Below are 55,954 nucleotides of genomic sequence, written 5' to 3'. Positions count from 1 at the left end.
TGCATCCTGTTACCTTCTTAGCGTCTTTCCAGCCACTCTGCAATGAAATCAGCAACGCTGCCTGGGCAATTTATGTCCAGAACCGGTACGTTCAGTGCTAATTTCTGGTCGCTGGCGACCGCTATTGTCTGCGCATCGAGCAGTTCTTCTATCCCACCTTTAATCCCGTCACGCCATAAAACAATCTTTGGCACAGGTTCATTTTTAAAACCTTCAACTAATACTATCTCAAGCACAGAGTGATCCATGCGGCTAAGCAGATAAGGCAGATCAATCGACGGCTGATCCGGTGTTTCACACATCAATGCCCAGCGTTCTGAACTGGCCACTATCACCTGACTGGCACCCGCTTTTCTGAGCAGGTAGCTATCCTTGCCGGGTATATCCACATCCATCTGATGATGCGTATGTTTAATCAGCCCGGCACGTATTCCTTTGCTCAGAAGAATCGGTATCACCTGTTTTAACAGCGTGGTTTTTCCGGTGCCGCTCCAGCCAGCTATCGCGAGTAATGGCAATGACATTTTAATCTCTCTTGTTCAGGTCATCTGGCGTATTGATATTGCGGAAAGCAGACTCATCATCATCCAGCTGAACCGCATGACCGCCATGGTCGTGCAGGAAGTGCATCAGACGCCGTTCACCGGCCTGAAGATAGTCATGCAGCGGCGCAGCCAGGTCACGGTGAATCAACGCGAGCGTGGGGTGATCGCGCGTCTGCGAGCGTACCCATACCGCGGGCGCTTCTCCGCGCTGGCCGCGTAGTTTCTCAACAAAGTTAAGCGGAACTTCTGGGGTATCACAGGCGCAAAAAACGGCCCACTCACCGTCAATGGCGCGTAGCGCACTGTAGATACCGGCCAGCGGCCCAGGATAGTCATCAAAAACATCCTGAACAATCCGACACCCGCTTAACTGATAGCGATCAATATTACGATTGGCATTAATCATGACAATGTCGACTTGTGGCCTGAGCCGTTCAAGGACATGCTGATAAAGCGGCCTGCCATCCAGTTGCACTAATCCTTTATCCTGACCACCCATACGGCGGCCCTGACCACCGGCCAGAATGATGCCGGTCAATATTGGCATGACTGTGCCCTCGCTGATGACGCACTGTGAATAACGGAGAAACCTGAATGAAATGCCATCGTTTAAACGAGCTGATCGAATTGCTGCAACCTGCCTGGCAAAAAGAGCCTGACCTGAATCTGGTCACATTTTTGCAGAAACTGGCGCAGGAATCTGGTTTCCGTGGCCCGTTAAGTGAATTAACCGATGATGTATTAATTTACCATCTCAAAATGCGTGACTCAGCCAGCGATGATGAGATCCCGGGACTGAAAAAAGACTATGAAGTTGATTTCAAAACAGCACTGCTCCGCGCACGAGGGGTCATTAAACAGGACGAGTAGTGTTATCCTTGGCATCTCTATGCAAGGGCAACTACAGGTAACATGATGAGCGACGCTGCTTTTAACTTCCAGACATTGAATCCCGACGTATTGCTTGATGCGCTCTGGGATACAGGAGTTCGCGTCGAATCAGGTCTGACAGCCCTGAACAGTTATGAAAACAGGGTTTATCAATTCAGCGATGATGAAAAACGCCGCTATGTCGCGAAGTTTTATCGACCTCAGCGCTGGCGTGCCGAACAGATTACTGAAGAGCACCAGTATGCATGCGATCTGCTGGCGGATGAGGTGCCCATTGCGGCACCACTGCGCTTAAAGGGCGAGACACTGCACAGTCACGCTGGCTTCTTTTTTGCCGTATTCCCCAGCCTGGGTGGACGGCAATATGAGACAGATAACGAAGATCAGATGGAGTGGGTAGGCCGCTTCCTTGGCCGTATTCATCAGACCGGGCGTAAAGCGCTGTTCAGCCATCGTCCTGCCATCGGTCTGGATGAATACCTGCATGAACCCCGTCAGGTGCTGGAGCATTCCCTGCTGGTGCCTGCGTCGCTTAAAGCTGCACTGCTACAGGCGATTGATAAGCTGGGTAATACGCTGCAGCAACAGTGGCACTCCACGTGGCAGCCGCTACGATTACATGGCGACTGCCATCCGGGTAATATCCTGTGGCGCGATGGACCGTTATTTGTGGATCTGGATGATGCCCGTAATGGCCCGGCAGTGCAGGATTTGTGGATGCTAATCAGCGGCGATCGACAGGAACAGCGTATTCAGTGGGATATCCTGCTGGAGGCTTACAGTGAATTCAGCGATTTTGATATTAATGAATTGTCACTGATTGAGCCTTTACGCGCTATGCGCATGGTTTATTATCTGGCCTGGATTGTCCGCCGCTGGCAGGATCCCGCTTTTCCGCGTGCTTTTCCCTGGATGACAGATGAAGATTTCTGGCGCAGGCAAATTTCACTCTTTACCGAGCAGGAGAAGCTGTTGCAGGAACCTCCTCTGCAGCTGACACCGCAATATTAATGACGTAGTCAGGAGAATTTTTCACGATGAAAAAAATTTGGTTTGCACTGATGGGTTTAGTGCTGGCATTCAGCGCGTCTGCTGCCCAGTTCACTGAAGGTAAGCAATATGTGAGTCTGCCAAAACCTGTGGCCAGTGAACCTCAGGTGATGGAGTTCTTCTCCTTCTTCTGCCCGCACTGCTATCAGTTTGAACGTATTTATCATGTTAATGACGCGGTGAAAAAGAATCTGCCTGCTGATACAAAGCTGGTGAAATACCATGTCGATTTTCTGGGGGGTGATCTGGGGCCGGTTGTCACTCAGGCCTGGGCTGTAGCGATGGCTTTAGGCGTTGAAGATAAGGTAACCGCACCGATCTTTGATGGCATTCAGAAAACGCAGACCATCACCGATCCTGCCAGTCTGAAAGAGACCTTTATCAACGCTGCCGGTATTTCTGCTGCGGATTATGATGCTGCGTGGAACAGCTTCGCTGTAAAAGCGCTGGTTGCTCAGCAGCAGAAAGCCGCTGCCGATGTTGATCTGCGCGGCGTGCCAGCCATGTTCGTGAATGGCAAATATATGGTCAACAATGGCGGTCTGGATACCAGCTCTATGGATAATTTCGTCGCGGACTATGCAAACGTCGTAAAATTCCTGGTAAGCCAGAAGTAACCCGCTTCACAGCCCATGTGAACGCCAGCTTAGCTGGCGTTTTTTTATGCTTTAAAAAGCGTGGCTATTTTTGTCCATCTCCTGGGCATAAATTTAATATCCACACAAGGGATCACGTAATTAAAAATGGCGATCGGGTCACGGAAATTAAGTAACTTAATGAAATATATATGATTTATTAAGGTTTAAATGATTTAAGATCCTGAAAATCAGGGCGTTATAATTTTTACGCACAAAGTTATCCACAGAATGATCGTTGCGATCTTTCCTCCAGAATCGTTAAAAACGCCACACATTCTACGCCTTAGTTCACCATTCCTGCCAGGTTGTGGCATCCTTATAGACCAACTCATAGCAACGAAGACTACACAGACTTATGGCGCAAATAGCAGAAAATCCCCTGATTCTGGTCGATGGCTCATCCTATCTTTATCGCGCGTATCACGCGTTTCCGCCGCTGACCAATAGTGCAGGTGAACCCACTGGTGCCATGTACGGCGTACTCAACATGCTGAAAAGCCTGCTGGCGCAATATAATCCGAGTCACGTTGCTGTGGTATTCGATGCCAAAGGCAAAACCTTCAGGGATGAGCTGTTTGAGCATTATAAATCTCATCGTCCGCCGATGCCGGACGAACTGCGGGCGCAAATCGAGCCACTGCACGAGATGGTGCGGGCCATGGGTCTGCCGTTACTTGCTGTGAGTGGCGTTGAGGCCGATGATGTTATTGGTACGCTGGCGCTGGAAGCGGAGAAAAAAGGCCTCTCAGTGCTGATCAGCACCGGCGACAAGGATATGGCGCAGCTGGTCACCCCGGCTATTACGCTGATCAACACTATGAGTAACACCATCCTTGGGCCGGAAGAGGTTGAGCAGAAATTTGGTGTGCCACCTGCCTTGATCATCGATTTTCTGGCCATGATGGGTGACAGCTCAGATAACATTCCTGGTGTGCCCGGCGTCGGTGAGAAAACGGCACAGGCACTGCTTCAGGGACTGGGCAGCATGCAGACGATCTATGACAATCTGGATAAAGTGGCCGATCTCGGGTTTCGTGGTGCCAAAACCATGGCGACCAGGCTTGAAGAGAATCGTGACGTGGCGTTTCTCTCTTATCAGCTGGCAACCATCAAAACCGATGTTGAGCTGGCACTGCCCTGTGAAGAACTCACGGTCACTGAACCCGACGTCGAAGCATTGCAGACTCTGTTCAGCCGGTACGAATTCAAACGCTGGCTGAGTGACCTGCAGGATGGGAAGTGGCTGCAGGGCAAAAAGAGCAATACGCAGGCGCAAAAAGCGCTGTCTGATGAGCCTGCTGTAGTCGAAACCAGTAGCGTGTTACCGACCGGGAATTATGTCACTATTCTGGACCAGGCGCTTTTTGATAGCTGGCTGGAGAAGCTGAAAAGCAGTGAGGTTTTTGCCTTTGATCTGGAGACCGACGCGCTGGATACCCTGAGCGCTAACATCGTTGGCATCAGCTTCGCGGTGGCACCGGGTGAAGCCGCCTATCTGCCGGTTGCCCATGATTATCTTGATGCGCCAGAGCAACTGGATCGCGCGGCCGTTCTGGCACAGCTCAAGCCCCTCCTGGAAGATGAAAGCGCCTGGAAAGTGGGCCAGAACCTGAAATACGATCGCGGTGTGCTGAAGAATTACGACATTGAACTGGCCGGTATCAAATTCGACACCATGCTTGAGTCCTACATTCTCAACAGCGTGGTGGGAAAACATGATATGGATACTCTTGCCGCTCGCTGGCTTAACCACAAAACGGTCACCTTCCAGGAGATTGCCGGTAAAGGCAAGAATCAGCTGACGTTCAACCAAATCGCGCTGGAGCAGGCGTCCCACTATGCTGCCGAAGATGCGGATGTGACTTTGCAGCTGCATCTGAAGATGTGGCCAGAGCTGGAGAAGGAAGCGGGCCCGAAACATGTCTTTGAGCAGATTGAGATGCCGTTGCTGACGGTCATCTCCCGCATAGAGCGTAATGGCGTATTAATCGATCAGGCTATTCTGGCGCAACACTCGAAAGAGCTGACGGCCCGTCTGGCGGAGCTTGAGTTAAAAGCACATGAGCTGGCGGGGGAACCTTTTAACCTCTCCTCGACCAAGCAGCTGCAGGTCATTCTGTTTGAAAAACAGGGCATCAAACCCACCAAAAAAACACCGGGCGGGGCACCCTCAACCAGCGAAGAGGTGTTAGCGGAGCTGGCACTTGATTATCCGCTGCCCAAAGTGATTCTGGAGCATCGCGGCCTGTCCAAACTCAAGTCGACCTATACGGACAAACTCCCGCTGATGATCAATCCGATAAGCGGGCGGGTACATACCTCCTATCATCAGGCTGTTACCGCAACCGGGCGCTTATCCTCGGCTGATCCGAATCTGCAAAACATTCCGGTACGAAATGACGAAGGACGCCGGATCCGTCAGGCCTTTGTGGCGGCCAAAGGCTATCGCATTGTGGCGGCAGACTATTCACAAATCGAACTGCGTATCATGGCACATCTCTCTCAGGATAAAGGATTGCTGGACGCTTTTGCCCAGGGAGAAGATATTCACCGTGCCACGGCATCCGAAGTATTTGGTGTGCCGCTGGATAAGGTCAGCGCCGACCAGCGCCGTAGCGCCAAAGCGATTAACTTTGGTCTGATCTATGGCATGAGCGCATTTGGTCTGTCGCGCCAGCTGAATATTGGCGCAGGCGAAGCGAAAAAGTATATGGATCTCTACTTTGAACGCTATCCGGGCGTATTGCGCTACATGGAGAACACCCGCCAGCTGGCAGCAGACAAAGGCTATGTCGAAACGATTGAAGGCCGTCGGCTATGGCTGCCGGACATCAAATCGAGCAACGCCATTCGCCGGAAAGCCGCAGAACGTGCCGCAATCAACGCGCCGATGCAGGGAACGGCAGCGGACATTATCAAGCGTGCGATGATTGCGGTAGATGAGTGGCTGGAACAGCAAAATGATGATGCCGTCAGAATGATCATGCAGGTTCACGATGAACTGGTGTTCGAAGTGAAAGCAGAGGCAGTGGAAGCCGCAAGCCAGAAAATCCGTGCCCTGATGGAAGGTAGCGTGCAGCTCGACGTGCCTTTACTGGTAGAAGTGGGCGTGGGTGATAACTGGGATGAAGCGCACTGACTCACGGGTTCAGGTCGGTTCCACAGGAAGGAATCGGCCCTGAATCAGCTATAAGTAAATCGTTTAATTAGCCGGTTAGGTGTGGCCTGTGCGGGAGCTAAGATAACGCGCTTTTCTAACTACTTATCGGCTAAACACTTTTTACGTCATTTAACTACATCACAACGCCATTTTTGTGATGTGCATGGAAAAAAAAGCCCTGTCTGATGTAAGTAAGCAACAAAAAAGCCTTTGTCACGCACACAAAATCAGGTAAAGTTCGTCGCGTAGGGTACAGAGGTAAGATGTTCTATCTTTCAGACCTTTTACTTCACGTAATCGGATTTGGCTGAATTTAGCCGCCCCAGTCATTCTGTGACTGGGGCGTTTTTTATTGGGCTTTTTTTACCCTGAGCATCATGAGCACAGGGCTGCCACTCACTCTTCTGCGTCCTGATCGTCAACTGCCGGTTCAAACGTATTGAACCAGCTGTCCAGCTTCTGACGAACCTTGTCCACACCGATTTTTTTCAGCGATGAGAAGAGCTCGACCTGAACATCACCGACGAAACCCAGTGCGGCTTCACGTACGGCATTGAGCTGTGCTTTGCGCGCCCCTGAGGCAAGTTTATCTGCCTTGGTAAGAAGCAACAGCACCGGAATACCGCTTTCAACTGACCACTGAATCATCTGCCGATCGAGATCTTTCAGCGGGTGACGGATATCCATCAGCACGACCAGCCCTTTCAGTGCCTGGCGTTTTTGCAGGTATTCGCCTAACGCACGCTGCCACTTCAGCTTCATCTCTTCCGGTACTTCGGCATAACCGTAACCGGGCAGATCGACCAGACGTTTACCTTCTTTAACTTCAAACAGGTTAATCAGCTGCGTACGTCCCGGTGTTTTACTGGTGCGCGCCAGACCCTTCTGATTGGTTAACGTATTCAGCGCACTCGATTTTCCCGCGTTTGAGCGGCCAGCAAAAGCCACTTCAATTCCGGTATCGGCAGGCAGATGACGGATATCCGGCGCGCTCATGACAAAGTGGGTAACGTGATAATTCAATTCAGACAAGGTAACACTCCAGAAAACGCATTAAGGCAATGGCGGCGATTATACGCGTTATGGCGCGAAAGTGCTCAATCGCATCTCGATAACACAGTGTGTGAGAGATCTGCCATTCAGGCTGCAGGTTATTTCGTTTTTTACTTTAATTACTAAAAATAAAAATCCTTAAAATTCATATTGCTATGTATAAAGGATATTTTTTTGGACTAACTATTTCCGCCATCGACTTGAGGCTTTTACCAGTTGGTCTACATTAGTGTGCAGTGAAAGGCAGCACACATCAGGATGATGCGCTCAGGGATGTCAGGATGACAACGAGCGATGGAATGGAAATGGTCAGGGATATGGCCAGACAGGGACAGGGAAAAGCTCAGGAGTTGAGCAGGCGCGGGATTAACCGGGATGTTACGAGCCGAAAAGGATTTAAAACATGATTCCTTCTTATGAAGGTATGAAATAAGGCGACAGCTTGAGCTGTCGCCTTTTTTCTTTGTCTGGTTTCTGCTAGATTTCGCCGCAATTCTATACTGAATAAAAAAAGCCGGGACCGAATACTATGAAGCAACCTGCACGAGCTGCTCACGGCAAACCTGCCGTCAAAGCCAAACGCAAATCGCGTGACGACATCAACAATGAAGCACGCGATCGCAAACGTGATAAAAAACATCGCGGACACGCATCTGGCAGCCGTGCTAATCCGGCTGCGCCTGAAAGCAAAGGCGGACGTCAGGAGAACAGCGTGAAAGATCCGCGTATCGGGAGTAAAAAACCGGTGGCCCTGATTGCTGAAGGGAAAACCGCAGCCGTTAAGCCAAAGAAAAGCGTACAAAAGCCCGCCGCAGAGAAGAAAGTGCGGCTGACGCCAGAAGAAGAGCTGGCGAAGCTGGAAAATGACGAGCGTCTGGATGCGCTGCTGGATCGTCTGGAAAATGGCGAAACGTTATCAGCTGAAGATCAGGGCTGGCTGGATGCTTCGCTGGATCGTATCGACGAACTGATGGAGCAGTTAGGCATCGTGATGGATGATGCCGAAGATGATCAGGCAGAAGAAGATATGTACCGTCTGCTGAAGGGCAATTAAGCAAATTTGATCGGCATGCGGTTCGCGCATGCCGTGCTTATCAGGTAAACGACAATGTTTTGGCCTGGATCAATTTTCGCGCTGCTGGCGACATGTTATCTGCTGTGGTTATTGTTTAAACTACGACGCCTGTCGCGTCTGAAGCAACGTTTACGTCGGGTTTCATCCCGCTCACCTTTCATCTCCTCTTCTTCGCGACCTTCTCTCAGACGACGTCACCGGAAGGAGTGAGCATGCTATCGCAGCAGATTGAGTGGGATCAGGCGCTAATTGAAAAGTACAATTATGCCGGTCCGCGTTACACCTCTTATCCCACGGCGCTGGAGTTCAGCGAGCACTTTGCTGAAACGGATTTCCAGCGTGCCGTGGCGCGCTATCCTGAGCGTCCACTGTCGCTCTACGTCCATATTCCCTTCTGCCATCGCCTCTGCTATTTCTGCGGCTGCAATAAGATTGTGACGCGTCAGCGCCACAAAGCTGACCGCTATCTGGATGTGCTTGAGCAGGAGATTATTCAGCGTGCGCCGCTGTTTCGTGAGCGTCAGGTCACGCAGATCCACTGGGGCGGCGGCACACCCACCTTTCTCGACAATGCGCAGATTTCCCGGCTGGCAGGATTACTGAAGCAGCACTTCAGCGTGGCGGATGATGCTGAAATGTCGATCGAGGTTGATCCCCGTGAAATTGAGCTGGATGTGATTGATCACCTGCGATCGCTGGGATTCAATCGTCTGAGCATGGGGGTACAGGACTTCAACAAATCGGTGCAGGAGCGGGTTAACCGGGTACAGGACGAAGAGGTAATTTTCAGCCTGATGGCGCGCGCCCGTCAACAGGGCTTCAGCTCTGTCAGCATAGATCTGATCTATGGCTTGCCCCTGCAGACGCCCGCCAGCTTTGCCTGGACGCTGGAGCGGGTACTGGCACTTAATCCTGATCGCCTTAGCGTGTTCAACTATGCGCATCTGCCAGCGATGTTTGCGGCACAGCGGAAAATCAAAGAGGATGAACTGCCATCTGCTCAGCAAAAGCTGGATATTTTACAGCAGACCATCGCGACGCTGACTCAGCAGGGCTATCAGTTTATCGGGATGGACCATTTTGCAAAGCCACAGGATGAACTGGCGATTGCGCAGCGGGAAGGGCAATTACATCGCAATTTCCAGGGATACACGACGCAGGGCGACAGCGATTTGTTGGGGCTTGGCGTCTCAGCCATCAGCATGACTGGCGACAGTTATGCGCAGAACCAGAAAGACCTCAACACCTGGTACAGGAGTGTGGAACAGCAGGGGAATGGCCTGTGGCGTGGTATTGCATTGACCGACGATGATTGCCTGCGTCGTGACGTGATTAAAACGCTGATTTGTAACTTCTCGCTGGATTTTGCCGCGACAGAAGCGCAATGGGGAATTTGCTTCAGCGACTATTTTGCTGAGGACCTGTCGCTGCTGAAACCGTTAATCGCCGACGGGCTGGTGGTACAAACGGCGGGTGGGCTGGTGGTGACGGGGATTGGCCGGTTACTGATCCGCAATATCTGCATGTGCTTTGATCGCTATCTGCGTCAGAAAGCGCGTCAGCAGCAGTTCTCCCGCGTTATCTGAAGAAACGGGCTGGCCGAACACACCAGCCCGTACCGAACCGCTTATTCCATGCCAAGCTCTTTCAGCTTGCGCGTCAGCGTGTTGCGTCCCCAGCCCAGCAGACGTGCCGCTTCCTGCTTGTGGCCTTGCGTATGACGCAGCGCAGTAGTGAGCAGCGTACGCTCCATTTCAGGCTGTGCTTCCGACAGCAGATTCTGATGACCGGAACGCAGTGCGCGGTCAGCCCACTGTGCCAGCAGCGTTGCCCAGCTGTCTGGCAGCGACTGTACCGGGCTTTCCGGGGTACTGGATTCAAACAGTTCTCCGGGCAGATCCTGAATCAGCACTTCCTGACCGGCAGCCATGACGGTCAGCCAGCGACAGGTGTTCTCCAGCTGACGCACGTTACCGGACCAGTGAAGCCGGGTTAAGGCTGTCTCGGTTTCCGGATGCAGGATCTTCGCTTCCACACCCAGCTCACGGGCCGCTACCTGCAGGAAGTAACGCGCCAGACGTGGGATATCTTCACGACGCTCACGCAGCGGCGGCAGATGCACGCGAATCACATTCAGGCGGTGGAAAAGGTCCTCACGGAACTTACCTTCCTGTACGCGCAGTTCCAGATTCTGGTGGGTCGCCGCGATGATACGCACATCCACTTTGACCGGCGCATAGCCACCGACGCGATAGAACTGACCATCGGCCAGCACGCGCAGCAGACGGGTCTGCACATCCAGTGGCATATCACCGATCTCATCCAGAAACAGCGTGCCGCCATCTGCCTGTTCAAAACGGCCCTGACGGATCTGGTTTGCCCCGGTGAAGGCACCTTTCTCGTGACCAAACAGTTCTGACTCAATCAAATCTTTCGGGATCGCCGCCATGTTCAGCGCGATAAAAGGCGCTTTGGTACGCGGGCTGTGGCGATGCAGCGCATGAGCGACCAGCTCTTTACCGGTTCCTGACTCGCCGTTAATCAGCACACTGATTGACGAGCGCGATAACCGGCCGATGATACGAAACACATCCTGCATCGCAGGCGCTTCACCAATGATATCGGTGGTCGGTCCGCTGACCGGCTGATTACGCGGCTGCTGCTGTTCCTGATAATGACTGATGGCCCGCTCAACCAGCGCAACCGCTTCGTCGATATCGAAGGGTTTAGGCAGGTAATCAAACGCACCCTGCTGATAGGCGCTGACGGCAGCATCCAGATCAGAATGCGCTGTCATTATGATGACCGGAAGCATCGGATGACGCTGTTTGATCTGCTTCAGCAGCGCCAGGCCATCCATACCGGGCATGCGAATGTCTGACAGTAAAACGTCCGGGGTCTTGGTTGAGAGGGCATCCAGCACCTCGCTTGCGCTGTCAAAAGTCGCGCAGCTCAAACCGGCTCCAGTGAGCGCGCGTTCAAGCACCCAGCGGATGGAGCTATCGTCATCGACGATCCAGACTATCCCTCGTTGCATAGAAACCTCACTGGCGAATAGGCAGGTAAACCGAAAATTCGGTGTGTCCCGGCCAACTGTTAAATTCTATTTTTCCTGAATGTTGATCAATCAGGCTACGGGCGATGGAAAGGCCTAAACCGGTTCCGCCTTCGCGTCCGCTGACCATCGGATAAAACAGCGTATCCTGCAGCTGGGCCGGAATGCCGGGGCCATCATCTTCAATATCAATACGTGCCACCAGGCGATAACGCGTGCCGTGCAGCGTCAGCTGGAAAGCCGTGCGGGTGCGGATAATAATGGTGCCGCCGTCGTCGCCCAGCGCCTGGAGCGCGTTGCGTACCACGTTAAGCAGCACCTGTTCGATCTGATCGGGGTCATGCGGCAGTTCCGGCAGGCTGGGGTCGTAATCCCGAACCAGCGAGACATTCTCTGGCAGCTCCATCGACACCAGATTGACCACCCGTTCGGCCACCTGATGAATGCTCTGCGTGATGTGCATGCCTGGCTGCTGCGGCCCTAACAGACGATCCACCAGATTTCGCAACCGGTCGGCCTGTTCAATAATGACTTTGGTGTATTCATTCAGCGACGGATCGGGCAGGGCGCGGGATAAGAGCTGTGCCGCGCCGCGCAATCCTCCCAGCGGATTTTTAATCTCATGGGCCAGGCCGCGAACCAGATCGCGTGCCGCCACCTGCTGGGCGTGCTGTAACTGCTCCTGACTGAGGCGACGCTGATTGTCCATCGGCGCCATTTCCATCAGAATTAAACCATCGGGTAACCGCTGGGCGGTCAGCGACATAATGTGCGCGCGACCATCGACCACCAGCGTGACCTCACTGTCTGTAAATCCCTGGCCAGCCTCAAGACTCTCGCGCATCACCTCAATATTCAGCGAAAAATAGCCGGTTAATTCCGGTAATGGCGTGCCGAACAATTTGCGTGAGCTTTGCGCCAGTAATTGCTGCGCCGCCGGGTTGGCGTAATGAATAACCAGATCGTTATCCACTAACAAAATACTGTTGATTAAAGCGTTGAGAATCTGCCCCGCATCAGGCAGAGAGCCAGTTGCCATACAACGTTCCTCTGCACCAATCAGGTGCATTTTAGTCTTTAAGCCGAAAAGAGGGCGAATGAACGGTGAATTCGCGGAGAAAAAAGCCCATCCGAAGATGGGCTAAAAGTTTCCACGGCAACAAAAACGTCTGACCAGTTAAACGCTGTAGTAAAGCTCGAACTCAACCGGGTGTGGCGTCATGCGAACGCGGTCCATCTCTGATTTACGCAGTTCGATGTAAGCATCGATTGATTCGTCAGTGAATACACCACCGCGGGTCAGGAACTCACGGTCTTCGTTCAGTGCATTCAGTGCTTCTTCCAGAGAGCCTGCAACTTTTGGAATCTCAGCTTCTTCTTCCGGTGGCAGGTCATACAGGTTTTTATCCATCGCATCGCCAGGATGGATTTTGTTGATGATGCCATCCAGTCCAGCCATCAGCAGAGCGGTGAACGCCAGGTATGGGTTAGCTGCCGGGTCCGGGAAGCGTGCTTCGATACGACGGGCTTTCGGGCTGGCAACAACCGGGATACGGATTGAGGCTGAACGGTTACGGGCAGAATAGGCCAGCATAACCGGGGCTTCGTAACCCGGGACCAGACGCTTATACGAGTTGGTAGTCGGGTTCGCCAGGGCGTTAATCGCTTTGGCATGCTTGATGATACCGCCGATGTAGAACAGCGCCATTTCTGACAGGCCGCCGTACTTGTCGCCAGCAAACAGGTTCTGGCCACCTTTAGAAAGTGACATATGGCAGTGCATGCCTGAACCGTTGTCGCCAAACATTGGCTTCGGCATAAAGGTTGCCGTTTTGCCGTAAGCGTGTGCAACGTTGTGGACGACATATTTGTAGATCTGAATTTCGTCCGCTTTTTTGGTCATGGTATTGAAGCGGGTTGCCACTTCGTTCTGACCCGCGGTCGCCACTTCATGGTGATGCGCTTCAACAACCAGGCCCATCTGCTCCATGGTCAGACACATGGCAGAACGGATGTCCTGTGATGAGTCAACCGGTGGAACCGGGAAGTAGCCGCCTTTCAGACCTGGACGGTGACCTTTGTTACCGCCTTCGTACTCTTTACCGGTGTTCCATGCTGCTTCGATATCGTCGATAGCCACATGTGAACCGGAAGTCGATGAACCGAAACGGATGTCATCGAACAGGAAGAATTCTGGTTCTGGTCCAAACAGCACGGTATCTGCGATGCCGGAAGAGCGCAGGTAATCTTCAGCGCGCTTTGCGATAGAGCGTGGATCGCGATCGTAGCCCTGCATGGTGCCTGGCTCAAGAATGTCACAACGGATGATCAGCGTAGAATCTTCGAAGAAAGGATCCATGACTGCCGTGGTGGCGTCAGGCATCAGCACCATGTCTGATTCGTTAATGCCTTTCCAGCCGCCAATAGACGAACCATCGAACATTTTGCCTTCTTCGAAGAAGTCAGCGTTAACCTGGTGAGCAGGGATCGTAACGTGCTGTTCTTTACCTTTGGTATCGGTAAAACGCAGGTCAACAAACTTAACTTCATGCTCGTTCATCATCGAGAGAACGTGTTCAGCGGACATACTCAACTCTCCTGGAAATGGTCTTTCATTATCTACATGGCGAGGAAACGTCGTTTCCGGAATGCGTTTGGGAAAACGACTCCCTGACGCCTCTCTTCCGGCACGCTCTTCAACCGACATCTGACTGGCGTTTACGCTTGTCGTAGATAAAGCGAATTCTGTGCCAACTTTTTTGATGTTGCTTAAATCGCCTTGTGATGCACCTTTTTGTCATAAAGCCCCTGCACCACGATGGTCTTAATGCACTAAAATAGTGCTTTGTGAGTGTTTGCGGGCACTATTTTGGTGCATAGGACCAACTTAGTGCATTTTCTGCACCGGGAACAGGGCAATTTTGCGTCAATGCAATAAACTTTCAGTGAAAAGTGTGATCCTGTTCAGTCTTCCGCTTAATCCGTGTACAATACCGCGCTATTTCTAATGCCTGAGGCAAAGCTGTGATCGAAAATTTGCGTAACATCGCCATTATCGCGCACGTTGACCATGGAAAGACCACCCTGGTTGACAAACTGCTGCAACAATCCGGTACTTTTGATGCCCGTACCGAAGCAACCGAGCGCGTAATGGACTCCAATGATTTGGAGAAAGAGCGTGGGATTACCATCCTCGCAAAAAACACCGCCATTAAGTGGAATGACTACCGTATCAACATCGTTGATACCCCAGGACACGCCGACTTCGGTGGTGAGGTTGAGCGCGTCATGTCCATGGTGGACTCGGTGCTGCTGGTTGTAGATGCGATGGATGGCCCTATGCCGCAAACCCGCTTCGTGACCAAAAAAGCGTTCGCGCATGGTCTGAAGCCGATTGTGGTTATCAACAAAGTAGACCGCCCGGGTGCGCGTCCTGACTGGGTTGTGGATCAGGTATTTGACCTGTTCGTAAACCTGGATGCGACTGACGAGCAGCTCGACTTCCCTATCATTTTTGCCTCTGCGCTGAATGGTATTGCTGGTCTTGAGCACACCGACATGGCTGACGATATGACCCCGCTGTACCAGGCCATCGTTGACCATGTTTCACCTCCGCAGGTTGAAGTTGAAGCGCCACTGCAGATGCAAATCTCTCAGCTGGACTACAACAACTACCTGGGCGTGATCGGTATCGGTCGTATCAAGCGCGGTAAAGTGAAGCCTAACCAGCAGGTCACTATCATCGATAGCGAAGGCAAAACCCGCAACGGTAAAGTCGGTAAAGTCCTGACTCACCTGGGTCTTGAGCGTATCGACAGCGATCTGGCAGAAGCGGGCGATATCATTGCTATCACCGGTCTGGGCGAGCTGAACATCTCTGACACTATCTGTGATCCACAGAACGTGCAGGCGCTGCCAGCACTGAGCGTCGATGAGCCAACTGTAACCATGTTCTTCAACGTCAACACTTCACCGTTCTGCGGTAAAGAAGGTAAGTATGTGACGTCACGTCAGATCCTTGAGCGTCTGAACAAAGAACTGGTTCACAACGTGGCACTGCGCGTTGAAGAAACTGCCGATGCTGACGCGTTCCGCGTATCAGGTCGTGGTGAACTTCACCTGTCAGTTCTGATCGAAAACATGCGTCGTGAAGGTTTCGAACTGGCGGTATCCCGTCCGAAAGTTATCTTCCGCGAATTCGAAGGCCGCAAACAGGAGCCATTCGAGAACGTTACGCTGGATATCGAAGAAACGCATCAGGGTTCCGTTATGCAAGCCATGGGCGAGCGTAAAGGCGACCTGAAAAACATGGATCCGGATGGTAAAGGCCGCGTACGTCTCGACTACGTGATCCCAAGCCGTGGTCTGATCGGCTTCCGTAACGAATTCATGACCATGACTTCCGGTACCGGTCTGCTCTACTCTACTTTCAGCCACTACGACGACATCCGTCAGGGCGAAGTGGGCCAGCGTCAGAACGGCGTACTGATCTCTAACGGTCAGGGTAAAGCCGTCGCGTTCGCCCTGTTCGGTCTGCAGGATCGCGGTAAGCTGTTCCTGGGTCACGGTGCAGAAGTCTATGAAGGCCAGATCATCGGTATTCACAGCCGTTCTAACGACCTGACCGTTAACTGTCTGACCGGTAAGAAGCTGACCAACATGCGTGCTTCCGGTACTGACGAAGCCACGACCCTGGTTCCACCGCAGAAAATGACGCTGGAACAGGCTATCGAGTTCATCGATGATGACGAACTGGTAGAAGTGACCCCGCTGTCAGTGCGTATCCGTAAACGTCACCTGACTGAAAACGACCGTAAACGTGCATCACGTGGTCCTAAAGACGCCTGATAGCGTCTTTAACTGATAAAAAGCCCCGCATGCGGGGCTTTTTTTTGCCTGACGTTCCGACTTTTCCAGCCGGACCAGCCAATATTTGTGTACGTTGCCGTGCTTTTTATCCCCCTTCTGGCGTTTACGCTTTTCTCTCCACGCGTGCCTGTTCAGCCTGCACTTTTGCCGCTAGAGTGAATACTCCAGGGAACAGAAGGAGACACACCATGCTGTATATCTTTGATTTGGGCAATGTGATTATCGATATCGACTTTAACCGCGTGCTGGGTGTCTGGAGTGACCTTAGCCGTGTGCCGCTGGCCTCACTGCAGAGCCATTTCCAGATGGATGAAGCGTTTGAACAACACGAACGTGGCGAGCTCAGCGATGAAGATTTTGCGCTGGCGCTGTGTGAAAAGCTGGACATTGCGCTGAGTTACGAACAGTTCACCGCTGGCTGGCAGGCGGTCTTCGTGGACGTGCGCCCGGAAACCCTGGCACTGATGAACCGGCTGCGGCTCGACGGTCATCGGGTGGTGATCCTGTCGAACACCAACAAGCTGCATTGCGGATTCTGGCCAACGCAATATCCGGATGTGCAGCAGGCGGCAGACAAGCTCTATCTTTCTCAGGAACTGGGTATGCGGAAGCCGGAAGCCCGGATTTATCAGCATGTGCTGGACGCGGAAGGTGTGACTGCCGATCAGGCGGTATTTTTCGACGATAACCCGGAGAATATCGAGGCCGCCCGCGCCCTGGGGATTGAAAGTGTACTGGTTACTGACAGTAAAACGGTACCGGACTGGTTTGCAGGTCAACATTAACTCATGATGTCACATAAATTTCGGCCAGGGCTGCATGCGTTCTGGTTGTGGCTCAGGCTGTTATGGAAACGCATTGACGAGGATGGCATGACGACCCAGGCCGGTAATCTGGCTTACGTCTCATTGCTGGCCCTGGTGCCACTGATTGCGGTCGTGTTTGCCCTGTTTGCGGCGTTTCCGGTCTTCTCTGATATCAGCGTGCAGCTGAAGCAGTTTGTTTTTAATAACCTGATGCCCGCTGCTGGCAACACGCTGCAGCGCTATCTTGAGCAGTTTGTTGCTAACGTAAACCGGATGACGGCTGTCGGGGCAGTCGGTCTTATCGTGACGGCCTTACTGCTGATGCATTCGGTTGATACCGCATTAAATACCATCTGGCGCAGCAACAAGAAGCGGCCGATGGTTTACTCCTTTGCGGTCTACTGGATGATTCTGACGCTCGGCCCGCTTCTGGCGGGTGCCAGTCTGGCGATCAGCTCTTATCTGCTGTCACTGCGCTGGATTAACGCAACCGGCGTGACCAGCCTTGTTGATCAGATGCTGCGCATTTTCCCGCTTCTGCTGTCGTGGCTCGCCTTCTGGTTGCTCTACAGCATTGTGCCCACCCAGCGGGTGCCACCGCGCGATGCGCTGATTGGCGCGCTGGTGGCTGGCGCGCTGTTTGAGCTGGGTAAAAAGGGCTTTGCGCTCTATGTTACTATGTTCCCCTCTTATCAGCTGATCTACGGCGTACTGGCCGTGATCCCCATTCTGTTTCTCTGGGTCTACTGGACCTGGTGTATTGTGTTGTTAGGCGCTGAAATTACCGTCGCGTTAGCCGACTATCGGCAGTTAAAACAGCAGCACAAAGAACAACAACGCGAGGAAACATGATTGCATTGATTCAACGCGTGCAGCGCGCCAGCGTCAGCGTCAATCAGGACGTCATCGGCGAAATCGGTGCCGGTTTACTGGTTTTACTGGGCGTGGAAAAAGGCGATGACAACGCGCGTGCGGAACGTCTCGCAGAACGCGTACTGGGCTATCGCATCTTTAGTGATGAGCAGGGCAAAATGAACCTGAGCGTCCGCCAGGCGGGTGGCAGCGTGCTGGTGGTGTCGCAGTTTACGTTAGCCGCAGACACGCAGAAAGGCATGCGCCCCTCTTTTTCGGGCGGCGCAGAGCCTGCTGAGGCTGAACGTCTGTATGACTACTTCAGCGACTGCTGTCGCCAGCAGGGCATTACTACGGCGAACGGCCGTTTTGCTGCGGATATGCAGGTCTCGCTGGTGAATGATGGGCCTGTGACATTCTGGTTGCAGGTGTGAGATCGTCAGCTGAGCGGCAGGGAACAGGCCACACATCCGAGCGGGAGAAACATTACATGTATCACCTTCGCGTGCCACAGACGGCGGAAGAGCTGGATATCTATTATCAGTTCCGCTGGGAGATGTTGCGTAAACCGCTGCGTCAGCCGCAGGGGTCTGAACGTGACGCCTGGGATGCCCTGGCGCATCATCAGATGGTAGTTGATGAACAGGGAAATCCGGTCGCCATTGGCCGCCTCTACATCAATGCCGACAATGAGGCCGCTATCCGCTTCATGGCCGTTCATCCTTCGGTTCAGGGCAAAGGGCTGGGTACGCTGATGGCGATGACGCTGGAGTCGGTAGCGCGTCAGGAAGGGGCGAAGCGGGTGACCTGTAGCGCCCGCGAAGATGCCGTCGCCTTCTTCGCTAAACTCGGCTACATCAATCAGGGCGAAATTACCGCGCCGCAGACGACGCCGGTACGCCACTTTTTGATGATCAAACCCGTCGTCACGCTTGATGACATCCTGCATCGTGCTGACTGGTGCGGCCAGCTTCAGCAAGCCTGGTATGATCACATTCCGCTTAGCGAAAAGATGGGTGTGCGAATTCTGCAGTTTACCGGGCAGAAATTTATTACCACCATGCCTGAAGCGGGCAACCAGAATCCACACCACACGCTGTTCGCTGGCAGCCTCTTCTCACTGGCAACGCTGACCGGCTGGGGACTAATCTGGTTGCTGCTGCGCGAGCGTCATCTTGGCGGCACCATCATTCTGGCGGATGCGCACATTCGCTACAGTCAACCCATCAGCGGACGGCCTGGCGCGATTGCCGATCTGGGCTCACTGAGTGGCGATCTCGACCGCCTGGCGCGCGGACGCAAAGCGCGCGTGCAGCTTGAGGTGGAGTTGTTTGGCGATGATGAATGTGGCGCTGTGTTTGAAGGGGTTTACATCGTCCTGCCTGCCGATCCTGACGGGCCGCTGGAGGAAGGCGGTTCCGGCGCACGTATTAATTAACAATCAGGGCCGCATCCACGGCCCTGATGTGATTAACGTACCTCGCCAGCCTGCATGACCTGCTGTACCTGCTGACTGTCCGTTGTCACCGACAGCGTGCCATTCACTGTCGGGCGCAGTGGCTGGCCTGCGGCTAATGCGCCTCGCAGTTGCAGCTGCATATTGCTGTCACCGGTTAACGGCAATGCGGGCCATCCCCAGTTCTGCAACACATTCACCGGCACTGCACGACCTGTGAGTTGCAGCGTCAGCGGACGAGCGGGCTGCTGGCCGACGGTTGCCGTCCCTTCAAGCAGACCCTTGTTACTGAACGCACTCAGCTCGGTAACCTGAATCTGTTGCGGGTCGGCACTCAGCGCAATCGACGGGTGACGCAGATCGGTGCGGTTAAAGGTTGATTCTGCCGCGTTCAGGCTCAGCTTACCCGACCAGATCCCCCACTGATGCTGCTGCGCCAGCAGCAGGTTTTCGCCGTAACCATCCAGTGACGTCAGCTGGAAGGGAAACGCCGGATTGATGTCGATAATCAGATTACGGTTAGAGGTGAAACGCGTCACTTCAACGCTATCCAGCCATGCGGGCAGTGTCGCCTGCCAGCGGTCGCGCCACGCCTGCGGCAGGGTATATTCCAGTCCGGCAACGGCCAGATTTTTCAGCGTCAGGCGTTTATCACTGCGTGACCACTCACCGTCAGCCCGAATCACCCCGTTCGCCCAGCGAGAACTGAACTGCGTCAGCGCCACGCCCTGCGGTGAGAAATCCAGGTTAATGATGGGGTCATTAAGCTCAAATCCGCCATTAATAAAATTGCTGGCATTCAGCGCCAGCGACCCATCGTTGCTCTGCCAGTCATCCCCCTGCCAGTTAACGTTTCTCAGCGTCAGGTCCAGATCGGTCACCGCCCAGTCCGGCCCCTGCAGTCGGGCATCGGTCATGTCGAGTCGCGTAATGGCAATCGAGGGAACAACCTGCAGGCTATGCAGAAAATCTTTCAGGCTGCTGGCGGTCTGCAGACGAATGTCGTTCAGTCTCAGCTGATTAATTTTCCAGTTGCCCTGAGCATCGCGCTCACCATTACCGGTCATGGAGCCGCGGGCCAGGTCGGCACCAATATTGTCAAAGCGCATCCGGCCCTGGGAAACACTGCCCTGAATCAGGACGTTTTCACCCGGCACCTTGTTCAGTGTCATGCTGCCTGCGCTCATCTGGAAGCGGGCATCGCGACCCAGCATAGTCTGGGAGGTCGGTTTCCACGGCAGAATGCCGCCATTCACCTGCTGAGCAAACAGCGGTAACGCGCTGTTGGGGCTGTCGATGCGCATGTTATTGAGCTGCAGGCGGTCGGCCTGAATCGGTAGCGCGCTGTCTGGCGTCAGATTAGCCAGATTCACTTCCCCGTCGCGCAGCTCAAGGCTGCTGAAATGCAGTGGATCGCTGAACTGAATCAGTGCCAGACCGAGATCGACCCGTTTCGCCACCAGAACCGCAGGCTGCCCATCGTGACCAAAACTGAAGTCATCCAGAATGATGTGAGAGGGAGAAGAGAAATTGTGTTCAATTTTACTCAGGGAGAGATGCCATTCGGTTTTGTCGCTCACCCAACGGCTGAACCAGCCTGCACCCCACTGTGTCTGCAGCAGCACATAAATTACCACAAGGGTGAAAAGCAGCAGCAACAGTATGGTGAGGAAAAACTTTCCAAGAAATTTCATCGCATCCTTCCCGAGTTAAATCCGGTGAGAGGTTGTTATGCCTGAATTACCGTTACAGCTCAACAGCCTGGATGTAAATCCGAATAATTAGCAGGCAGGCCGAAGCCTGCCTCTGGCCTTACTTCTCTGGCGGAAAGATCAGGTTGAGTATGATGGCGGTAATGCCGCCCGCCGCAATACCGGAAGAGAGCAGGGTTTTCAGCCACTCGGGCGCAAACTGCAGGATCAGCGGTTGCTGAGAAACGCCCAGCCCCACCGCCAGCGACAGCGCAATAATCATGATAGCGCGGCGGTTAAGCGGCTCGCGTGACACGATGCGGACGCCCGAGGCGGCGATTGTGCCGAACATCACAATCGTTGCCCCACCGAGTACCGGTTCAGGGATCAGCTGCACCAGACCGCTGACCGCCGGGAACAGACCCAGCACAATCAGCATCAGCGCGACAACAAAGCCCACATAGCGGCTGGCCACGCCGGTTAACTGAATCACGCCATTGTTCTGACCAAAGCAGGAGTTAGGGAAGGTATTAAACAGCGCGGAGACAAAAGAGTTGAGGCCATTCGCCAGCACGCCGCCTTTCAGGCGTTTCATATAGAGTGGTCCGCTGACCGGTTGCTCCGACACATCCGAGGTGGCGGTGATATCACCGATGGTCTCCAGAGACGTCACCATAAACACCAGCATCAGCGGGATGAGCAGATTCCAGTCGAAGCCCAGTCCGTAATAGAGCGGGGTCGGTACCATAATCAACGGCTGATCAGCCGGGATACCCGCCGCAGGCAGCATGCCCATCGCCCAGGCGAGCAGATAGCCCACAGCCATAGCAATCACCAGAGAAGCGACGCGCAGGTAGGGATTCTTCTGCCGGTTAAGCAGCACGATCACCAGCAGCACGGCACCGGCCAGCATCAGGTTTTTCGGGGCACCAAAGGTGTGATCGTTCATCGCGCTGAAACCGCCACCAATGGAGGTCAGGCCCACCTGAATCAGCGACAGGCCGATAATCATCACAACAATACCGGAAACCAGCGGCGTAATGATCCGGCGAGCCAGGTGCAATACGCGCGACAGGACCATTTCAGTGCAGGAGGCCACCATCAGGGTGCCAAACAGCGCCGCCATCATTGTGGGAACATCAGCACCGCCATTTTTCAGCGCCATCCCGCCCATAATCAGAGGTGTCACGAAGTTGAAGCTGGTGCCCTGAATCGACAGCAGACCCGACCCTACCGGTCCCCAGGTTTTGATTTGCAGCAGTGATGCCACGCCCGAGGCAAACAGCGACATGCTGATAACGTGCCGGGTATCTTCTGCGGGCAGGCCCAGCGCCTGACAAATCAGAATCGCTGGCGTGATGACCGCAACAAACATCGCCAGCAGATGCTGGCCGGCGGCAAACAGCGTTTGCGGCAGCGGGGGACGATCTTCAAGACGATAAATCAGTTCGCTTTGCGTGACGGAAGGCTGGTCTGGCTGAGGTGTGGTGGACATCTTCTGTTCTTCCCAAAAAATAGTGTGGCGATTGTAATCATCCGCAGGCTAAAAGCAATCGTTTGCCCGGCGGGGATAAAAAGGCCATACAGGAATGGAGAGCCGTCAGACGTTGGTATAACGGGTGTTTTCTGGCAGCCAGCGTTCAATCAGGGCGCTGGCCTGCTCGGGATAATGCTGGTGGATATGGCGCGCCACACGCTGAACTTCCGGCACCATCGCTGCATCGCGCAACAGGTCGGCTACTTTGAACTCAGCGTTGCCGGTCTGACGCGTGCCCAGCAGTTCACCCGGTCCGCGAATCTCCAGATCGAACTGGGCAATCACAAAGCCGTCATTGCTGTCGCGCAGCACCTGAAGACGCTTTTGCGCCGCCTTGCTTAGCGGTGCTTTGTAGAGCAGCACACAGTGCGAGGCCACAGCGCCACGACCGACACGGCCTCGCAGCTGATGAAGCTGTGCCAGGCCTAACCGCTCCGGGTTTTCGATAATCATCAGGCTGGCATTAGGCACATCTACGCCGACCTCAATCACGGTCGTCGCCACCAGCAACTGCAGTTCATTCGCTTTAAACGCCTGCATCACCGCCTGTTTTTCCGCGGGCTTCATCCGGCCATGTACCAGCCCAATGTTTAAGTCGGGTAACGCCGTTTTCAAAGATTCCCAGCTGGCTTCTGCCGCCTGTGCTTCCAGCAATTCTGATTCTTCGATCAGAGTGCAGACCCAGTAAGCCTGACGTCCCTCGCGGCAGGCATGTTCTACGCGTGACACAATCTCATCGCGTCGTGAGTCGGGGATTGCCACCGTCGTCACCGGTGTGCGTCCCGGCGGCAGCTCATCAATGGTTGAGGTATCGAGATCGGCATAGGCGGTCATCGCCAGGGTGCGCGGGATAGGGGTGGCGGTCATGATCAGCTGATGCGGATGGAAACCCTGCTCCTCGCCTTTTTCCCACAGCGCCAGACGCTGGTGGACGCCGAAGCGGTGCTGCTCATCAATAATGACCAGTGCCAGTCCCTTAAACTGCACCTGCTCCTGAAACAGGGCGTGTGTGCCCACGACCATCGCCACCTGACCGCTGGCTATCGCTTCCTGCTGTGCCTGGCGCGCTTTGCCTTTCTGTTTGCCAGCCAGCCAGCCTACCTCAATCCCCAGCGGCGCAAACCACTGGCGGAAGTTGCTGGCGTGCTGTTCAGCCAGCAGCTCGGTCGGGGCCATCAGCGCAACCTGTTTGCCATGGGCGATAACGTTCAGCGCAGAGAGCGCGGCGACCAGGGTTTTACCTGAGCCGACATCGCCCTGCACCAGCCGCATCATCGGAAAGTCATTGGCCAGATCGTTTTCTATCTCTGCCACCACGCGCTTCTGCGCATTGGTTGGAGAGAAGGGCAGCGTAGCCAGCAGCTGGTCGCTAAGATTGTGTCGCGGCGGCATCGGTAATGCGTAATAGCGCTGGGCACCGGCGCGTACCGCCAGCATGCTGAGGTTGTGCGCCAGCAGCTCTTCCAGAATCAGTCTGCGTTGTGCCGGATGACGACCACTTTCCAGCTCACTGAGGCGAAGATCGGGCGGAGGACGATGCAGTGTGCGGAGCGCATCAGGCAGGCTGATCAAACCGCCGCTCAGCTCCTGCGGCAGCAGTTCGGCAATGGGACAGCTCTCCAGCAGCGTCAGCGCCTGGTCGGTGAGATTACGCAGCGTAGCCTGTCGAATGCCCTCAGTGGTGGGATACACCGGCGTTAAGGTCTCTTCCAGCGTCACATTGCTCTGGTCGCCCTGAATCCGGTACTCGGGATGGATAATCTCCGCGCCACGCTGGCCGCGTTTAATCTCACCATAGGCGGTGACGCGACGTCCCGGCGACAGATTGTTCTTCATCCCGGCATTGAAATTGAAAAAGCGCATCGTCAGTACACCACTGCCATCGCTGATCTGGCACACCATCATCCGGCGGCGACCAAAGGTGATCTCAGTGTGCAGCACTTCGCCTTCTACTGTGGCCCAGATGCCGGGCAGCAGATCGTCAATGGCATAAAGCTGGGTGCGATCTTCGTAACGTAGCGGGAGATGAAGCAGGAGGTCCTGAATCGTGTGCAGGTCGATTTTGGCCAGTTTTGCTGCCTGGCTGGCACCGACGCCGGTCAGGGTACTGAGCGGGATGGCATCCAGCAGACGGCCTTTCATCTTTTTTTACCGGTCGATTGCATGGTAGCCCACCAGCTGGGGTCGGCGTCGACGTCGCCCTGCGCATTGATGCGCGGATAGGGTAAACCTTTCTGCTTCGCAACCCGCGCCAGCACCGGGAATCCGCCTTCGAACAGCAGGCGTTGCTGCTCATCTTCATCCAGCAGGCTGTAATCGCGCAGGTAAAGACCGGCGTTCTGCCGCTGCCGCTGAGCTTCATAGAGGATCAGCGCACAGGCTACCGAGACATTCAGTGACTGCACCATACCCACCATCGGAATCACGATCTTACGATCGGCCAGCGCCAGTGCTTCTTCGGTGATGCCCGTTTTCTCCTGTCCCATCAGGATGCAGGTCGGAAGGGTGTAATCGATCTCACGGAAATCAACGGCATCGTCAGAAAGATGGGTCGCTAAAACCTGCATCTTCTGCTGTTTCAGCTGTTTTACGGCATCGCCGATGGTGGGATGGGTGACCACTTTTACCCAGCTGTTGCTTCCGGCAGACGCGGAAGCCTGGGTGCGCATCCGCTGACCAGGCCAGACGGCATGCACTTCGTGGATGCCGACAGCGTCGGCTGTGCGGATTACCGCCGACACATTGTGCGGTTTATGCACCTGCTCCATACAGACGGTAAGATCGTGCTGGCGCAGTGCCAGCATCGCCTGAATCCGGGCAAAACGTTGATCGTTCATGCCTAATTACGGTTACGATGGACTTTGATCACATCCGGCATCACGCGAATTTTACGCATGATATTCGCCAGATGGACACGATCGCGTGCAGTCAGGCGGATAAAGGCGCTGTAGACGCGGCCATCACGCTCTTCGGTATTCAGGCTCTGAATATTGGAACCGGCCGTGTTGATGGCTGCCGTCAGGTTAGCCAGCGCGCCCTGATGGTTAAACATGTCGACTTTGATCTCTGCCACGAACTCCTGCTCGGTGACTTTATCCCACTCAACCGGCATGAATTTTTCCGGCTCTTTCTGGTAGCCACGGATATTGCGACAGGATTCATGATGCACCACCAGTCCTTTGCCGGGGCTGACATGGGCAACAATCGGGTCACCGGGAATCGGCCGACAGCATTTGGCGAAAGTGATCAACACGCCATCTGCGCCTTTGATCGGCAGCTTACCGCGCTTGCTGTTACTGCTGATGGTCTTGCTGTCAGCCTGTAGCAGGTTCTTCGCCACGACCACACTCATCGCATTGCCCAGACCAATTTCCGCCAGCAGATCGTCAAGCGAGGTCAGCTTCATACGGTCCAGTTCCTGCCTGATATTCTCAGCCGGGACCTCAGCCAGTTTACGGCTGCCGCCCAGCGCATGGCTGAGCAGGCGGCGACCCAGATTAACCGAGTCTTCACGCTTGAGGTTTTTCAGCAACTGGCGAATTTTGGCGCGGGCTTTGGAGCTGACGACAAAATTGAGCCAGGCGGCGTTGGGACGGGCACCTGGCGCGGTGATGATCTCAATCGTCTGTCCGCTGGTCAGGGATTGCGACAGCGGATAAGGCTGGCGGTCAACGCGTGCGCCAACGCAGGCATGACCGATATCGGTGTGAACCGCATAGGCGAAGTCTACCGGCGTCGCGCCGGTTGGCAGCTCAACGATGCGGCCTTCAGGCGTGAAAACGTAAATCTCATCCGGGAAGAGATCGGATTTCACACTTTCAATAAATTCAAACGAACTGCCCGCACTCTGCTGCAGCTCCAGCAGGCTTTGCAGCCAGCGCTGAGCGCGAATCTGTGCGGTGGTGCCACTTTCGCCCGCCTGTTTATAAGCCCAGTGCGCAGCGACCCCCATTTCCGCCATCTGATCCATATCTTCGGTGCGAATCTGCACTTCAACCGGAACGCCGTGCGGGCCGATCATGGAGGTATGGAGCGATTGATAGCCGTTGGCTTTGGGGATGGCGATGTAATCTTTAACGCGGCCCGGACGCGGCTTATACAGACTGTGCATCTGGCCCAGAACGCGATAGCAGGTATCCAGATCTTTCACGATGACGCGAAAGGCATAGATATCCATGATCGAGTGAAAACGCTGCTCTTTCAGCGTCATTTTGCGGTAGATCGAGTAAAGATGCTTTTCGCGACCGCTGACGCGGCAGGGAATGCCCGCTTCCTGCAAACGGCCATCGATCTCAGAAAGAATCTTCTGAATCATCTCTTTACGATTACCGCGCGCGGCTTTCACCACCTCTTTAATCACCCGATAACGGTTCGGGTAGAGGGCCTCAAAACCGAGCTCTTCCAGCTCTGTTTTAAGATGGTGAATACCCAGGCGATGGGCCAGCGGACTGTAAATCTCTAACGTTTCCAGCGCGATGCGGCGACGTTTGTCCGGGCGTAATGACCCAAGGGTGCGCATATTGTGGGTGCGGTCAGCCAGCTTGATGAGTATGACGCGGATATCCTGCACCATCGCCATAATCATCTTGCGGAAGTTCTCTGCCTGCGCCTCTTTCTTGTCGCGGAATTTCAGCTTATCCAGCTTGGAAACGCCTTCGACCAGCTCCGCCACGCTTTTACCGAACAGCTGTTCCATGTCCTGGTATGTGGCAGGCGTATCTTCAATCACGTCATGCAGCAGCGCGGCCATGAGGGTTTCATGGTCGAGCTTCATTTCCGCCAGAATACAGGCCACGGCAACCGGATGGGTGATATAAGGCTCACCGCTGGAGCGTGTCTGTCCCTCGTGGGCATCACGTGCGACAAGGTAGGCTTGCTGGAGGCGCTTGATCTGCTCCTCTGGCAAGTATTTTTCAATCAGTTGATTGAGACTTTCAAACAGATACAAGGGCGACCTGCAGGTAGCTGTTAACGACGACCTTCAGCGATAGCGGTAACGGCCTGTAACTCAGCGGCTTCCTGCTCTTGCTGTTCCTGACGATCACGCACATCTAAAATCTGATTGGTGACCAGACCTTCTTCGATTTCGCGCAGTGCGATAACGGTAGGCTTATCGTTCTCTTCCGGAACCAGCGGATCTTTGCCGCCAACCTGCATCTGACGTGCACGACGTGCAGCGACCAACACCAGGTCAAAACGATTACCAACTTTTTCTACTGCGTCCTGAACGGTTACGCGTGCCATAGGTGTGCTACTCCACAGATGAAGAAATGACTGCGCATCATACTGAAACTGTATTCAGACTGCCAACAGTTTGCTGATTAAAGCATCGTGACGCGCCTTCTGGCGCGCCATACGCAGACGTTCGGCGCGAATAATGGTTTTCAGATCGGACAGCGCCAGATCAAAATCATCATTCACAATTAAATAGTCATACTCGGCGTAGTGGCTCATTTCCGCTACCGCCTGAGCCATGCGACGCGTGATCACCTCTTCGCTATCCTGGCCACGACCGCGCAGACGGCGATCGAGCTCTTCTTTCGAAGGCGGTAAAACGAAGATGCTGCGTGCGCCGGGCATTCTGGCGCGGATTTGCTGCGCACCCTGCCAGTCGATGTCGAGAAACACGTCAACGCCCGTTGCCAGCACCTGCTCAATAGCATGGCGCGAAGTACCGTAGTAGTTGTCGAAAACTTTAGCGTGTTCGAGGAAAGCATCTTCCGCGATCATCTGCTCAAATTCATGTTTCTCAACGAAAAAGTAATGTTCGCCATGGGCTTCACCCGGACGCATACCGCGCGTCGTGTGCGAAACAGAGACCTGCGTATCATACAACGGCTGGGTCTTTAACAGTGCCTGAATCAGGCTGGATTTCCCTGCGCCGCTGGGTGCAGAAACAATATAGAGCGTGCCTTGAGCCATGGTTTTCTTGAATTGATTAAAAGCGGAGTCGATTTCCTGCACAGTATACACAGCTTCCTGCTGCCACGCAGCGTTTGCGCAGCGGCAACAGCCAACTTTTGCGTATCTTCGCGCAAATGTTTGTCAGACGGCGGTAATTAACCGGTTATTGCCACGGCATCCCTTCCACAACGGAACATCCCCGCTCGATGAGATGAAGGCATTGATGTTGAATGCCGCAAAACGTCAGGGGAGAGATTATGAAAGGATTCGGCTGGCCGCTGTTTGCGGCTTTTCTGTGGATCGCGACATGGCCTGCGCACAGCGCCCTTTGTCCTGTCTGGACGCCCAACCGGGCGCTGGAAGAGATCCAGCGCCTGCAACAGCAGCTGCAACACTGGGATGAGGCTTATTATCGACAGGGGCAACACCTGGTGGATGACGCGGATTATGACGCTTTGCAGCAGCGACTCAATCAATGGCAACACTGCTTTAACCCTCATCAACCCGCTTACGCACCGCACCTGCCGGGTAATGGCGAGTCATTGCATCCTGTCGCCCACACGGGTGTAAAAAAGATGCGCGACAAGCTGGCGCTGGCGTACTGGATGCAGGGACGGCGCGATCTCTGGGTGCAGCCAAAAGTTGATGGTATCGCCGTTTCACTGGTGTATCGCCACGGCAGGCTGGTCTCGCTGTTAAGTCGTGGCGATGGATTGCGCGGTGAAGAGTGGCTGGCTAAAGCCGCCTGGATCCCGGCGATTCCGCTGAACATTGAGACCGGGCTTGAAGAGGTGGTGCTGCAGGGTGAGCTATTTCTGACGATGAACGGTCATCAACAGGCGACTGATGGCGGTAAAAATGCGCGCTCACAGGTGGCCGGGGCCATGATGAGTAAGCAGCGGGTTCCCCTGCTGGATTCGCTCGATGTTTTTGTCTGGGCCTGGCCTGATGGCCCCGCCACCATGACTGAACGCCTTGAGCAGCTCAGCCGCTGGGGGCTGGGCGTGGCCGCGAAATGGAGCCACAGCGTCAACGATGACGATGATGTCGCCGTCTGGCGGGATCGCTGGTTTCATGCTCCGCTACCCTTTGTCACGGACGGCGTGGTGGTTCATCAGAGCCTGCGACCTGCGGGCAAAAACTGGCTGCCGGGAGAGGGAACCTGGGCCGTTGCCTGGAAATATCAGCCTCCTGACGTCAGCGCTGAAGTGCTCTCCGTCGATTTTCCGGTTGGCCGAACCGGAAAAATAGCCGTCGTGCTTAATCTGCAGCCGGTGCAGCTTGATGATAAGACAGTCAGGCGGGTCAATGTCGGATCCCTGCGTCGCTGGCAGGAAAGCGATATCGTGGCGGGCGATGTGATCACGCTGAGTCTGGCGGGTCAGGGTATTCCCCGGCTGGAGCGGGTGATCTGGCGCGTAGCAGAGCGCCATTATCCTCAGCCGCCCGACGCGTCGCGTTACACGCCGCTAAGTTGTTATACCTTCAGCGCTGAATGCCAGAAGCAGTTACTGGCAAAATTACGCTGGCTCAGTCAGAAATCGGTACTGAATATTCCGGGCGTTGAGCGCAGCACCTGGCTGCGTTTGCTGGAAAACGGCAGCGTGATAAACCTGTTCAGCTGGCTGACGTTAACACCGCAACAGATCGCCGCTGCAACGGGCTTCTCTCCGGAACGGGCGAATCAGCTCTGGCATCGCTTTAATCTCACGCGTCAGCAGCCGCTTCGTCGCTGGGTAGATGCCCTGGGCGTTTCACTGCCACGGAAGGCGCTAAATACGCTGCCCGATCAGCAGTGGGAAAGCTTAATGCAGCGGGATGCTATGGGCTGGCAGGCGTTACCGGGTGTTGGCGTGGCGCTGGCAAAGCGCCTGACTGAACAGTTCCGTGATGCCCGGCTTCAGGCGCTAATCGCGTTCCTGCAGGAGCAGGGCATTCCCGCCTCCTCAATGATCGGGATGGGGGTAGTTGAAAATCGGCAAACCGAGGCGCAAGCGCAGCGCCAGTAAACGAGCAAAGAATCCAAACAGCAGGGTAATGATGATCACGGCTTCATGCGCCAGCGTAGTTTTCAGCAACAGGATGTAGATCCAGCCAGAGGCGAAAGCGATACCGGCGTAGATCTCCTTCTGAAACACCAGCGGAATGCGATTACAAAACATGTCGCGCAGTACGCCACCAAAAACACCGGTAATCACCGCGCTTATTGCAGCAATAATCATGGCGTGTCCTGAATCGAGCGCCACCTGCGCGCCAATAATGGAAAAGACCACCAGTCCCAGCGCATCAAGCACCAGAAACACCTTTCGCAGGTGCGTCATCAGGGGAGCAAGGAAGGTGGTGATGACCGCTGCGGCTGCCACAATCATGATGTATTCGGGATGTTTCACCCAGCCCAGCGGATAGTGACCCAAAAGAATGTCGCGCACGGAACCGCCACCGATGGCGGTCACTGATGCGATAATGATCACACCGAACAGATCCATTTTTCGACGGCCCGCCGCCAGAGCCCCTGTCATGGCTTCAGCAGTAATACCAATAATATAGAGAACGGTCAGTAACATAGCAGACTCCGGTAAGACAGCGGCAAGGCGATACCCTTGCTCAGGAGACGACGACTGAGATTTTCTGGCGATCGGCGTCCGGGATGAGCGCAGTTTATACCAGCCAGACCTGACGGCGGCATAGAAAGCGTTTTTTGCGAATAGCCTGCGGTGAATATTTGAAAGGGGTAAGAGGGAACGACGGACAGAGGGTTAACGCTTTTCAGCCCGTCACTGGTTCAGTGCGACTGGCTGGCTGACTGCGATCGCCAGAACGGGGCTGGCCGGAAGCCTGGTCTTACCGGGGTAAATAAAACAATTGCCCGCAATGCTATTGAAGCTGTCTGGATAAAAAGAAAAGGCGTGCTGGTTACCCGCACGCCAACGCATCGTTTCGGATGCTCAGAGCCCACCATACAGACTTATTTTATTATTTGTTTCTTGCACGAATTTTAGAAAAAGCTTTCAGGCTAAAATGGTATTCCGGCTGGAACCATGAACGACCATAGTAGCAGTAAATCAGCATGCGAATGGATGCCATCGCAAGGTAACCCCAGATCGCACACAATACTGAAGGTGTCAGCCAGACGGTAAATAAGGTTACGGCAAGTCCGGCTAATACTGAGGAGGTCTCAGCAAAAGCAATGCGGGTATATTGTTTTTCGCGCTGTAATATCGCACGGTAATGCTGACCCTGTGGAATGATAATAAATATCACCGAGACCATCTGCAGCATTAATGCCAGTTCAGGTTGATTAAACAGGTTGTTCAGCAGGTGGCTGCCCGTAAATAACAGACCAAACACCGCGATACCCATCAACATATTCCCCCAGTAGATCGTGGAGAGGTCGTTGATTGAGAGCATACAGCGACGGATCAGCTTATTTGAGAAGCCGCGATCGGCCAGCGTATCTATAGCCAGTAACGCTATCACGGCGATTGCCAGCAGGTTCAGTTCATTCGCCTGCAGGATCTGCGCCAGCAACGAGAGTTGCAGGACACCGATGCCAATAATTTTGATTGAAGAGAGCAGGGACCATTTTGCGCTACTAAGACTGCTTTCACGTATTGCCATAATATACTCGTTAGAGTCCATTGACTCTGTGAGAATTAAATCGTTGTGTAACGGCAAGGAGAGGTTGCTGTGACACCGTTAGTTAGTGCAATTTTTCCGGCCGAAGTCCTGAAATACCTTTCCAGGCTTGCCATGTTATTATGGATTCGATCAAATGGTGCTCGGATAAAAAATAGATATCCCTGGTAAATTCTCTGTTTCGTGTCATGGCGGAATCCCCCGCAGTTAATAAGAATTCCGCCAGATCACGAACAAATCCTGTTGTAGTTTTATATTCTCCTGCCAGCATCCTTGCGGCAATCTCAACGAATTCTTTTTCTGATAACAAAGGATACGTTGAGCGGTCCATGACTTTTTTCCTGCTTTATCATTATGGGTATTGCTGTGTGTGGAATGATTTATACATTGTTTTATTTAATTTAACACCATAAGAAAAGTCTGATTACGCGACCTCAGAAATAAATGGTTTCACTTTATGCATGATAAATATTAAATGCCGGGCATGGCAATAATAAACGACAGTTAATGTTTAATGTATGTGTTTAGGCCGGACTGCTCATGTAACAGGCGAAGGGGCCTGAATTCAGAGGGGATTGCGTGCCTGTCATAAGAATTTGCCAGGAATTTTCCTGGCAGCAATGCTTAAGCAGCGTTGGTGGTAAAGGTGTACAGGGGGTAAGCAATCTGATTAACGCTTTATGCTTTATTATCGGACTTTTTTCTGTTTTTTTTCATAAACGGCCAGCGATAAGTAAAGGAAAAAAATAGAGCTAAGTCGTTGATTTATTGAGTCAGAAGCTGGTTAAGCGTCTCAAGGTCGTTGCTAACCCATTCAATATCCTGCTTAAATCTTTCATCTGAAGTAAATGGCTGGCGGTAAACCGTCACCATCACCTCTGCACCCTGCTCGTTGGCGACCACGCGCATCGGCACATAGATCTCTTTTCCTGAACCACTGTCAATCCAGTGATCCATTACGCCAAACGGATTGTGAGGCGAAAATCGAAGCTTTACATTTCCCTGTGGGCCTTTGGCACGCCAGCGATTGCCATCAGGTTCTAATGCACTGTGCGTCAGCCCGGACGCCCACTTTGGGAAAAATTCCGGCTTCCAGATGGTTTCATAAAGATCCAGCCAGTGACGCGGAATCGTCAGGCTCAGCGTGCGTGAGGAGAGCATATAACCTCCGATGGATAAGCTAAAAAGGCATTAAAGCATGGGGTCAGGTTCGTTAAAACGTTGTAACAGCAGAAGTGTGGTGTTGACAGGGTTTCGTACAAACGGCAGGCAACGGGGAGTGCTGCCTGCCGCTGACTCAGATGAAATTGCCGCGTGCAGAGACCGCGTGCTCTTCACTGTGTCCACTGGCGTGACGCAGAATAAAGCCATCTGACTGCGCCATCACGGCACAACTGTGATTCGGGAAGATACGCAGAAGTGTGCCGACTTCAGGACGGCGCTCGTGATAAAGCAAAAAACCATGCTCCTCAGATAACTTCGTCACCTCATAGGAGTGGCCCGTTTCGTCGGCTGCAATCCCAAAGCCACTGGCATTGGTGCCGTGTGGCCCTTTATCCGAACTCAGCATTTTTGATCCGGCATCTACAATCGCGAAATGATCGTTCACCGCGACCACGCGGGTAATGACGCTCATTGCCAGCTGATTGACGTGACTTAACCCAAGGCGACAGGCGGTAAGGTCCAGCAGAGCATAGTTGCCGGGCCGGATTTCACTGATGCAGGGCGCAATCTCTGCTGCCAGCGCCGTAGGCGTTGAACCCACCGAGATCGGGCAGTTGGCAAAACCCGCAGCCTGCAGTTTTGCCTGAAGTCGCTGCATCAAAACCCTTTCCTGCCGGGCGACATCAGCAATGGCCGCAGCATTACCGGCACCATAAGCGTGACCGGCATGTGACACCAACCCGGCAAAGCGTAAGCCTCTGTCGCGCAGCGCCTGTGCAATCAGCACGGCTTCATCACTGTCAGGATTGACGCCAATCCGATGTAATCCAACATCCACTTTAATCGCTACCGCCAGCTCACAGTCGGGTTGCTGCTGACAGGCATCCGCAATCGCCGCCACACCCTGCAACCTGTCCGCGATCAGAGTAACTTTTACCTGATGTTGCACGGCGAGGCGCAGCAATTCAGCCACGCTTTGCGGTTGGACAATCGGGTAGGCTAACAGCAGATCGCGAACGCCACCCTGAATAAAGCTGATACCTTCGCTGGGTTTCGAAACGGTGATGCCCTGCGCACCCGATTCAAGCTGACGCTGAGCAATCCAGACGCTTTTATGTGTTTTGATATGCGGACGCAATGCGACGCCCGCCGCACTGGCTTTACGCTGCATATGCTGCAGGTTCTGCTCCAGTCGCACGGCGTCCACTTCAATATAGGGCGTAAGGCGGTCATCAATCAGCGGACGCTGCCACTGCTGTGTATCGTTGATATCCATAAGGGTGTCCGGCATTAATGAGGTAAGAGGATGCATCATTCCTTAATTAACTTTCTGATACCAGCCCGGTGGCCGCAGAAGGGGTGCTGAACAGCAGGAATGACAGGGCGTGTTAACACGGGCTAAAGCATGCAGCGTATGGATAAACCGGAGCGGATACTGAGCAGGAATGGATTAGCAGATTAAAAAAGCAGGCGTGAAGCCTGCTTTTTCAGTTTACTCAGACGTAGAGTGACTGTTCACCCGGCGGGCGGGTTTTGAATCGACGATGCAGCCAGAGGTATTGTTCCGGTGCGCGCAGAATCTGATTTTCGATCACTTTGTTCATATAAGCTGCAGCAGCAGCCTCGTCCGTATGAGGATAATTTTCCAGCATCGGCTCAATGATCAAATGATAACCATTATTATCTGAATTACGGATCAGCATAATAGGCACCATTGCGGGCTTTGCCAGACGCGACAGAACAAAAGTCCCGTTGGTCGTGGCGGCTTTTTCGACCGCAAACAGTGGCGCAAAGGTGCTGCCTTTAGGGCCGTAATCCTGGTCCGGCGCAAACCAGACCGATTCACCCTGTTTCAGAGCATTAACCATGCCGCGCAGATCACGGCGGTCGATCATCGCTTTGTTCGAGCGCATCCGGCCTTTGGTTTGCACATATTCCATTGCCTGATTGTTGTGCGGGCGATACATCGCCATCATCGGCTGACAGAGACCGCTGATGCGACCGCCCAGTTCCAGTGACATGAAATGCACGCCAATCAGCATCACACCGCGTTTTTCATTTTGCGCCGCGTGAAGATTATCCATGCCTGAAACGGTAAACAGACGTTTTACCGCACGGTCCGACCAGAACCAGGCAATACCGGTTTCAGCCAGCGCCATGCCTAATGACGCAAAATTACCGGCGATCATATGTTCTGTTTTTTCTTTACTGATGCCCGGAAAGCAGAGCTCAATATTACGACGGGTGATTCGCTCACGGCGCTGCAGGAAATGACGGGAAATTTTGCCCGCACCCGCGCCGAGTTGCATAAGAACAGGATAGGGAAGCTGGACCAGAAGCCAGAGTACACTAAGGCCAAACCAGGTGAACCAATAACGCGGATGCAGCAGCGAACTGCTAAATTTTCCGGTGTTTTTCATTAACAACCTTCATGAGATAAATGGATGTATCGCATAAAGAGCACTTCCATTAGTCTCCAGGCGGTACAGCTGTACTGATTTCGACCAACACTTTATCAAAAAGTGCCTTCAAAGAAAGGGAAACTGCGGAATCTACAGGATTGACCTGTTTCATAGAACCAGCGCTTCGCAGGCAAAAAAAGAGCTAAAAACATAAAAATCATTTTATATTCATGCGCTTAAAAAATACAGATTGGGAAGGGAAAACGTGACAGACAGGCATTGCAGAACAGACCGGAAATGATTTTTTATCTATCTTTACGTAATAATGAGGCCAGCCACGCCAGTAAAATGCACCGGACGCTGCTGAAGATGAAATATCACTACCCGCAGGGTGAACCAGACGCCATCGCTGACGCCTGACCACGGACCTGAGGATAAGGTCTTACTCAATGTTCTGAATCTGCTCACGCATCTGTTCAATCAGCACTTTCAGTTCGATGGCAGAAGTCGTAATTTCGGCGTTGATCGACTTCGATGCCAGCGTATTCGACTCACGATTAAACTCCTGCATCATGAAATCGAGACGACGGCCAACAGCTTCTTTCTTTTTCAGGATGTTATAGGTCTCTTTAACGTGCGCATCCAGACGATCCAGCTCTTCGGAGACGTCAACACGCTGCGCCATCATCACCAGTTCCTGCTCAAGGCGATTGTTTTCCAGCTGGACCTCAGCATCTTCCAGTTTGGCGACCAGACGCTCACGCTGCCATTTGATCACGTCAGGCATCTGCGCACGCACTTTGCTGACTTCCTGCGACACGCCTTCCAGACGCTGCTCAATCATCGCCTTTAGTGCGGTACCTTCGCTTTCGCGTGCCGCAATGAAGTTATCCAGGGCACTATCCAGAGCCTGTAACAACTGTTTGTTAATGGCATCCAGATCCTGCTCCTGTGCAGACATCACACCCGGCCAGCGCAGGATATCCAGCGGATTAATCGCGCCTTCATCGCTCTGCATTTTCACCCAGTTGGCAGCCTGCACCAGCTGTTTCGCCAGCGTTTCGTTGAGCATCAGCTCGCCCTGCGCGCTGGGGTCGGCGTCAAAACGCAGATTGCACTCAATTTTACCGCGTGTCAGACGCTGGCGAATACGTTCGCGGATAACCGGCTCCAGCCCACGAAACTGTTCCGGCAGACGGATATAGGTTTCCAGATAACGCTGGTTTACGGAACGCAGCTCCCAGGCGGCGCTGCCCCATTCGCCTTTGGCTTCACTGCGGGCATAAGCGGTCATACTGCGGATCATAAGCGGTACTCATTTGCGGAAAGATGGGAGAAGTATAGCGAGGCGAGCCACGGCATAACAGGCATAAGCGTCTTACAGGAAAATAACGAACCATTTCCGCTTTCCGCGACAGCCACTTATGATGTCCGCTGACCCCTTGTGAGGATGACTGATCTATGTCTCGCGTTATTGCTCTTCCTGTTGTGATTGCTCTGCTTCTGGCGGGGTGCCAGACACGCCACGCGCCGCCCACGAAACCGCAACCCATCTGTGCGGGTGGCGAGATGATGATGCAGACCACGTTGTGGTTTGGAATGAGCAAGCCAGATGGCGGCAGGGTGAGTTCACTCGACTGGATGAACTTCGTGGATAACGACGTGACGCCACGCTTCAAAGCGGGGCTGTCGGTTTATGACGCTAAAGGGCAATGGCTGGGCGAGAACGGTCAGCTGGCACGAGAAAACAGTAAAGCGCTGATGCTGATCCACGGTATCGACCCCGCCACCAGCCAGGATATCGAGGCGTTACGCAGCCTCTATAAAAAACGGTTCGGTCAGGAGTCGGTGATGCGGGTAGATGCACCCGTCTGCGTCGGGTTCTAGGTCGAAAGCGGGCGGCAACGCTGCCGCCCTTGAATCATCAGATAAACAGACCGGCGAAAGCCGCAGAGAGCAGGCTCACCAGCGTGGAGCCATAGACCAGCTTCCAGCCAAACCGGGAAACGACATTTCCCTGTGTCTCGTTGAGGCCTTTTATCGCCCCCGCCACAATGCCGATTGAGGCAAAGTTAGCAAAGGAAACCAGGAATACCGACAGAATACCCAGCCCACGCGCACTCATGCCCGCCGCAACTTTCTGCAGTTCAATCATCGCCACAAACTCATTCGCCACCAGCTTGGTCGCCATGATGCTGGCCGCCTGCAGCGCATCGGCTTTAGGAATACCAATCAGCCAGGCCAGAGGATAGAACAGATAGCCAAGCAGTTGCTGGAAGCTGTAGCCGAACACCGCTGCAAACAGCGCGTTGATAGCAGCAATCAGGGCAATAAAGCCAATCAGCATGGCCAGAATGATCATTGCCACTTTGAAGCCTGCCAGGATGTACTCGCCCAGCATCTCAAAGAAACTCTGATCTTCATGCAGTTTCTCCAGCGCGATAGGCTGCTCGTTCTGGCTCTCCATCGGGTTGATGATCGACAAAATAATGAAGGTACTGAACATGTTCAGCAGTAGCGCAGCAACCACATACTTCGGCTCAATCATCGACATGTAAGCACCGACAATCGACAGCGAAACGGTAGACATCGCGGTCGCCGCCATGGTGTAGAGCCGGCGCGGCGGGATATCACCCAGAATCCCTTTGTAGGCAATGAAGTTTTCTGACTGGCCAAGAATCAGCGTGCTGACGGCGTTAAACGACTCCAGCTTGCCCATGCCGTTAATCTTCGACAGCAGCGTCCCGAAAATACGGATCAGCAGCGGCAGGATGCGCCAGTGCTGCAATATGCCGATCAGGGCTGAAATAAAGACAATCGGGCAGAGCACACCAAGGAAGATAAACGCCAGCCCCTGTTTGCTCATTCCGCCAAACACGAATTCTGTACCCTGCGCGGCAAAGCCCAGCAGTGTCTCAAAGAATCCCGCGAACGAGCCAACCAGCGCCAGCCCCCCGGCAGAATGAAGGAAGAACCAACCCAGCGCGGCTTCCACCACAATCAGTTGAACAATAAAGCGCAGTCGAATCTGTTTACGGTCATGACTGACCAGCAGCGCAAGGGCGAAAATCACCACCAGCGCCAGCAGAAAATGAAGAATGGCGGCCATATATTTTTTTATCAGAGTGAAAGGAAAGCGCATTTAGCCACAGCTGGCGGGGAATTTCATCTGATGACTGCATCAGACCGGCGCAAGAGACAGCGGGCAAGGAAGTCCGTATAATGCGCAGCCAATCATTAGCAAGCCGGAGAATACCCATGCGTCCAGCAGGCCGTAGCGCACAACAGGTGCGTCCAGTCACATTGACCCGCAATTACACCAGGCACGCAGAGGGTTCCGTTCTGGTGGAGTTCGGCGAAACGAAAGTGCTTTGCACTGCCTCTGTAGACGAAGGGGTCCCGCGTTTCCTTAAAGGCCAGGGCCAGGGGTGGGTAACAGCGGAATATGGCATGCTGCCACGTTCTACCCATAGCCGTATGGCGCGTGAAGCCGCAAAAGGCAAGCAGGGTGGCCGTACGCTGGAGATTCAGCGTCTGATCGCCCGTTCACTGCGCGCCGCGGTTGATCTTAAAGCGCTGGGTGAATTTACCATCACGCTCGACTGTGACGTAATCCAGGCCGATGGCGGCACCCGCACCGCGTCAATCACCGGTGCCTGCGTGGCGCTGGCCGATGCCCTCAACAAGCTGGTCGCCAGCGGCAAGCTGAAAGCAAACCCGATGAAGGGCATGGTCGCGGCGGTTTCAGTGGGCATTGTTAAAGGTGAAGCGCTGTGCGATCTGGAATACGTTGAAGATTCCGCCGCAGAAACCGACATGAACGTCGTGATGATGGAAGATGGCCGCATGATCGAGGTGCAGGGCACCGCCGAGGGCGAACCGTTCAGTCATGAAGAGTTGCTGACGCTACTGGCGCTGGCACGCGGCGGCATTGAGGAATTGATTCAGGCGCAGAAAGCCGCGCTGGAAAATTGATGTAACAGGCGACCTCAGGGTCGCCTTTTCTTTATTTGAGGAGTGAGAAATGAAAGCCTGGCAGCGTCAGTTTATTGAATTCGCCCTGAACAAGCAGGTGCTGAAGTTCGGTGAGTTCACTTTGAAGTCTGGCCGTAAAAGCCCCTATTTCTTTAATGCCGGTCTGTTCAACAGCGGACGGGATTTAGCGCTGCTGGGACGCTTCTACGCGCAGGCGCTGGTGGATGGCGCTGTCGATTTCGATCTGCTGTTCGGCCCGGCCTATAAAGGCATTCCGATTGCGACCACGACAGCAGTGGCGCTGGCGGATCATCATGACCGCGATGTGCCTTACTGCTTTAATCGTAAAGAAGCGAAAGATCACGGTGAAGGTGGCCTGCTGGTTGGCAGCGCGCTGCAGGGCAAAGTGATGCTGGTGGATGATGTGATCACCGCAGGCACTGCGATTCGTGAGTCGATGGATATTATCGGCGCGCATAACGCTACACTGGCTGGCGTGCTGGTGTCGCTTGATCGTCAGGAGCGTGGACGTGGAGAGATGTCGGCCATTCAGGAAGTGGAACGTGATTACGGCTGTAAAGTCACCGCGATTATTACGCTGGCGGACCTGATTACCTGGCTGGAAGAGAAGCCCGAAATGGCCGATCACCTCGCCCAGGTACGTGCCTATCAGAAAGCGTACGGCATTTAACAGAGGCGGGCGCGATGCCCGCCTTTTTTACTTTTTACCTGAGCTGGACGGCAATCAGTGGCCAGCGATCCTCAAAGTCTGCGGTGGGACTGAAACGAAACTCAGAACGGACATAGCGCGACAGCAAACCTTCACAGAAAGCCAGCAGCTGGCTTGCCAGTAACGCTTCGTCAGCCTGAAAGGCTTCGCCCTCACGCATTTTCCGTTCACGCATCACCTGTCGCAGCTGCACTTCAATCCGCTCAAACAGCTGATTGATGCGTCCCTGTAGACGGTCCTGCTCAAACATCAAAGCATGACCGGTCAGAATGCGCGTCAGTCCCGGATTACGCTCACCAAATCCCAGAATCAGTTGCACGATCAGACGCAGGCGCGTCATGGTCTCTTTTTCATCTTTGAGGATCAGATTGATGCGGGTAATCAGACTGTCTTCGATAAACTCAATCAGGCTATCGAACATGCGTGTCTTACTGGGGAAGTGACGATACAACGCCGCTTCGGAAACGCCCACTGTGGCTGCCAGTTTGGCGGTGGTAATGCGCTGACTGCCATCACCCGACTCCAGCATCTGTGCCAGCGCCTGCAAAATCTCTTCGCGACGGTTCCGCTTCGCGACTTTTTTTTCTGCCATGACCTTAAAGACCCCTGAAATTCACCTAAAAACAGGCAACACCTACGCATCTGCCACAGGAACGCGTCCCATGGCGATGAGGAAAAATAACGGGCGTAAGTGAAAGTCGGTAATGCGGGTTACTGGCGACCTGAGTGGCCGAAGCCGCCTTCGCCGCGCAGGCTGGCGTCGAAATCCTCGACCAGGTTAAATTCCGCCTGCACGACCGGAACAAAGACCAGTTGCGCCATGCGATCGCCGGGTTGCAGAGAGAAGCTTTCCTGGCCGCGATTCCAGACCGATACCATCAGTTGCCCCTGATAGTCGGAGTCAATCAGACCGACCAGGTTGCCCAGCACGATGCCATGTTTATGACCAAGGCCTGAGCGCGGCAGGATCACCGCGGCCAGATCGGGGTCAGCAATATGAATCGCCAGGCCGGTCGGGACCAGCGTCGTTGTGCCGGGTGCGATGTCGAGCACATCATCAATACAGGCGCGTAAATCTAACCCAGCGGAACCAGACGTGGCGTAGGTTGGCAGAGGGAACACTTTGCCGACACGCGCATCCAGAATTTTAACGTCTATTTTTTTCATCATAACGGCTGACAATCTCGTCTATTAATTGCTGGCCAAGGAGAGCCTTATCGCTGAGCGGTAAGCGTTTTTCTCCATCCTGCCAGAAAAGGTGAAGCGCATTGGTGTCGCTATTAAATCCCTGTCCGGCTTTAGCGACATCGTTAGCGCAGATCAGATCCAGATTCTTGCGCACCCGTTTTTGCCGGGCGTATTCTTCCACATTCTGTGTTTCAGCAGCAAATCCAACGACGAATGGCCGGTTTTCCTGAAGTGCGGCGACGCCGGCAACAATGTCGGGATTCTTTACCAGGTTCAGCGTGACGTTATCATCATCGCCCTGTTTCTTGATTTTATCGGCCGCAATATCGACTGCCCGGTAGTCTGCCACGGCTGCGCTTGCAATGAAAATATGTTGTTTATCTATCTCACTCATGACGGCGGCCTGCATCTCCAGCGCGCTGGTAACATCAACGCGCCGGACACCTGCTGGTGCCACCAGGGTCACCGGGCCGCTGACCAGCGTCACCTGTGCGCCGCGTCGGGCAGCAGCAGCGGCAATAGCAAAGCCCATTTTGCCGGAGCTGTGATTCGTGATGTAGCGCACCGGGTCCAGCGCCTCACGGGTCGGACCGGCGGTAATCATAATGTTCAGATGTTGCAGATCGTTGACGGGCGCAGCCCACTGCACCGCGTGGTCAACAATCGCCAGCGGATCAAGCATCCTTCCCGGCCCGACGTCGCCGCAGGCCTGGCTGCCGCTGTCCGGCCCCCAGATCAGCACGCCACGCTCATGCAGCCTCTGCAGGTTGTGCTGGGTCACCGCCGCGCGATACATCTGCTGATTCATGGCGGGCACCACCGCCACGGGTGAGGCCGTTGCTAATACGGCAGTGGTCACCAGATCGTTTGCCATACCGGCAGTGATGCGGGCAATCAGGTCGGCAGTGGCGGGGGCCAGTACAATCAGATCGGCCCATTTTGCCAGTTCAATATGCCCCATCGCCGCTTCTGCTGCCGGATCAAGCAGATCGTCAAACACCGGATAGCCGGAAACGGCCTGCAGGCTGAGCGGGGTAATAAAGGCTTTCGCCCCCTCCGTCATCATTACGCGGACATCAGCCCCGCGATCGCGCAGGCGACGCACCAGCTCAGGTGCTTTATAAGCAGCAATACCACCGCTCACGCCAAGAAGAATTTTTTTGCCGGCTAATCCCATCATGATGTTGGCCTCACTAAGCTCTCTGCCGCTCGCGGCGGCGAATGCACGGACTTTATCACAAAAGCGTGGACGCGCCTTTTCACCAGCTGCGTTTGCGAGTCGCCTCGAAGATTCATGCGCCACTGATAGCGGCACGCTTCAGGATGGGACACTCTGAGACTCATTTCAGGGAGAGCACCGATGAAAATCAAGGGACCGCGGGAAAAACTGCAGAAACTGGGCGCGCATTCGCTCAGCGATACCGAACTACTGGCCATCTTTCTCCGCACCGGCTCGCCGGGTCAGAACGTTCTTGAACTGGCCGGGCAGATGCTGGAGGGGTTTGGCTCGCTCTATCAGCTCATGACGTCTGACAAAGCAGCATTTTGTGAAATCAAAGGTGTCGGCGATGCCAAGCTGGCGCAGCTGCACGCCATTGCCGAACTGGCGAAGCGCTTTTTCGCCAGTAAGCTGGCCCGCGAAAGCGTGATGGAAAATCCACAGATTACGCGCCAGTATCTGCAAAGTCTGTTAGCCCATCAGGAGCGGGAGATCTTTATGGCACTGTTTCTGGATAATCAGCATCGGGTACTGCGGGCACAAAATATGTTCTCTGGCTCTATTAATAGCGTGGAAGTGCACCCCCGCGAGATCGTCCGGGAAGCGATGAAGCTCAACGCAGCAGCCCTGATACTGGCGCATAATCACCCGTCGGGGATGGCGGAACCGAGCCGTGCAGACCGTGAAGTGACGCATAAAGTCAGCGAAGCCTGTCAGCTACTCAACATCCGTCTGCTCGATCATCTGGTGATTGGTCATGGCGAATATGTCTCCTTTGCCGAGCGGGGATGGCTCTGATTCAGGGAAATTTCGCGCCAGGTGGCGGCTTTTTGCCCGATCATTCGGGATCTTTATCTGTTCGGGACTTGAGCACTTGGGCTGAGCGGCGTATACTACGCCACCTTTGAGAATCTCGGGTTTGGCGGTTAGGCCAGCTTAGCGGGTTCCATGGAACTCGCCTGGCGGGCTGCAAGCCTGACGAGGCGGCCAAAACCTAATTTTTAAAGCTCGAGCTGATTTGATTTTTGGAGATATAGACATGTCACGAGTCTGCCAGGTAACTGGAAAGCGTCCGGTGACGGGTAACAACCGTTCCCACGCAATGAACGCGACGAAACGCCGTTTCCTTCCGAACCTGCACTCACACCGTTTTTGGGTTGAGAGCGAGAAGCGCTTCGTTAGTCTGCGTGTATCTGTTAAAGGTATGCGTATTATTGATAAAAAGGGCATTGATACGGTATTAGCCGACATGCGTGCCCGTGGTGAGAAGTACTAAGGAACTGAATCATGGCTAAAGGTATTCGTGAGAAGATCAAGCTGGTTTCCTCTGCTGGTACAGGTCACTTCTATACCACCACGAAGAACAAACGTACTAAACCAGAGAAGCTGGAACTGAAAAAGTTCGATCCGGTTGTACGTCAGCATGTGATCTACAAAGAAGCTAAAATTAAGTAATTTTAGTGTTCTGCTAAAAACCCGGCTCCGGCCGGGTTTTTTGTTTGTGTAAAACGCTGAGGAGAGGGTATGCCAGAGTTGCCAGAGGTTGAGACCAGCCGCCGCGGTATTGAGCCGCATTTAGTTGGCGAAACCATCCTTCACGCCGTGGTGCGTAATTCACGTTTGCGCTGGCCTGTTTCGCAGGAGATCCTGGCGCTAAGCGATCAGCCGGTGCTTAGCGTGCAGCGCCGGGCGAAATATCTGCTGCTGGAACTGCCGCACGGCTGGATCATTATTCATCTTGGCATGTCGGGCAGCCTGCGCGTGTTATCCGAAGAGCTGCCAGCGGCGAAGCATGACCATGTTGATTTGGTGATGAGCAACGGCAAAGTGCTGCGCTATACCGACCCGCGCCGCTTTGGTGCCTGGCTCTGGAGCAGCGATCTGGCGGGCAGCAGCGTACTGTCCCATCTCGGACCTGAGCCGCTCAGCGACCAGTTTGATGGTGCTTATCTGTTTGATCTGTCACGCGGCAAGCGGACGCTCATCAAGCAGTGGCTGATGGATAACAAAGTGGTGGTGGGCGTGGGCAACATTTACGCCAGCGAGTCACTGTTTACCGCCGGGATCCTTCCCGATCGTGCCGCCGGAAGTCTGTCACAGGCTGAAGCGGAACTGCTGGTTAACACCATCAAAGCGGTGTTGTTACGTTCAATTGAGCAGGGCGGCACTACACTGCGTGACTTCTTGCAGACTGATGGTAAGCCAGGCTATTTCGCCCAGCAGTTGCAGGTTTATGGTCGGGCCGGTGAACCCTGCCGCGCATGCGGTACGCCGATTATCAGCGGCAGGCACGGGCAACGCAGTACCTACTGGTGCCCGAACTGTCAGCATTAAGCCAGTTTAGCCAGCAGTGCCTGATGCACCGGTGCGGGCAGGAAGGCGGTGACATCACCGCCATGGCGTGCCACCTCTTTGACCAGCGAAGAAGAGATAAACGAGAAGCCTTCAGACGGCATCAGGAAGACACTTTCCAGCGTTGGCAGCAGATGACGATTCATCTGCGCCAGCTGCATTTCATATTCAAAATCTGACACCGCACGCAATCCACGGACCAGCACATTCGCCTGCTGGTCACGGGCAAAATTCGCCATCAGGTCGCTGAAGCCGACCACCTCGACGTTGGGCAGATGGGCAACCACCTGACCCGCCAGCGCCACGCGCTCATCCAGGCTGAACATCGGTTTTTTACTCGGGCTGGCAGCAATAGCCAGAATTACCTGATCAAACATCTGCGCTGCCCGCGTCACGATGTCGAGATGACCGAGCGTCACAGGATCAAACGTACCGGGATAGATGGCTTTAGTGGTCATACTCGCCCTTTTGCCGAAGCGTGATTCAGTGCCCAGAGGGCGGAATATTTATTGAAGGTATATTGCGCGTTGACCACCGCCAGAATCCAGCCCTGTTTGCCGTCGAGAAAACCGGCACGCAGCAGCAGCGTTTTCACAAACGCGCCCAGCGTATGGCTGAATACAGAAAAGAGGCCACAACGCTTACCGCGCTGATGGCGTTCCGTAGCCCAGGCTTCGGCATAGGCCAGCTGCTTGCGCTGAAAGGCGATTAAATCACGGCAGGTCAGATGCTGAAGATCGCCAGACAGCGCCACCACCGGTGCGCCGTCACTCTGCAGTGATTCATGCACCAGATTGTCATTGTAGCGGAAGGTGCGTGGATAGAGGCGCATCACGCGGTCGGGATACCAGCCACTGTGGCGCATAAAGCGGCCGAGAAAAAGATTACTGCGACCCAGACTGTAAACCGTGCGGCTGGGCGGGGCGACCAGCACCTGCTCAATTGCGGCGCGCAGTTCAGGGGTGACACGCTCATCCGCATCGATCATCAGAATCATATCACCGGTGGCATAGTGCTGTGCGCGCTGGCGCTGGATGCCATAGCCCTGCCAGTCATCATTGCGGTAGACCTGCGCGCCGGCCTGCGTGGCGATGTGAACACTGTCGTCACTGCTGCCAGAGTCCAGCACGATAATTTCATCGGCCCAGCTGAGCGAGGCCAGACAATCCGGCAGCAGTTCCGCTTCATTTTTGGCGATCATCACCACGGAAAGACGTTGGCGTGCTGACATTAGTGGGCCCGTGGTGGCAGATGCGGTTCGAGTAACTGTAGCAGACGCTGTAGCGCACCCTGGTTCTGGTGCAGCACGTCTACCGCATGGCGTCCGTAATAACGGCGGTAATCATCATCCTGTAACAGGTTGGTGACCTCTTTTTCCAGCGACATCACGTCGGTGACGGTGATCAGTCCCTGGCCTTCCTGCAACTTGCTGCAGATATCTTTGAAGTTCCAGATGTGGGGTCCCATCAGTACCGGAAGAGCATGGGCAGCAGGCTCCAGCGGGTTGTGTCCACCCCGTTCAACCAGGCTACCGCCGACAAATGCCAGATCGGCGATGCCGTAGAGCAGCATCAGTTCGCCCATTGAGTCGCCGATAACCACCTGCGTGGAACCTGAAGGGATCTCGCCGCTGCTGCGCAGGATAAAACTGAAGCCGCGTTCCTGCGTAAGCGCACGCGCATCGTTAAAGCGCTCAGGATGACGGGGAACCAGAATCAGCAGCAGGTCCGGAAACGTCTGCAGCAGCCGACGATGGGTATCCAGCACGATAGCCTCTTCGCCTTCGTGCGTGCTGGTGGCAATCCATACCGGACGGCGCGGTGCCCACTGCCGACGCAGCGTCACCGCTCTGGCAGCCAGTTCTGGGGTCACGGAAATATCAAACTTCAGGCTGCCGGTGATGGCCAGCTGTGAACGTTTCAGGCCCAGCTCCAGGAAGCGGTCGCCATCTTCCTTATTCTGCGCTGCGATTAGCGTGATGCTCTGCAACAGCCGGCGCATGAATTTACCCAGTTTACGGTACCCTTTGGCAGAGCGGGCCGAGAGGCGGGCATTGGCGATCACCAGCGGAATATTGCGCTGATGCAGAATGCGGATGATGTTCGGCCACAGCTCGGTTTCCATGATGATCACCAGCCGTGGATTGACCGTATCCAGAAAACGATTAATGGAACCCGGCAGGTCATAAGGCAGATAGACGTGATGCACATCTTTGCCAAAGGCCGATTGCGCCCGCTCAGAACCGGTCGGCGTCATAGTGGTGACGGTAATCGGCAGGGTCGGGTAACGATGACGCAGTGCGCGCACCAGCGGAATTGCAGCCAGGGTCTCACCCACAGAGACTGAGTGCAGCACAATGCCGTCGGGCTTCACTTTGCCGACACAATAGCCATAGCGTTCTGCCCAGCGTTTGCGATAGGCAGGCGCTTTACGACCGCGCAGCCACAGGCGTAGCCAGATCAGTGGCTGAATGAAGTAGAGCAATGCGGTGTAAATGGTCGTCATAGTTACCGTTACAGCAGGTTCGCGTCTAAAAACAGATTAAAATCAGATGGCGGCATGTTATCAGAAACCCCGCATGCACTCATCCCGGATTGTCAGTTGCTACTCAGTACCTGCTGATAAAGCGAGGTCAGCGCCTGCGCCAGCTGTTGAGGACCATAAGGCTCAATTTTACGCCGCGCCGCATCACCCATTCGTGAATCGACAGAAAGTGCCGGTATGGCATTTATAGCCTGATTTAACCCGTTGATATCCAACGCATCACAGACGAAGCCTTCCTGACCTGCAGTAATAAATTCCGCACCACCGCAACCGGTGCTGGTAATCACCGGTAAGCCGCAGGCCATCGCCTCCAGCACCACATTCGGGAACGGATCGTAGAGCGTGGGCAGCAACAGGCCGTCAGCCGCATGATAGAACGGCTGCACATTCTGCTGCACGCCGACAAAGCGCAGGCGGTCCAGGCAGTTAAGCTGGTTTGCCAGCTGCTGGTAACGCTGCAGCTGTTTATCCTGACCCACCACAATCAGATAACGATCGCTGGCAGCCAGCGCCTGTATCGCGGCTTTCAGCCCTTTACGCTCAAAGCCGGAGCCGACATAAATCAGGACGGTCGCGGCGTCGGGCAGCGCCAGCTGCTGACGGGTAGCGCGACGTGCCGCTTCCGTAGCGGGCTGGAAACGGGTGGCGTCGATAGCGTTATGAATAACGTGGATTTTTGCGGCGTCGAGCGAGAAACAGCGCAGGATGTCGCGCTTTACCATCTCTGAATTACAGATCACCGCTTTCAGCGACGGCGAGTTAAACATCTCCGCTTCTGCCTGCAGAACATAGCGATGATAAGGGCTGACGGCAGCACTCAGTCGTTGCCAGGATGAAACGATACGGGCACGCTGTTCCAGCCAGACGCGATGAACGCCATCACCCGCACGGAAAATGTCACAACCCGCGATGCGCTCATGGCTTTGTACAATATCGAACTTTTCGCGTTCCCAGCAGGCGCGTGCTGCGCGGGCAAAACCGCGCTCACGGGAGACCCGACCCAGCTTTGCAGGATTACAGATATGCAGATGCCAGTCCGGATTAGGCGTGCCCTGCCAGCTGCGGGTAATGATGTTGAGATCGAGCTGTTCGCTGCCCAGTGCTTCCAGTGCGCGTGAGATAAAACGCTCGGCACCGCCATCCGGACGATATTTCTGCCGGACAATCGCCAGCCGTAACTTACTCATTCAGGTAGCTCCTCGCTGCCGCAACCACATCTTTTACCGGAATGGCCGAGAGATAACGCTGGTCAGTTTTGGTGTCGATGGAATCGGGTGAGGGCAGAGGGCCATAATCACCGGCCCAGATGACATGATTATTATCGCCCCAGGGTCGCCAGTGCTGCAGCTTGGTCGGACCAAACAGCGCAATACAGGGGGTTTCAAGCGCAGCTGCCATGTGCATCGGCGCTGAGTCGACACCAATAAACAACCGGGCATGATCGATAAGCGCTGCCAGCTGGGGCAACGTGAACTGACCCGCCAGCGAAACCACATCAGGCGACGCACAGAGCGCACGAATGCGGTTAATCATCGCCAGCTCCTGCTTGTCCGGCCCGGCGGTCAGCACCACTTTGCGGCCCGGTTGCGCCAGCTGATCAAGTGTGGCCGCAACGCTCTCTTCTTCCCAGCATTTAAAGCCCCAGCGCGAAGTCGGCTGCACCACGATATAGGGCGCGGTGATATGATATTCCGCCAGGCGGGCCAGCACGATTTGCTGGTCAGCGTCGCTGTAGTGCATTGAGACGCGTGCGCCATCGCTGCTGATGCCAAGGGGAGCCAGCGCAGACATATTCTGCTCAACGGTATGTAGTTTGCTGTGATTAAGTGTGGGAACCAGCCGGTTGTGACACCAGCGCCACAGGACGTTATCGCGTTTTTTAAACGCGAAACCGATACGAACGGGGGCCCCAGACAACCGCGTAATCAGCGCTGCACGCCACTGATCCGCCAGGTTAATCACCAGATCATAATGCGCGTCACGTACGGCGCGAATAAGTGCACGCTCATGGCCCAGCTTGCGCCAGCTACCCTCCTGCTTCCATTTACGATCGATGACGTGCAAGTGACGAATAGCCGGATGTGCTTCCAGCATCGGACGCGTTTCCTGATAAAGCAATACGTCGATGCTGGCCTGCGGATAACGCTGACGAAGCGCATTGATGGCGGGCGTTGTGAGCAGCATGTCACCATGATGGCGCAGCTTAATCAGTAATATATTTTTTGGCGAGATGTTTGCTGGAGTCAGGCTGGCCATAAACAAGAGTTCTCAGAATTCAGTGAACCGATTGTAGGGCAAACCCTTTTTAGGATAAAGCCAGCCTCAAAGGTTATTTATCACGCCACCGATAGAGCCGCGCCAGCCATAACAGCAACTGATACCACTGCTTTATTCCCCTGGCATTCCGTAGCATGCGCAGGTGTGTCCGGGTCGTAAACAGATCGGCAATGATCGCCTGCCGTGCGCGGGCATCAGGCTCACGCCTTACACTGTGACAAACGCTCAGCGCTTCATGAGTCACCTGATAGTGAAACGACGGATAGATTTTCACGCGGTCACGATAGCGGGTATTGAGCTCTTCCAGCAGCCGCGCAATCTTCAGGTAATGTCGTTGATATTCAACATTGCGCTCGCCGGTACGTTTGCGATTGCTGATTGAGGCGTCGTGCATATAGTAGCGATAGAGCACTGCTTCGGTATACCGCACGCGTTTTGCCAGCAGCATAAACTCGGTGGTCCACGGTATATCCTGATGATGCAGGCCCGGTTCAAACTGCAACTGATGCTGTTCAATCAGCGCCCGGCGATAGATGCCCAGCCAGACCACATGCATATAACGATGGGTCTTCAGCGCGGTATTGAGCCAGTCGGCACCGCTCAGTACCGGTGTACTGCGCAGGCGATCCAGCGGAATCAGCGGTTTTACCCGCTGACTGTGTTTGAAAAACCACTCGGCGTTGCACTGTGCCGCATCCAGATTGTCCGCTTCGGCCATTGTCACCAGCGTCTGATACATCCCGGGCTGCATGGTGTCATCCGCATCCGGGAACGTGACATATTTCCCGCGGGCTATCGCCAGCCCGGCATTACGTGCCCGCGACACGCCGCCGTTTTCCTGATGAATCACGCGAATGTGAGAATGTTGCTGTGCATACTGGTCGGCGCGCGCGCCTGAGCCGTCGGTTGAACCGTCATCGACAATGATGATCTCCAGCGAGGTCAGCGTCTGCCCCAGCAGTGACTGCATGAACTCATCAAACATGCTGCCCGCGTTGAACATCGGCGTAATGATACTCAGCAAAGGAGAAGTACTCATGACAATATCTGCACCAGCGTTGAATTCACTGCGAAAGGGCGTTGCCTCGTCATAAATCATTTCCGAATCAGCAGAATGGAATCAGGGAGTTCATGATTATAAGACGGTGTAGCTTTCATGTTTTACTAAAAACCACGCCCACCCCGCATAATGCGTTATATGCGCTTTTTTTACGCAACGCAGGCGTACAGGTAAACAGATTATTGTGCCTGCTTTCTGTCAGCGTGGTTTTTATGAAAATGATGCTAAAAAGCAGGCAGGATAGTTAACGGGGAAAGCGGGCACTGAAATAACGGTGCCCGCATCAATCTGAAAGCCTGACAGCGTTACCGATCACGCTGATTAAAAAACTTAAGCCTGACGTACTGCATTATCCAGCTCATGCTTTCAGCATACTTTTTCTGATGCCACTTTATGCGGGCGAAGCGCTTCATCTCTTTATAATGTCTCGGGGTATCAAGCGGTTGTGAAGCCCAGGGTGAGCGCTGGTAATAGCTGTAGTAAAGCTGGGAAAGATCGCTGCCAGCCCAGGCATGCCAGGGTTTGCATTTACCGGTGTAGTGAATCATCACGGTATCCGCTGGCACGGCAGAGTGGTCCCAGACATTATTGGCGATAATATCGTAAATCTGATTATAGCGATCGGGCAGAATCAGGATCTCATCCTCCAGCACGATATTCAGCGCATCCTGATCGGGAAAACCAAACTCTGCACCCCGCGTCACCAGCACGTCGGTAATACGTGCGGTGGTCTGTCCGGCGAGCCAGCGTGGAATATTGATCAGCATAAAGCCTGAGTTGAAATATTGATGATGCTTCAGCTCCAGTTTCGCGCACTGGTTCTGCCGCGCACGCGGTGTGTCGTTACAGGCCGCCAGCGTGTAATTCGTGATATCCAGAGTGAACAGGGGCGAGTAGTCGCCTACCACAAGCGTGTCAGCATCAATATAGATCACCCGATCGCTGTAGCTCGCCACGGTTTCAGGGATCAGGAAGCGGTAGTGGATGCTTTTAGGATAGCGGCCAACGGCAGGCAACTGGTCAACCCAGGCACTGTTAAAAATATGCAGCGTGATCGCCAGACGGTGGCCTGTGGCCAGCGAGCGCAGTTTTTCCACATCCTCATCACGCAGCGAGTCTGAGAAAATATGGGCGTGGAAAGCGGTATCAGGATGATGGCGGAGAAGTGAAAACAGCGTAATGCCCAGACCACGCGCGTAGGCGTAATTAATGCCAAACGCAACGTGAACCGGCTTGTCATCGGTTTCAACAAGCGTGTTAACCAGCAGCAGACTTTGCTGAACGGCATCAGCATTAGGAGTAATTGCCATTACGCTTCACTATTCCAGATTATGAGTAATAAACGTTTGTATTCTAGTCAGTTTATCCTGATCCAGCCCGAATAATTTTTCAGCGGGCTGATCAAACTTAAAACGGGTGGCAAAAACGAATGTCGACGCAGCAATATTATCCGGGCCGATAAACAAAACGTTATTGACCGGGCGCTGCTCCCTGATTTCACACGGCCCGTAAAGCATGATCACCGGTATCTGTTGGGCATCCGCAATATAGGCATTACCAGAGTCAGAAGAGATATAGAAATCCATCTGCGCAATGGCCCACGGAACCTCTTCCAGCTTTAGCTCACCAATCAGACTGACGATATTTGCTTTGGGGCCGGTCAGGCTCAGTAATTCATCCAGCCAGGGCTGCTCGGCCGGGGGACCAAAGACATAAAAGGTGCAGGGCAGCTCAGCCAGCGACGCCATCAGCTGCTGCCAGATGCTGGCAGGAATGGTTTTTGCCCGATTCCCGGCAGAAATACTGATGCCTATTTTAATCCCGCTGCGCGGATTTAGCAGCGCGGCGGGCGGCGCAGGCGGCTGCCAAAGCGGTGAAGTGGCGTGCTTAGGGAAATCGGTATAGCGGTAGTCGCGGTTAATCAGCTTCAGGTAGCTGTCGAGTGTTAAATCCGTTTTGGTGTGGTCGACAATGCCACTGGCGCTGCGATAGAAGGTTGCATGGTAGGACTTACGCACATAGGTGCGCAGAAACTGTTTGTTCGGCGCATTGCACAGCGCCGCAAAAAAGAGATTAACGCTGTTTGGCTGCACCAGATAGACGTTGTCATAACGGTTCATCAGGGTGAACGCGAGCTTCAGCTTGGCAAAAAAGCTGCGTTTTGCCTCTTCAATCAGGAAGTAGCGGCTGACGGTGTCATCGTGACGCGCCAGCGGCTCCACCGCCTTGCTGATCAGCAGTTCAGACTGACCCAGTGCGCGCAGCATCGGGGTAATATTGATGAAATCACCAATCTTCGCCGTCTGAATGATTAAGCTGCGGCCGGTGGGCCGGTAAAACAGCCGCATTATCGCCCGTAAAGGCACCAGCAGCAGATAGATCAGCACATAGTTCATGGCGTATTTTCCGTAATAACAGCCTGCAGTTTTTCGGCCACCGTGTCAGCAGTCAGCTCCGCCAGTTTGTGATTGGGGGCGCTCAGAGCCTGTTGGTTCTGTCCGTAGCCGCCAATCAGGCCGGGATCTGTCGGGCCATACAGCGTCAGGTTGGGGCGATCCAGTGCCGCCGTCAGATGGCTTAACCCGGTATCTACCGAGACCACCGCTCGTGCGCCTGCCAGTTGCCGGGCTATCGCTTCCAGCGTCAGCTTAGGCAGCACCTCGACATGTTCAAAACCTTCAGCCAGGCGCAAGGCGCGTTGATGCTCATGTTCAGCACCCCAGGGCAATTTCACCCGCAGCCCGCTGGGCTGCACCTGCTCAATCAGCTGACGCCAGTGTGATTCCGGCCAGTGCTTGTTGTCACGCGTCGTGGCATGCAGAAAGACCAGATAATGGTGTGCGTCAGCGGGCAGATGATGCAGGAAGTGTCCGGCAATCGCGTAGTCACCCTGACGTTGCGGTTTTTCATAGCCCAGGCTTTTGGCGAACAGTTCGCGTGTCCGCTCAACCGCATGTTGTCGTTTGCTGACTTCATGGCGAACGTCATACCACCAGCTGGCAAACGGCTCACGCGCACTGCGGCTGTCCTGTCCATGCTTTATGCCTTTCGACAAGCGGGTGACCAGCGCGGCACTTTTGATCAGCCCCTGCGCATCAATCACGACATCGTACTCACGTGACTGTAACGCGCGCTTAAACAGCACGCGCTCTTCACGCTGCTGGCTGCCAAACCAGTGTTTGCGCCAGCGGCGGATTGCGACGGGCAATACCTTGTCTACCGCAGGATGCCAGCCAGGGATCTGCGCAAAATTTTCTTCCACTACCCAGTCGAAACGGATACCGGGGATGGCATGCATTGCATCAGTCAGTGCCGGCAGTGAATGCAGCACATCGCCCATGGAAGAGGTTTTAACAATCAGGACGTGCATGACACCTCCTGTGGCGCAAGCAGTTCGCTCAGCGTCTGATAAACGCGTTCAGGCTGGATATCGATCAGGCTCTGGTGATAGCCCTGATCGGCATCGCCCTTGCGCACTTTGTGATAGCCGGTAATCAGGCGAATGATACGCGCCTGTTTTGCGAGGGGAGGTGTAAAGTCAGGGCTGCTCGGCCCATAGAGCGCCACCAGCGGACGGTCCAGCGCCGCAGCGATATGCATCAGCCCGGAGTCGTTGCTGACCACGGCGCGGCATTGCGCCAGCAGAATCACGGCCTGTTCCAGCTGGGTTTCACCGGCCAGATTACGACAGTGGCCGCGTGCTTCTTCTGGCAGGGCAGCGATAATCTCTTCGCCGGTGGGGCGATCTTTGGCGGAGCCAAACAGCACGATCTGGAAGCCGTCAGCAATCAACTGGCGGGCCAGCGTGGCGTAATGATAATGCGGCCAGCGTTTGGCCGGGCCAAATTCAGCGCCCGGACAAAAACCGATGATCGGACGGGTCGCCGCGAGCTGGAACTGTGCTGCCGTTTCAATTTTTTCCTGCTCATCAACCTGCAGTTTTGGCCACAACAGCGGCTGGGGTAACTGTGCCGCCGAGGCAACTGGCGTGTCATAGCCCAGCGCAACGTAGCGCTCAACCATCAGCGGAAAGGCTGCTTTATCCAGCACCCGCAAGTCATTCAGCAGGCCATAGCGCATTTCACCGCGCCAGCCGACGCGGCGTTTTATTCCGGCGAAGAAGGGGACCAGTGCCGACTTAAAGGAGTTAGGCAGCACATAGGCACGGTCGTAATGACTGGCGCGCAGCATTTTGCCCAACCGGCGACGCTCACCGATTTCCAGTGCGCCATGTCCGAGCGGCATCGCCAGCGCCTGATTCACCTCCGGCATGCGTGACAGCAACGGACGACACCACGCTGGTGCCATCACATCAATCACTGCATCCGGATGTTCGGCCTTGAGTGTGCGATAGAGACTTTGCGACATCATCATATCGCCGACCCACGACGGGCCGATTACCAGAATTTTCATCGCCGGAGCAGCTTCCTTTATGCGTTACGGTTCAGCCAGACCATATATTCAGCGACGCCCTGCGCCACCGTTTTAAATGGCTTGTCGTAACCGGCAGCACGCAATTTAGTGAGATCGGCCTGGGTATAGGCCTGATAGCGTCCTTTAAGTTTTTCCGGGAACGGGATGTACTCGATCTGACCTTTCTGGTGGAACTTCAGCACCGCATCAGCCACTTCCTGGAAAGATTCGGCGCGGCCTGTACCACAGTTGTAAATTCCCGAGACGCCATTTTCCCAGCACCACAGGTTCACTTCTGCCACATCATCCACGTGGATAAAGTCGCGTTTAAAGCCATCGCTGCCTTCAAACAGTTTTGGATTTTCATCATTGCTGATCTGCGTGTTCAGGTGGAAGGCAACGCTTGCCATGC

At 54.3% G+C, this 55,954-nt stretch carries 55 protein-coding genes (1 of these 55 running past the window's edge); 20 read left to right on the top strand and 35 right to left on the bottom strand.

Annotation, left to right across the window (positions count from 1 at the left end; translation table 11 throughout):
- Positions 1-17 precede the first annotated feature (17 nt).
- Both mobB and mobA read right to left on the bottom strand, forming a co-directional pair.
- Complete coding sequence (gene mobB / locus N5J69_RS19445; RefSeq protein WP_279772269.1) at positions 18-524, bottom strand: molybdopterin-guanine dinucleotide biosynthesis protein MobB; 507 nt, start codon at positions 522-524, stop codon at positions 18-20.
- 1 nt (position 525) lies between these two features.
- Positions 526-1,092, bottom strand: a complete 567-nt coding sequence (mobA, locus tag N5J69_RS19440; protein WP_279772268.1) for a molybdenum cofactor guanylyltransferase MobA — start codon at positions 1,090-1,092, stop codon at positions 526-528.
- Positions 1,093-1,139: 47 nt separating this feature from the next.
- Between mobA and N5J69_RS19435 the strand changes: the two genes are divergently transcribed.
- The 4 genes from N5J69_RS19435 to polA all read left to right on the top strand — a co-directional run bounded on the left by N5J69_RS19435 (position 1,140) and on the right by polA (position 6,263).
- Entirely contained in the window at positions 1,140-1,415 is a 276-nt protein-coding gene (locus N5J69_RS19435; protein ID WP_033759287.1) for a YihD family protein, read from the top strand.
- 45 nt (positions 1,416-1,460) lie between these two features.
- On the top strand, positions 1,461-2,447 hold the full coding sequence (locus tag N5J69_RS19430) for a serine/threonine protein kinase (protein WP_279772267.1): 987 nt from the start codon (positions 1,461-1,463) through the stop codon (positions 2,445-2,447).
- A 26-nt stretch (positions 2,448-2,473) separates the two neighbouring features.
- The gene (gene dsbA / locus N5J69_RS19425) at positions 2,474-3,103 is read left to right on the top strand and encodes a thiol:disulfide interchange protein DsbA (RefSeq protein ID WP_279772265.1); all 630 of its coding nucleotides are present in this window, start codon (positions 2,474-2,476) and stop codon (positions 3,101-3,103) included.
- A 376-nt stretch (positions 3,104-3,479) separates the two neighbouring features.
- Entirely contained in the window at positions 3,480-6,263 is a 2,784-nt protein-coding gene (polA, locus tag N5J69_RS19420; protein WP_279772263.1) for a DNA polymerase I, read from the top strand.
- Between the two features lie 417 nt (positions 6,264-6,680).
- On the opposite strand, the gene yihA is transcribed toward polA, so the two are convergent.
- Positions 6,681-7,316, bottom strand: coding sequence for a ribosome biogenesis GTP-binding protein YihA/YsxC (gene yihA / locus N5J69_RS19415; protein WP_279772262.1), 636 nt, complete (start codon positions 7,314-7,316; stop codon positions 6,681-6,683).
- 550 nt (positions 7,317-7,866) lie between these two features.
- Here yihA and yihI point away from each other — a divergent pair.
- Positions 7,867-8,391, top strand: coding sequence for a Der GTPase-activating protein YihI (yihI, locus tag N5J69_RS19410; protein WP_279772261.1), 525 nt, complete (start codon positions 7,867-7,869; stop codon positions 8,389-8,391).
- Positions 8,392-8,624: 233 nt separating this feature from the next.
- Entirely contained in the window at positions 8,625-9,998 is a 1,374-nt protein-coding gene (gene hemN, locus N5J69_RS19405) for an oxygen-independent coproporphyrinogen III oxidase (RefSeq protein ID WP_279772260.1), read from the top strand.
- Positions 9,999-10,039: 41 nt separating this feature from the next.
- On the opposite strand, the gene glnG is transcribed toward hemN, so the two are convergent.
- From glnG to glnA, 3 genes are all read right to left on the bottom strand, one after another.
- The gene (gene glnG, locus N5J69_RS19400; protein WP_279772258.1) at positions 10,040-11,449 is read right to left on the bottom strand and encodes a nitrogen regulation protein NR(I); all 1,410 of its coding nucleotides are present in this window, start codon (positions 11,447-11,449) and stop codon (positions 10,040-10,042) included.
- A 7-nt stretch (positions 11,450-11,456) separates the two neighbouring features.
- On the bottom strand, positions 11,457-12,506 hold the full coding sequence (glnL, locus tag N5J69_RS19395; protein WP_008926971.1) for a nitrogen regulation protein NR(II): 1,050 nt from the start codon (positions 12,504-12,506) through the stop codon (positions 11,457-11,459).
- A gap of 138 nt (positions 12,507-12,644) precedes the next feature.
- A complete protein-coding gene (glnA, locus tag N5J69_RS19390; RefSeq protein WP_279772257.1) occupies positions 12,645-14,054 on the bottom strand; it encodes a glutamate--ammonia ligase in 1,410 nt (469 codons plus the stop codon).
- A gap of 437 nt (positions 14,055-14,491) precedes the next feature.
- Between glnA and typA the strand changes: the two genes are divergently transcribed.
- The 5 genes from typA (at position 14,492) to fabY (ending at position 19,432) form a co-directional block, all read left to right on the top strand.
- Positions 14,492-16,315, top strand: a complete 1,824-nt coding sequence (gene typA / locus N5J69_RS19385; RefSeq protein WP_279772255.1) for a ribosome-dependent GTPase TypA — start codon at positions 14,492-14,494, stop codon at positions 16,313-16,315.
- A gap of 209 nt (positions 16,316-16,524) precedes the next feature.
- The gene (gene yihX / locus N5J69_RS19380; RefSeq protein ID WP_279772254.1) at positions 16,525-17,121 is read left to right on the top strand and encodes a glucose-1-phosphatase; all 597 of its coding nucleotides are present in this window, start codon (positions 16,525-16,527) and stop codon (positions 17,119-17,121) included.
- Between the two features lie 3 nt (positions 17,122-17,124).
- A complete protein-coding gene (locus N5J69_RS19375; RefSeq protein ID WP_279772253.1) occupies positions 17,125-17,994 on the top strand; it encodes a virulence factor BrkB family protein in 870 nt (289 codons plus the stop codon).
- Positions 17,991-18,428, top strand: coding sequence for a D-aminoacyl-tRNA deacylase (gene dtd / locus N5J69_RS19370; RefSeq protein ID WP_279772252.1), 438 nt, complete (start codon positions 17,991-17,993; stop codon positions 18,426-18,428). Before N5J69_RS19375 ends, dtd begins: the two co-directional genes overlap by 4 nt.
- 56 nt (positions 18,429-18,484) lie before the next feature.
- Positions 18,485-19,432: a fatty acid biosynthesis protein FabY gene (gene fabY, locus N5J69_RS19365; protein ID WP_279772251.1), complete on the top strand. Its 948-nt coding sequence runs from the start codon at positions 18,485-18,487 to the stop codon at positions 19,430-19,432.
- Between the two features lie 32 nt (positions 19,433-19,464).
- Here fabY and N5J69_RS19360 read toward each other — a convergent pair whose 3' ends face one another.
- From N5J69_RS19360 to gmk, 7 genes are all read right to left on the bottom strand, one after another.
- On the bottom strand, positions 19,465-21,144 hold the full coding sequence (locus tag N5J69_RS19360) for an AsmA family protein (RefSeq protein WP_279772250.1): 1,680 nt from the start codon (positions 21,142-21,144) through the stop codon (positions 19,465-19,467).
- A 118-nt stretch (positions 21,145-21,262) separates the two neighbouring features.
- A complete protein-coding gene (locus N5J69_RS19355; RefSeq protein ID WP_279772249.1) occupies positions 21,263-22,636 on the bottom strand; it encodes a uracil-xanthine permease family protein in 1,374 nt (457 codons plus the stop codon).
- A 105-nt stretch (positions 22,637-22,741) separates the two neighbouring features.
- Positions 22,742-24,820 carry an ATP-dependent DNA helicase RecG gene (recG, locus tag N5J69_RS19350; protein ID WP_279772248.1) on the bottom strand — a complete coding sequence of 693 codons (2,079 nt, stop codon included), beginning with the start codon at positions 24,818-24,820 and terminating at the stop codon, positions 22,742-22,744.
- Positions 24,817-25,515 (bottom strand): tRNA (guanosine(18)-2'-O)-methyltransferase TrmH, encoded by a 699-nt coding sequence (gene trmH / locus N5J69_RS19345; RefSeq protein ID WP_279772247.1) that lies wholly within the window; start codon positions 25,513-25,515, stop codon positions 24,817-24,819. Before trmH ends, recG begins: the two co-directional genes overlap by 4 nt.
- A 2-nt stretch (positions 25,516-25,517) precedes the next feature.
- Entirely contained in the window at positions 25,518-27,626 is a 2,109-nt protein-coding gene (spoT, locus tag N5J69_RS19340; RefSeq protein ID WP_279772246.1) for a bifunctional GTP diphosphokinase/guanosine-3',5'-bis pyrophosphate 3'-pyrophosphohydrolase, read from the bottom strand.
- 20 nt (positions 27,627-27,646) lie between these two features.
- Positions 27,647-27,922: a DNA-directed RNA polymerase subunit omega gene (gene rpoZ / locus N5J69_RS19335; RefSeq protein WP_003851346.1), complete on the bottom strand. Its 276-nt coding sequence runs from the start codon at positions 27,920-27,922 to the stop codon at positions 27,647-27,649.
- A 54-nt stretch (positions 27,923-27,976) separates the two neighbouring features.
- A complete protein-coding gene (gmk, locus tag N5J69_RS19330; protein WP_161732923.1) occupies positions 27,977-28,600 on the bottom strand; it encodes a guanylate kinase in 624 nt (207 codons plus the stop codon).
- Between the two features lie 239 nt (positions 28,601-28,839).
- Between gmk and ligB the strand changes: the two genes are divergently transcribed.
- Positions 28,840-30,591, top strand: a complete 1,752-nt coding sequence (gene ligB / locus N5J69_RS19325) for an NAD-dependent DNA ligase LigB (protein ID WP_279772245.1) — start codon at positions 28,840-28,842, stop codon at positions 30,589-30,591.
- On the opposite strand, the gene N5J69_RS19320 is transcribed toward ligB, so the two are convergent.
- From N5J69_RS19320 to lpxP, 6 genes are all read right to left on the bottom strand, one after another.
- The gene (locus N5J69_RS19320) at positions 30,529-31,146 is read right to left on the bottom strand and encodes a trimeric intracellular cation channel family protein (protein ID WP_279772244.1); all 618 of its coding nucleotides are present in this window, start codon (positions 31,144-31,146) and stop codon (positions 30,529-30,531) included. The two genes, ligB and N5J69_RS19320, sit on opposite strands and share 63 nt — an antisense overlap.
- A gap of 409 nt (positions 31,147-31,555) precedes the next feature.
- Entirely contained in the window at positions 31,556-32,200 is a 645-nt protein-coding gene (locus tag N5J69_RS19315; protein ID WP_279772243.1) for an oligosaccharide flippase family protein, read from the bottom strand.
- 82 nt (positions 32,201-32,282) lie between these two features.
- Entirely contained in the window at positions 32,283-32,549 is a 267-nt protein-coding gene (locus N5J69_RS19310; RefSeq protein ID WP_279772242.1) for a hypothetical protein, read from the bottom strand.
- Positions 32,550-32,983: 434 nt separating this feature from the next.
- On the bottom strand, positions 32,984-33,379 hold the full coding sequence (locus N5J69_RS19305; RefSeq protein WP_279772241.1) for a polyketide cyclase: 396 nt from the start codon (positions 33,377-33,379) through the stop codon (positions 32,984-32,986).
- Positions 33,380-33,515: 136 nt separating this feature from the next.
- On the bottom strand, positions 33,516-34,658 hold the full coding sequence (locus N5J69_RS19300; protein ID WP_279772240.1) for an alanine racemase: 1,143 nt from the start codon (positions 34,656-34,658) through the stop codon (positions 33,516-33,518).
- Positions 34,659-34,878: 220 nt separating this feature from the next.
- Entirely contained in the window at positions 34,879-35,802 is a 924-nt protein-coding gene (gene lpxP / locus N5J69_RS19295) for a kdo(2)-lipid IV(A) palmitoleoyltransferase (RefSeq protein ID WP_279772239.1), read from the bottom strand.
- Between the two features lie 279 nt (positions 35,803-36,081).
- Here lpxP and N5J69_RS19290 point away from each other — a divergent pair, with 279 nt between their 5' ends.
- A complete protein-coding gene (locus N5J69_RS19290) occupies positions 36,082-36,204 on the top strand; it encodes a hypothetical protein (protein ID WP_279772238.1) in 123 nt (40 codons plus the stop codon).
- Between the two features lie 22 nt (positions 36,205-36,226).
- On the opposite strand, the gene N5J69_RS19285 is transcribed toward N5J69_RS19290, so the two are convergent.
- Positions 36,227-37,090, bottom strand: coding sequence for a YicC/YloC family endoribonuclease (locus N5J69_RS19285; RefSeq protein WP_279772237.1), 864 nt, complete (start codon positions 37,088-37,090; stop codon positions 36,227-36,229).
- Between the two features lie 155 nt (positions 37,091-37,245).
- On the opposite strand from N5J69_RS19285, the gene N5J69_RS19280 reads away from it, so the two are divergent.
- The gene (locus N5J69_RS19280) at positions 37,246-37,671 is read left to right on the top strand and encodes a DUF3574 domain-containing protein (RefSeq protein WP_279772236.1); all 426 of its coding nucleotides are present in this window, start codon (positions 37,246-37,248) and stop codon (positions 37,669-37,671) included.
- Positions 37,672-37,708: 37 nt separating this feature from the next.
- On the opposite strand, the gene N5J69_RS19275 is transcribed toward N5J69_RS19280, so the two are convergent.
- Positions 37,709-38,893, bottom strand: coding sequence for a nucleoside transporter C-terminal domain-containing protein (locus N5J69_RS19275; protein ID WP_279772235.1), 1,185 nt, complete (start codon positions 38,891-38,893; stop codon positions 37,709-37,711).
- Between the two features lie 149 nt (positions 38,894-39,042).
- Here N5J69_RS19275 and rph point away from each other — a divergent pair, with 149 nt between their 5' ends.
- Positions 39,043-39,759, top strand: coding sequence for a ribonuclease PH (gene rph, locus N5J69_RS19270; protein WP_279772234.1), 717 nt, complete (start codon positions 39,043-39,045; stop codon positions 39,757-39,759).
- Positions 39,760-39,808: 49 nt separating this feature from the next.
- Entirely contained in the window at positions 39,809-40,450 is a 642-nt protein-coding gene (gene pyrE, locus N5J69_RS19265; protein WP_279772233.1) for an orotate phosphoribosyltransferase, read from the top strand.
- 34 nt (positions 40,451-40,484) lie between these two features.
- On the opposite strand, the gene slmA is transcribed toward pyrE, so the two are convergent.
- The 3 genes from slmA to coaBC form a co-directional block, all read right to left on the bottom strand.
- Complete coding sequence (gene slmA / locus N5J69_RS19260) at positions 40,485-41,081, bottom strand: nucleoid occlusion factor SlmA (RefSeq protein ID WP_279772232.1); 597 nt, start codon at positions 41,079-41,081, stop codon at positions 40,485-40,487.
- Between the two features lie 119 nt (positions 41,082-41,200).
- Positions 41,201-41,659, bottom strand: a complete 459-nt coding sequence (gene dut / locus N5J69_RS19255) for a dUTP diphosphatase (RefSeq protein WP_279772231.1) — start codon at positions 41,657-41,659, stop codon at positions 41,201-41,203.
- Positions 41,637-42,857, bottom strand: a complete 1,221-nt coding sequence (coaBC, locus tag N5J69_RS19250) for a bifunctional phosphopantothenoylcysteine decarboxylase/phosphopantothenate--cysteine ligase CoaBC (RefSeq protein WP_279772230.1) — start codon at positions 42,855-42,857, stop codon at positions 41,637-41,639. Before coaBC ends, dut begins: the two co-directional genes overlap by 23 nt.
- 180 nt (positions 42,858-43,037) lie before the next feature.
- On the opposite strand from coaBC, the gene radC reads away from it, so the two are divergent.
- The 4 genes from radC to mutM all read left to right on the top strand — a co-directional run bounded on the left by radC (position 43,038) and on the right by mutM (position 45,230).
- Positions 43,038-43,694 carry a DNA repair protein RadC gene (gene radC, locus N5J69_RS19245; protein ID WP_279772229.1) on the top strand — a complete coding sequence of 219 codons (657 nt, stop codon included), beginning with the start codon at positions 43,038-43,040 and terminating at the stop codon, positions 43,692-43,694.
- A gap of 241 nt (positions 43,695-43,935) precedes the next feature.
- Positions 43,936-44,172, top strand: coding sequence for a 50S ribosomal protein L28 (rpmB, locus tag N5J69_RS19240; RefSeq protein WP_111141478.1), 237 nt, complete (start codon positions 43,936-43,938; stop codon positions 44,170-44,172).
- 11 nt (positions 44,173-44,183) lie between these two features.
- Positions 44,184-44,351 (top strand): 50S ribosomal protein L33, encoded by a 168-nt coding sequence (rpmG, locus tag N5J69_RS19235; protein ID WP_001051798.1) that lies wholly within the window; start codon positions 44,184-44,186, stop codon positions 44,349-44,351.
- A gap of 69 nt (positions 44,352-44,420) precedes the next feature.
- A complete protein-coding gene (gene mutM / locus N5J69_RS19230; RefSeq protein ID WP_279772228.1) occupies positions 44,421-45,230 on the top strand; it encodes a bifunctional DNA-formamidopyrimidine glycosylase/DNA-(apurinic or apyrimidinic site) lyase in 810 nt (269 codons plus the stop codon).
- On the opposite strand, the gene coaD is transcribed toward mutM, so the two are convergent.
- The 11 genes from coaD to rfaD form a co-directional block, all read right to left on the bottom strand.
- Positions 45,227-45,706, bottom strand: coding sequence for a pantetheine-phosphate adenylyltransferase (coaD, locus tag N5J69_RS19225; protein ID WP_279772227.1), 480 nt, complete (start codon positions 45,704-45,706; stop codon positions 45,227-45,229). The two genes, mutM and coaD, sit on opposite strands and share 4 nt — an antisense overlap.
- Positions 45,703-46,479, bottom strand: coding sequence for a glycosyltransferase family 2 protein (locus tag N5J69_RS19220; protein ID WP_279772226.1), 777 nt, complete (start codon positions 46,477-46,479; stop codon positions 45,703-45,705). Before N5J69_RS19220 ends, coaD begins: the two co-directional genes overlap by 4 nt.
- Positions 46,479-47,753: a lipid IV(A) 3-deoxy-D-manno-octulosonic acid transferase gene (waaA, locus tag N5J69_RS19215; RefSeq protein WP_279772225.1), complete on the bottom strand. Its 1,275-nt coding sequence runs from the start codon at positions 47,751-47,753 to the stop codon at positions 46,479-46,481. The genes N5J69_RS19220 and waaA overlap by 1 nt, the downstream gene beginning before the upstream one ends.
- Positions 47,754-47,845: 92 nt before the next feature.
- Positions 47,846-48,979, bottom strand: a complete 1,134-nt coding sequence (locus N5J69_RS19210) for a glycosyltransferase family 4 protein (protein ID WP_279772224.1) — start codon at positions 48,977-48,979, stop codon at positions 47,846-47,848.
- Positions 48,972-50,048 (bottom strand): putative lipopolysaccharide heptosyltransferase III, encoded by a 1,077-nt coding sequence (rfaQ, locus tag N5J69_RS19205; RefSeq protein WP_279772223.1) that lies wholly within the window; start codon positions 50,046-50,048, stop codon positions 48,972-48,974. The genes N5J69_RS19210 and rfaQ overlap by 8 nt, the downstream gene beginning before the upstream one ends.
- 73 nt (positions 50,049-50,121) lie before the next feature.
- On the bottom strand, positions 50,122-51,108 hold the full coding sequence (locus N5J69_RS19200) for a glycosyltransferase (RefSeq protein ID WP_279772222.1): 987 nt from the start codon (positions 51,106-51,108) through the stop codon (positions 50,122-50,124).
- A gap of 326 nt (positions 51,109-51,434) precedes the next feature.
- The gene (locus N5J69_RS19195; protein ID WP_279772221.1) at positions 51,435-52,439 is read right to left on the bottom strand and encodes a glycosyltransferase; all 1,005 of its coding nucleotides are present in this window, start codon (positions 52,437-52,439) and stop codon (positions 51,435-51,437) included.
- A gap of 9 nt (positions 52,440-52,448) precedes the next feature.
- Entirely contained in the window at positions 52,449-53,525 is a 1,077-nt protein-coding gene (locus tag N5J69_RS19190; protein ID WP_279772220.1) for a glycosyltransferase family 9 protein, read from the bottom strand.
- Positions 53,522-54,499 carry a lipopolysaccharide heptosyltransferase RfaC gene (gene rfaC, locus N5J69_RS19185; RefSeq protein WP_279772219.1) on the bottom strand — a complete coding sequence of 326 codons (978 nt, stop codon included), beginning with the start codon at positions 54,497-54,499 and terminating at the stop codon, positions 53,522-53,524. Before rfaC ends, N5J69_RS19190 begins: the two co-directional genes overlap by 4 nt.
- Positions 54,487-55,542: an ADP-heptose--LPS heptosyltransferase RfaF gene (gene rfaF / locus N5J69_RS19180; protein WP_279772218.1), complete on the bottom strand. Its 1,056-nt coding sequence runs from the start codon at positions 55,540-55,542 to the stop codon at positions 54,487-54,489. The genes rfaC and rfaF overlap by 13 nt, the downstream gene beginning before the upstream one ends.
- Positions 55,543-55,559: 17 nt before the next feature.
- Positions 55,560-55,954, bottom strand: partial view of an ADP-glyceromanno-heptose 6-epimerase gene (gene rfaD, locus N5J69_RS19175; protein WP_033734492.1) — the 3' end only. Its footprint extends 538 nt past the window's final position; the window shows 395 of its 933 coding nt (coding positions 539-933); the start codon falls outside the window, past its right edge; the stop codon is at positions 55,560-55,562.

Origin of the sequence: Pantoea sp. GD03673, assembly GCF_029844725.1 — a bacterium.
Classification (GTDB): Bacteria; Pseudomonadota; Gammaproteobacteria; order Enterobacterales; family Enterobacteriaceae; genus Pantoea.
This window is presented reverse-complemented; position numbering and strand designations above follow the sequence as displayed.

Bases quoted from the DNA above. Each gene is read 5' to 3' on its own strand.
- mobB (WP_279772269.1), bottom strand. From the start codon at position 524: ATGTCATTGCCATTACTCGCGATAGCTGGCTGGAGCGGCACCGGAAAA.
- mobA (WP_279772268.1), bottom strand. From the start codon at position 1,092: ATGCCAATATTGACCGGCATCATTCTGGCCGGTGGTCAGGGCCGCCGT.
- N5J69_RS19435 (WP_033759287.1), top strand. From the start codon at position 1,140: ATGAAATGCCATCGTTTAAACGAGCTGATCGAATTGCTGCAACCTGCC.
- N5J69_RS19430 (WP_279772267.1), top strand. From the start codon at position 1,461: ATGAGCGACGCTGCTTTTAACTTCCAGACATTGAATCCCGACGTATTG.
- dsbA (WP_279772265.1), top strand. From the start codon at position 2,474: ATGAAAAAAATTTGGTTTGCACTGATGGGTTTAGTGCTGGCATTCAGC.
- polA (WP_279772263.1), top strand. From the start codon at position 3,480: ATGGCGCAAATAGCAGAAAATCCCCTGATTCTGGTCGATGGCTCATCC.
- yihI (WP_279772261.1), top strand. From the start codon at position 7,867: ATGAAGCAACCTGCACGAGCTGCTCACGGCAAACCTGCCGTCAAAGCC.
- hemN (WP_279772260.1), top strand. From the start codon at position 8,625: ATGCTATCGCAGCAGATTGAGTGGGATCAGGCGCTAATTGAAAAGTAC.
- glnG (WP_279772258.1), bottom strand. From the start codon at position 11,449: ATGCAACGAGGGATAGTCTGGATCGTCGATGACGATAGCTCCATCCGC.
- glnL (WP_008926971.1), bottom strand. From the start codon at position 12,506: ATGGCAACTGGCTCTCTGCCTGATGCGGGGCAGATTCTCAACGCTTTA.
- glnA (WP_279772257.1), bottom strand. From the start codon at position 14,054: ATGTCCGCTGAACACGTTCTCTCGATGATGAACGAGCATGAAGTTAAG.
- yihX (WP_279772254.1), top strand. From the start codon at position 16,525: ATGCTGTATATCTTTGATTTGGGCAATGTGATTATCGATATCGACTTT.
- N5J69_RS19375 (WP_279772253.1), top strand. From the start codon at position 17,125: ATGATGTCACATAAATTTCGGCCAGGGCTGCATGCGTTCTGGTTGTGG.
- dtd (WP_279772252.1), top strand. From the start codon at position 17,991: ATGATTGCATTGATTCAACGCGTGCAGCGCGCCAGCGTCAGCGTCAAT.
- fabY (WP_279772251.1), top strand. From the start codon at position 18,485: ATGTATCACCTTCGCGTGCCACAGACGGCGGAAGAGCTGGATATCTAT.
- N5J69_RS19360 (WP_279772250.1), bottom strand. From the start codon at position 21,144: ATGAAATTTCTTGGAAAGTTTTTCCTCACCATACTGTTGCTGCTGCTT.
- N5J69_RS19355 (WP_279772249.1), bottom strand. From the start codon at position 22,636: ATGTCCACCACACCTCAGCCAGACCAGCCTTCCGTCACGCAAAGCGAA.
- recG (WP_279772248.1), bottom strand. From the start codon at position 24,820: ATGAAAGGCCGTCTGCTGGATGCCATCCCGCTCAGTACCCTGACCGGC.
- trmH (WP_279772247.1), bottom strand. From the start codon at position 25,515: ATGAACGATCAACGTTTTGCCCGGATTCAGGCGATGCTGGCACTGCGC.
- rpoZ (WP_003851346.1), bottom strand. From the start codon at position 27,922: ATGGCACGCGTAACCGTTCAGGACGCAGTAGAAAAAGTTGGTAATCGT.
- gmk (WP_161732923.1), bottom strand. From the start codon at position 28,600: ATGGCTCAAGGCACGCTCTATATTGTTTCTGCACCCAGCGGCGCAGGG.
- ligB (WP_279772245.1), top strand. From the start codon at position 28,840: ATGAAAGGATTCGGCTGGCCGCTGTTTGCGGCTTTTCTGTGGATCGCG.
- N5J69_RS19320 (WP_279772244.1), bottom strand. From the start codon at position 31,146: ATGTTACTGACCGTTCTCTATATTATTGGTATTACTGCTGAAGCCATG.
- N5J69_RS19315 (WP_279772243.1), bottom strand. From the start codon at position 32,200: ATGGCAATACGTGAAAGCAGTCTTAGTAGCGCAAAATGGTCCCTGCTC.
- N5J69_RS19310 (WP_279772242.1), bottom strand. From the start codon at position 32,549: ATGGACCGCTCAACGTATCCTTTGTTATCAGAAAAAGAATTCGTTGAG.
- N5J69_RS19305 (WP_279772241.1), bottom strand. From the start codon at position 33,379: ATGCTCTCCTCACGCACGCTGAGCCTGACGATTCCGCGTCACTGGCTG.
- N5J69_RS19300 (WP_279772240.1), bottom strand. From the start codon at position 34,658: ATGGATATCAACGATACACAGCAGTGGCAGCGTCCGCTGATTGATGAC.
- lpxP (WP_279772239.1), bottom strand. From the start codon at position 35,802: ATGAAAAACACCGGAAAATTTAGCAGTTCGCTGCTGCATCCGCGTTAT.
- N5J69_RS19290 (WP_279772238.1), top strand. From the start codon at position 36,082: ATGATTTTTTATCTATCTTTACGTAATAATGAGGCCAGCCACGCCAGT.
- N5J69_RS19285 (WP_279772237.1), bottom strand. From the start codon at position 37,090: ATGATCCGCAGTATGACCGCTTATGCCCGCAGTGAAGCCAAAGGCGAA.
- N5J69_RS19280 (WP_279772236.1), top strand. From the start codon at position 37,246: ATGTCTCGCGTTATTGCTCTTCCTGTTGTGATTGCTCTGCTTCTGGCG.
- N5J69_RS19275 (WP_279772235.1), bottom strand. From the start codon at position 38,893: ATGGCCGCCATTCTTCATTTTCTGCTGGCGCTGGTGGTGATTTTCGCC.
- rph (WP_279772234.1), top strand. From the start codon at position 39,043: ATGCGTCCAGCAGGCCGTAGCGCACAACAGGTGCGTCCAGTCACATTG.
- pyrE (WP_279772233.1), top strand. From the start codon at position 39,809: ATGAAAGCCTGGCAGCGTCAGTTTATTGAATTCGCCCTGAACAAGCAG.
- slmA (WP_279772232.1), bottom strand. From the start codon at position 41,081: ATGGCAGAAAAAAAAGTCGCGAAGCGGAACCGTCGCGAAGAGATTTTG.
- dut (WP_279772231.1), bottom strand. From the start codon at position 41,659: ATGATGAAAAAAATAGACGTTAAAATTCTGGATGCGCGTGTCGGCAAA.
- coaBC (WP_279772230.1), bottom strand. From the start codon at position 42,857: ATGATGGGATTAGCCGGCAAAAAAATTCTTCTTGGCGTGAGCGGTGGT.
- radC (WP_279772229.1), top strand. From the start codon at position 43,038: ATGAAAATCAAGGGACCGCGGGAAAAACTGCAGAAACTGGGCGCGCAT.
- rpmB (WP_111141478.1), top strand. From the start codon at position 43,936: ATGTCACGAGTCTGCCAGGTAACTGGAAAGCGTCCGGTGACGGGTAAC.
- rpmG (WP_001051798.1), top strand. From the start codon at position 44,184: ATGGCTAAAGGTATTCGTGAGAAGATCAAGCTGGTTTCCTCTGCTGGT.
- mutM (WP_279772228.1), top strand. From the start codon at position 44,421: ATGCCAGAGTTGCCAGAGGTTGAGACCAGCCGCCGCGGTATTGAGCCG.
- coaD (WP_279772227.1), bottom strand. From the start codon at position 45,706: ATGACCACTAAAGCCATCTATCCCGGTACGTTTGATCCTGTGACGCTC.
- N5J69_RS19220 (WP_279772226.1), bottom strand. From the start codon at position 46,479: ATGTCAGCACGCCAACGTCTTTCCGTGGTGATGATCGCCAAAAATGAA.
- waaA (WP_279772225.1), bottom strand. From the start codon at position 47,753: ATGACGACCATTTACACCGCATTGCTCTACTTCATTCAGCCACTGATC.
- N5J69_RS19210 (WP_279772224.1), bottom strand. From the start codon at position 48,979: ATGAGTAAGTTACGGCTGGCGATTGTCCGGCAGAAATATCGTCCGGAT.
- rfaQ (WP_279772223.1), bottom strand. From the start codon at position 50,048: ATGGCCAGCCTGACTCCAGCAAACATCTCGCCAAAAAATATATTACTG.
- N5J69_RS19200 (WP_279772222.1), bottom strand. From the start codon at position 51,108: ATGAGTACTTCTCCTTTGCTGAGTATCATTACGCCGATGTTCAACGCG.
- N5J69_RS19195 (WP_279772221.1), bottom strand. From the start codon at position 52,439: ATGGCAATTACTCCTAATGCTGATGCCGTTCAGCAAAGTCTGCTGCTG.
- N5J69_RS19190 (WP_279772220.1), bottom strand. From the start codon at position 53,525: ATGAACTATGTGCTGATCTATCTGCTGCTGGTGCCTTTACGGGCGATA.
- rfaC (WP_279772219.1), bottom strand. From the start codon at position 54,499: ATGCACGTCCTGATTGTTAAAACCTCTTCCATGGGCGATGTGCTGCAT.
- rfaF (WP_279772218.1), bottom strand. From the start codon at position 55,542: ATGAAAATTCTGGTAATCGGCCCGTCGTGGGTCGGCGATATGATGATG.